General features: G+C 72.1%; 60 protein-coding genes and 1 pseudogene (1 of these 61 cut by a window edge). 34 read left to right on the forward strand and 27 right to left on the reverse strand.

Translation table 11 applies throughout. The features are described from left to right. Positions 1–24 precede the first annotated feature (24 nt). Positions 25–615, forward strand: coding sequence for an FABP family protein (locus ACFYPM_RS06755; RefSeq protein ID WP_387191981.1), 591 nt, complete (start codon positions 25–27; stop codon positions 613–615). Here the strand turns inward: ACFYPM_RS06755 and ACFYPM_RS06760 are convergent, their stop codons facing one another. Continuing rightward, on the reverse strand, positions 616–1,494 hold the full coding sequence (locus ACFYPM_RS06760; RefSeq protein ID WP_387191983.1) for an aminotransferase class IV: 879 nt from the start codon (positions 1,492–1,494) through the stop codon (positions 616–618). 69 nt (positions 1,495–1,563) lie between these two features. Here ACFYPM_RS06760 and ACFYPM_RS06765 point away from each other — a divergent pair, with 69 nt between their 5' ends. The 4 genes from ACFYPM_RS06765 (at position 1,564) to ACFYPM_RS06780 (ending at position 5,006) form a co-directional block, all read left to right on the forward strand. Beyond that, positions 1,564–1,992 (forward strand): Fur family transcriptional regulator, encoded by a 429-nt coding sequence (locus ACFYPM_RS06765; RefSeq protein ID WP_357253782.1) that lies wholly within the window; start codon positions 1,564–1,566, stop codon positions 1,990–1,992. Continuing rightward, positions 1,989–3,101 carry a YgfZ/GcvT domain-containing protein gene (locus ACFYPM_RS06770; RefSeq protein ID WP_387191986.1) on the forward strand — a complete coding sequence of 371 codons (1,113 nt, stop codon included), beginning with the start codon at positions 1,989–1,991 and terminating at the stop codon, positions 3,099–3,101. The genes ACFYPM_RS06765 and ACFYPM_RS06770 overlap by 4 nt, the downstream gene beginning before the upstream one ends. A gap of 23 nt (positions 3,102–3,124) precedes the next feature. Next, positions 3,125–3,952: a 3-keto-5-aminohexanoate cleavage protein gene (locus ACFYPM_RS06775; protein ID WP_387191988.1), complete on the forward strand. Its 828-nt coding sequence runs from the start codon at positions 3,125–3,127 to the stop codon at positions 3,950–3,952. A 94-nt stretch (positions 3,953–4,046) separates the two neighbouring features. Beyond that, positions 4,047–5,006, forward strand: coding sequence for an asparaginase (locus tag ACFYPM_RS06780; protein WP_387191990.1), 960 nt, complete (start codon positions 4,047–4,049; stop codon positions 5,004–5,006). A 37-nt stretch (positions 5,007–5,043) separates the two neighbouring features. Here the strand turns inward: ACFYPM_RS06780 and ACFYPM_RS06785 are convergent, their stop codons facing one another. Further along, on the reverse strand, positions 5,044–5,841 hold the full coding sequence (locus ACFYPM_RS06785) for an alpha/beta fold hydrolase (RefSeq protein ID WP_387191992.1): 798 nt from the start codon (positions 5,839–5,841) through the stop codon (positions 5,044–5,046). Between the two features lie 112 nt (positions 5,842–5,953). Between ACFYPM_RS06785 and ACFYPM_RS06790 the strand changes: the two genes are divergently transcribed. The 6 genes from ACFYPM_RS06790 to ACFYPM_RS06815 all read left to right on the forward strand — a co-directional run bounded on the left by ACFYPM_RS06790 (position 5,954) and on the right by ACFYPM_RS06815 (position 10,310). Further along, positions 5,954–6,565, forward strand: coding sequence for a helix-turn-helix domain-containing protein (locus ACFYPM_RS06790; protein WP_387191994.1), 612 nt, complete (start codon positions 5,954–5,956; stop codon positions 6,563–6,565). Next, entirely contained in the window at positions 6,562–7,272 is a 711-nt protein-coding gene (locus tag ACFYPM_RS06795; protein WP_387191996.1) for a hypothetical protein, read from the forward strand. Before ACFYPM_RS06790 ends, ACFYPM_RS06795 begins: the two co-directional genes overlap by 4 nt. Before the next feature lie 71 nt (positions 7,273–7,343). Then, positions 7,344–7,658 (forward strand): DUF2516 family protein, encoded by a 315-nt coding sequence (locus tag ACFYPM_RS06800; protein WP_088950380.1) that lies wholly within the window; start codon positions 7,344–7,346, stop codon positions 7,656–7,658. Continuing rightward, positions 7,655–8,542: an alpha/beta fold hydrolase gene (locus tag ACFYPM_RS06805; protein WP_387191998.1), complete on the forward strand. Its 888-nt coding sequence runs from the start codon at positions 7,655–7,657 to the stop codon at positions 8,540–8,542. Before ACFYPM_RS06800 ends, ACFYPM_RS06805 begins: the two co-directional genes overlap by 4 nt. An 11-nt stretch (positions 8,543–8,553) precedes the next feature. Beyond that, a complete protein-coding gene (locus tag ACFYPM_RS06810) occupies positions 8,554–9,291 on the forward strand; it encodes an alanyl-tRNA editing protein (protein WP_238644360.1) in 738 nt (245 codons plus the stop codon). Positions 9,292–9,395: 104 nt separating this feature from the next. Further along, on the forward strand, positions 9,396–10,310 hold the full coding sequence (locus ACFYPM_RS06815) for an SDR family oxidoreductase (RefSeq protein WP_387192000.1): 915 nt from the start codon (positions 9,396–9,398) through the stop codon (positions 10,308–10,310). Here ACFYPM_RS06815 and ACFYPM_RS06820 read toward each other — a convergent pair. Genes ACFYPM_RS06820 through ACFYPM_RS06840 form a run of 5 tightly spaced genes read right to left on the reverse strand, consistent with a single transcriptional unit; the run spans position 10,301 to position 14,867 of the window. Further along, on the reverse strand, positions 10,301–11,269 hold the full coding sequence (locus tag ACFYPM_RS06820; protein ID WP_387192002.1) for a helix-turn-helix transcriptional regulator: 969 nt from the start codon (positions 11,267–11,269) through the stop codon (positions 10,301–10,303). The genes ACFYPM_RS06815 and ACFYPM_RS06820 overlap by 10 nt on opposite strands. 23 nt (positions 11,270–11,292) lie before the next feature. Further along, positions 11,293–11,934, reverse strand: a complete 642-nt coding sequence (locus tag ACFYPM_RS06825; RefSeq protein WP_387192004.1) for a response regulator — start codon at positions 11,932–11,934, stop codon at positions 11,293–11,295. Beyond that, complete coding sequence (locus ACFYPM_RS06830) at positions 11,931–13,199, reverse strand: sensor histidine kinase (RefSeq protein WP_387192006.1); 1,269 nt, start codon at positions 13,197–13,199, stop codon at positions 11,931–11,933. Before ACFYPM_RS06830 ends, ACFYPM_RS06825 begins: the two co-directional genes overlap by 4 nt. A gap of 11 nt (positions 13,200–13,210) precedes the next feature. Then, positions 13,211–13,945, reverse strand: coding sequence for an ABC transporter permease (locus tag ACFYPM_RS06835; RefSeq protein ID WP_387192008.1), 735 nt, complete (start codon positions 13,943–13,945; stop codon positions 13,211–13,213). 13 nt (positions 13,946–13,958) lie between these two features. Then, positions 13,959–14,867 (reverse strand): ABC transporter ATP-binding protein, encoded by a 909-nt coding sequence (locus ACFYPM_RS06840; protein WP_387192010.1) that lies wholly within the window; start codon positions 14,865–14,867, stop codon positions 13,959–13,961. Between the two features lie 197 nt (positions 14,868–15,064). On the opposite strand from ACFYPM_RS06840, the gene ACFYPM_RS06845 reads away from it, so the two are divergent. Together ACFYPM_RS06845 and ACFYPM_RS06850 are read left to right on the forward strand one after the other, a co-directional pair. Next, on the forward strand, positions 15,065–15,856 hold the full coding sequence (locus tag ACFYPM_RS06845) for an EI24 domain-containing protein (protein ID WP_387192012.1): 792 nt from the start codon (positions 15,065–15,067) through the stop codon (positions 15,854–15,856). A gap of 1 nt (position 15,857) precedes the next feature. Continuing rightward, entirely contained in the window at positions 15,858–16,373 is a 516-nt protein-coding gene (locus ACFYPM_RS06850; RefSeq protein ID WP_387192014.1) for an O-acetyl-ADP-ribose deacetylase, read from the forward strand. Positions 16,374–16,491: 118 nt separating this feature from the next. Here ACFYPM_RS06850 and ACFYPM_RS06855 read toward each other — a convergent pair whose 3' ends face one another. The 4 genes from ACFYPM_RS06855 to ACFYPM_RS06870 form a co-directional block, all read right to left on the reverse strand. Beyond that, a complete protein-coding gene (locus ACFYPM_RS06855) occupies positions 16,492–17,388 on the reverse strand; it encodes a GNAT family N-acetyltransferase (RefSeq protein ID WP_387192016.1) in 897 nt (298 codons plus the stop codon). Between the two features lies 1 nt (position 17,389). Beyond that, positions 17,390–17,803 (reverse strand): RidA family protein, encoded by a 414-nt coding sequence (locus ACFYPM_RS06860; RefSeq protein ID WP_387192018.1) that lies wholly within the window; start codon positions 17,801–17,803, stop codon positions 17,390–17,392. A 64-nt stretch (positions 17,804–17,867) separates the two neighbouring features. Continuing rightward, on the reverse strand, positions 17,868–18,875 hold the full coding sequence (locus ACFYPM_RS06865; RefSeq protein ID WP_357370458.1) for a LacI family DNA-binding transcriptional regulator: 1,008 nt from the start codon (positions 18,873–18,875) through the stop codon (positions 17,868–17,870). Between the two features lie 199 nt (positions 18,876–19,074). Beyond that, the gene (locus tag ACFYPM_RS06870; protein WP_387192020.1) at positions 19,075–19,833 is read right to left on the reverse strand and encodes a maleylpyruvate isomerase family mycothiol-dependent enzyme; all 759 of its coding nucleotides are present in this window, start codon (positions 19,831–19,833) and stop codon (positions 19,075–19,077) included. Between the two features lie 69 nt (positions 19,834–19,902). Here ACFYPM_RS06870 and ACFYPM_RS06875 point away from each other — a divergent pair, with 69 nt between their 5' ends. Then, positions 19,903–20,985 carry a UDP-N-acetylmuramate dehydrogenase gene (locus ACFYPM_RS06875; RefSeq protein ID WP_387192022.1) on the forward strand — a complete coding sequence of 361 codons (1,083 nt, stop codon included), beginning with the start codon at positions 19,903–19,905 and terminating at the stop codon, positions 20,983–20,985. Positions 20,986–21,166: 181 nt separating this feature from the next. On the opposite strand, the gene ACFYPM_RS06880 is transcribed toward ACFYPM_RS06875, so the two are convergent. Together ACFYPM_RS06880 and ACFYPM_RS06885 are read right to left on the reverse strand one after the other, a co-directional pair. Next, positions 21,167–21,967 carry a class I SAM-dependent methyltransferase gene (locus tag ACFYPM_RS06880; protein ID WP_387192024.1) on the reverse strand — a complete coding sequence of 267 codons (801 nt, stop codon included), beginning with the start codon at positions 21,965–21,967 and terminating at the stop codon, positions 21,167–21,169. A gap of 61 nt (positions 21,968–22,028) precedes the next feature. Beyond that, positions 22,029–22,790, reverse strand: a complete 762-nt coding sequence (locus ACFYPM_RS06885; RefSeq protein ID WP_387192026.1) for an SDR family oxidoreductase — start codon at positions 22,788–22,790, stop codon at positions 22,029–22,031. A 205-nt stretch (positions 22,791–22,995) separates the two neighbouring features. Between ACFYPM_RS06885 and mshA the strand changes: the two genes are divergently transcribed. Both mshA and ACFYPM_RS06895 read left to right on the forward strand, forming a co-directional pair. Then, positions 22,996–24,360 carry a D-inositol-3-phosphate glycosyltransferase gene (gene mshA / locus ACFYPM_RS06890; RefSeq protein ID WP_387192028.1) on the forward strand — a complete coding sequence of 455 codons (1,365 nt, stop codon included), beginning with the start codon at positions 22,996–22,998 and terminating at the stop codon, positions 24,358–24,360. A gap of 57 nt (positions 24,361–24,417) precedes the next feature. Continuing rightward, the gene (locus ACFYPM_RS06895) at positions 24,418–24,933 is read left to right on the forward strand and encodes a YbjN domain-containing protein (protein WP_387192030.1); all 516 of its coding nucleotides are present in this window, start codon (positions 24,418–24,420) and stop codon (positions 24,931–24,933) included. Positions 24,934–25,310: 377 nt separating this feature from the next. Here ACFYPM_RS06895 and ACFYPM_RS06900 read toward each other — a convergent pair whose 3' ends face one another. Then, positions 25,311–26,255 (reverse strand): hypothetical protein, encoded by a 945-nt coding sequence (locus ACFYPM_RS06900; RefSeq protein ID WP_387193457.1) that lies wholly within the window; start codon positions 26,253–26,255, stop codon positions 25,311–25,313. On the opposite strand from ACFYPM_RS06900, the pseudogene ACFYPM_RS06905 reads away from it, so the two are divergent. Next, positions 26,155–26,523, forward strand: a pseudogene (locus ACFYPM_RS06905) (hypothetical protein); the annotation flags it as partial. The gene ACFYPM_RS06900 and the pseudogene ACFYPM_RS06905 sit on opposite strands and share 101 nt — an antisense overlap. A gap of 373 nt (positions 26,524–26,896) precedes the next feature. Here ACFYPM_RS06905 and ACFYPM_RS06910 read toward each other — a convergent pair. Next, the gene (locus ACFYPM_RS06910) at positions 26,897–28,171 is read right to left on the reverse strand and encodes an MFS transporter (protein ID WP_387192032.1); all 1,275 of its coding nucleotides are present in this window, start codon (positions 28,169–28,171) and stop codon (positions 26,897–26,899) included. Between the two features lie 74 nt (positions 28,172–28,245). Then, complete coding sequence (locus ACFYPM_RS06915; RefSeq protein WP_387192034.1) at positions 28,246–29,529, reverse strand: MDR family MFS transporter; 1,284 nt, start codon at positions 29,527–29,529, stop codon at positions 28,246–28,248. 152 nt (positions 29,530–29,681) lie between these two features. Here ACFYPM_RS06915 and ACFYPM_RS06920 point away from each other — a divergent pair, with 152 nt between their 5' ends. Continuing rightward, positions 29,682–30,449, forward strand: a complete 768-nt coding sequence (locus tag ACFYPM_RS06920; protein ID WP_387192036.1) for a phosphoglyceromutase — start codon at positions 29,682–29,684, stop codon at positions 30,447–30,449. A 49-nt stretch (positions 30,450–30,498) separates the two neighbouring features. Here ACFYPM_RS06920 and phoU read toward each other — a convergent pair whose 3' ends face one another. Beyond that, positions 30,499–31,152 carry a phosphate signaling complex protein PhoU gene (gene phoU, locus ACFYPM_RS06925; protein ID WP_357253836.1) on the reverse strand — a complete coding sequence of 218 codons (654 nt, stop codon included), beginning with the start codon at positions 31,150–31,152 and terminating at the stop codon, positions 30,499–30,501. Between the two features lie 204 nt (positions 31,153–31,356). Between phoU and ACFYPM_RS06930 the strand changes: the two genes are divergently transcribed. After that, entirely contained in the window at positions 31,357–32,640 is a 1,284-nt protein-coding gene (locus ACFYPM_RS06930; RefSeq protein ID WP_387192038.1) for a sensor histidine kinase, read from the forward strand. Positions 32,641–32,662: 22 nt separating this feature from the next. Then, positions 32,663–33,346: a response regulator gene (locus tag ACFYPM_RS06935; protein ID WP_387192039.1), complete on the forward strand. Its 684-nt coding sequence runs from the start codon at positions 32,663–32,665 to the stop codon at positions 33,344–33,346. A 61-nt stretch (positions 33,347–33,407) separates the two neighbouring features. On the opposite strand, the gene ACFYPM_RS06940 is transcribed toward ACFYPM_RS06935, so the two are convergent. Next, the gene (locus ACFYPM_RS06940) at positions 33,408–34,061 is read right to left on the reverse strand and encodes an NADPH-dependent F420 reductase (RefSeq protein ID WP_387192041.1); all 654 of its coding nucleotides are present in this window, start codon (positions 34,059–34,061) and stop codon (positions 33,408–33,410) included. A gap of 213 nt (positions 34,062–34,274) precedes the next feature. Between ACFYPM_RS06940 and ACFYPM_RS06945 the strand changes: the two genes are divergently transcribed. Then, entirely contained in the window at positions 34,275–34,853 is a 579-nt protein-coding gene (locus ACFYPM_RS06945; RefSeq protein WP_387192043.1) for a TetR/AcrR family transcriptional regulator, read from the forward strand. A gap of 21 nt (positions 34,854–34,874) precedes the next feature. Here the strand turns inward: ACFYPM_RS06945 and ACFYPM_RS06950 are convergent, their stop codons facing one another. After that, complete coding sequence (locus ACFYPM_RS06950) at positions 34,875–35,672, reverse strand: hypothetical protein (RefSeq protein WP_387193370.1); 798 nt, start codon at positions 35,670–35,672, stop codon at positions 34,875–34,877. 80 nt (positions 35,673–35,752) lie between these two features. Here ACFYPM_RS06950 and ACFYPM_RS06955 point away from each other — a divergent pair, with 80 nt between their 5' ends. Continuing rightward, entirely contained in the window at positions 35,753–36,697 is a 945-nt protein-coding gene (locus ACFYPM_RS06955) for a Ppx/GppA phosphatase family protein (protein WP_387192045.1), read from the forward strand. A 75-nt stretch (positions 36,698–36,772) separates the two neighbouring features. Further along, a complete protein-coding gene (locus ACFYPM_RS06960; RefSeq protein ID WP_387192047.1) occupies positions 36,773–37,579 on the forward strand; it encodes a sugar phosphate isomerase/epimerase family protein in 807 nt (268 codons plus the stop codon). A gap of 28 nt (positions 37,580–37,607) precedes the next feature. On the opposite strand, the gene ACFYPM_RS06965 is transcribed toward ACFYPM_RS06960, so the two are convergent. Genes ACFYPM_RS06965 through ACFYPM_RS06975 form a run of 3 tightly spaced genes read right to left on the reverse strand, consistent with a single transcriptional unit; the run spans position 37,608 to position 39,655 of the window. Further along, complete coding sequence (locus ACFYPM_RS06965) at positions 37,608–38,195, reverse strand: CGNR zinc finger domain-containing protein (RefSeq protein WP_387192049.1); 588 nt, start codon at positions 38,193–38,195, stop codon at positions 37,608–37,610. A 19-nt stretch (positions 38,196–38,214) separates the two neighbouring features. After that, a complete protein-coding gene (locus ACFYPM_RS06970) occupies positions 38,215–39,381 on the reverse strand; it encodes a glutathionylspermidine synthase family protein (RefSeq protein ID WP_387192051.1) in 1,167 nt (388 codons plus the stop codon). Between the two features lies 1 nt (position 39,382). Beyond that, positions 39,383–39,655 (reverse strand): hypothetical protein, encoded by a 273-nt coding sequence (locus ACFYPM_RS06975; protein ID WP_357253853.1) that lies wholly within the window; start codon positions 39,653–39,655, stop codon positions 39,383–39,385. 107 nt (positions 39,656–39,762) lie between these two features. Between ACFYPM_RS06975 and ACFYPM_RS06980 the strand changes: the two genes are divergently transcribed. From ACFYPM_RS06980 to ACFYPM_RS07020, 9 genes are all read left to right on the forward strand, one after another. Next, positions 39,763–40,683 (forward strand): proline dehydrogenase family protein, encoded by a 921-nt coding sequence (locus tag ACFYPM_RS06980; protein WP_387192053.1) that lies wholly within the window; start codon positions 39,763–39,765, stop codon positions 40,681–40,683. Between the two features lie 82 nt (positions 40,684–40,765). Continuing rightward, positions 40,766–42,055, forward strand: coding sequence for a hypothetical protein (locus ACFYPM_RS06985; RefSeq protein ID WP_387192055.1), 1,290 nt, complete (start codon positions 40,766–40,768; stop codon positions 42,053–42,055). A gap of 42 nt (positions 42,056–42,097) precedes the next feature. After that, on the forward strand, positions 42,098–43,489 hold the full coding sequence (locus tag ACFYPM_RS06990) for an efflux RND transporter periplasmic adaptor subunit (protein ID WP_387192057.1): 1,392 nt from the start codon (positions 42,098–42,100) through the stop codon (positions 43,487–43,489). After that, positions 43,486–44,382 carry an ABC transporter ATP-binding protein gene (locus ACFYPM_RS06995; RefSeq protein ID WP_387192059.1) on the forward strand — a complete coding sequence of 299 codons (897 nt, stop codon included), beginning with the start codon at positions 43,486–43,488 and terminating at the stop codon, positions 44,380–44,382. The genes ACFYPM_RS06990 and ACFYPM_RS06995 overlap by 4 nt, the downstream gene beginning before the upstream one ends. After that, the gene (locus ACFYPM_RS07000; RefSeq protein WP_387192061.1) at positions 44,379–45,563 is read left to right on the forward strand and encodes an ABC transporter permease; all 1,185 of its coding nucleotides are present in this window, start codon (positions 44,379–44,381) and stop codon (positions 45,561–45,563) included. The genes ACFYPM_RS06995 and ACFYPM_RS07000 overlap by 4 nt, the downstream gene beginning before the upstream one ends. A gap of 213 nt (positions 45,564–45,776) precedes the next feature. Continuing rightward, positions 45,777–45,986 (forward strand): helix-turn-helix domain-containing protein, encoded by a 210-nt coding sequence (locus ACFYPM_RS07005; protein WP_110563213.1) that lies wholly within the window; start codon positions 45,777–45,779, stop codon positions 45,984–45,986. Between the two features lie 214 nt (positions 45,987–46,200). Further along, positions 46,201–46,302, forward strand: a complete 102-nt coding sequence (locus ACFYPM_RS07010) for a 30S ribosomal protein bS22 (RefSeq protein WP_007465623.1) — start codon at positions 46,201–46,203, stop codon at positions 46,300–46,302. A 122-nt stretch (positions 46,303–46,424) separates the two neighbouring features. Beyond that, positions 46,425–47,501 (forward strand): NAD-dependent epimerase/dehydratase family protein, encoded by a 1,077-nt coding sequence (locus ACFYPM_RS07015; RefSeq protein WP_387192064.1) that lies wholly within the window; start codon positions 46,425–46,427, stop codon positions 47,499–47,501. 114 nt (positions 47,502–47,615) lie between these two features. Next, a complete protein-coding gene (locus ACFYPM_RS07020; RefSeq protein ID WP_387192066.1) occupies positions 47,616–48,695 on the forward strand; it encodes a lysophospholipid acyltransferase family protein in 1,080 nt (359 codons plus the stop codon). Between the two features lie 18 nt (positions 48,696–48,713). Here the strand turns inward: ACFYPM_RS07020 and ACFYPM_RS07025 are convergent, their stop codons facing one another. The 3 genes from ACFYPM_RS07025 to ACFYPM_RS07035 all read right to left on the reverse strand — a co-directional run bounded on the left by ACFYPM_RS07025 (position 48,714) and on the right by ACFYPM_RS07035 (position 51,840). Next, the gene (locus ACFYPM_RS07025; RefSeq protein ID WP_387193373.1) at positions 48,714–49,631 is read right to left on the reverse strand and encodes an HAD family hydrolase; all 918 of its coding nucleotides are present in this window, start codon (positions 49,629–49,631) and stop codon (positions 48,714–48,716) included. 85 nt (positions 49,632–49,716) lie between these two features. After that, positions 49,717–50,604, reverse strand: coding sequence for a DUF5667 domain-containing protein (locus ACFYPM_RS07030; protein WP_387192068.1), 888 nt, complete (start codon positions 50,602–50,604; stop codon positions 49,717–49,719). A gap of 279 nt (positions 50,605–50,883) precedes the next feature. Beyond that, positions 50,884–51,840, reverse strand: coding sequence for an ECF subfamily RNA polymerase sigma factor, BldN family (locus ACFYPM_RS07035; protein WP_387192070.1), 957 nt, complete (start codon positions 51,838–51,840; stop codon positions 50,884–50,886). A gap of 734 nt (positions 51,841–52,574) precedes the next feature. Here ACFYPM_RS07035 and ACFYPM_RS07040 point away from each other — a divergent pair. Then, positions 52,575–52,829, forward strand: coding sequence for a glutaredoxin family protein (locus ACFYPM_RS07040; RefSeq protein ID WP_357253871.1), 255 nt, complete (start codon positions 52,575–52,577; stop codon positions 52,827–52,829). 20 nt (positions 52,830–52,849) lie between these two features. Next, positions 52,850–53,512, forward strand: coding sequence for an HAD family hydrolase (locus ACFYPM_RS07045; protein ID WP_387192072.1), 663 nt, complete (start codon positions 52,850–52,852; stop codon positions 53,510–53,512). Here the strand turns inward: ACFYPM_RS07045 and ACFYPM_RS07050 are convergent. Beyond that, positions 53,493–54,146, reverse strand: coding sequence for a response regulator transcription factor (locus ACFYPM_RS07050; RefSeq protein ID WP_357370405.1), 654 nt, complete (start codon positions 54,144–54,146; stop codon positions 53,493–53,495). The genes ACFYPM_RS07045 and ACFYPM_RS07050 overlap by 20 nt on opposite strands. Positions 54,147–54,317: 171 nt before the next feature. Then, a protein-coding gene (locus ACFYPM_RS07055) for a sensor histidine kinase (protein ID WP_387192074.1) crosses the window boundary here: on the reverse strand, positions 54,318–54,937 show its final stretch. 685 nt of this gene lie beyond the right edge of the window; 620 of the gene's 1,305 nt are visible here — the last part of the coding sequence; its start codon lies off the right edge, out of view — the gene reads right to left on this strand; the stop codon is at positions 54,318–54,320.

The following is a 54,937-nucleotide window of genomic DNA, read 5'->3' on the forward strand; positions in this document are numbered from 1 at the left end:
GCAGTCGCGAACGAAGGTGGCACTGTGAGCGACGAGAACCCGCTGCAGCCGCCGTGGCTGAACGCGCCGCCGGTCGAGGAGTACCCCTTCGAGGAGAGTCACGACCTGCGGGTCGGGCCGAAGCTGCACCCGGCGTTGGATGGCCTGCTGCCCTACATCGGCCTCTGGCGCGGCCGGGGCAAGGGTGGTTTCCCCACCATCGAGGATTTCGACTACGCGCAGGAGATCCGGATCAGCCACGACGGCCGGCCGTTCCTGCACTACGAGTCCCGTGCCTGGATCCTGGACGAGCAGAGCAAGCCGGTCCGTCCGGCCGGCCGTGAGGTTGGCTGGTGGCGGCCGGTGCTGGTGGACGGTCGGGCGACCGACGAGCTGGAGGCGCTGCTGACCACCCCGACGGGGATCATGGAGCTGCACCTGGGCAAGCGCACCGGCACCCAGGTGGAGTTCGCCACCGACGCGGTGATCCGGACTCCGACCGCCAAGGAGGTCACCGGCGGGCACCGACTCTTCGGCATCGTCGAGGGCGCGTTGCTCTACGCCCAGGAGTTGGCCGCCGTGGGGCACGGGCTCAGCCCGCACCTCTCCGCCCGGCTCGTCCGAGTCGGTGGCTGACTAGCCGGGAAAACCCAGCAGAGCCTGTAGGGCGGGGGTGCGCGGGCAGCGGACCCGACGCACCCCGTCCAGCGTGTGGACCTCGACGGCCCCGCGTACCGACGAGGTGAACCACACGCCGTCCGCCGCGTGCAGTTCGGCGGGGGTGACCATCCGCTCGGCGGCGCGCAGGCCCACCTCGGCGGCGTGGGCGAGCAGCCAGGCCACGGTCGTGCCGGCGAGGATGCCGGTGGTGGCGGCCGGCACCGTGCGGAGCGTGTCGTCGGTGAGCCACACCACATTCGCGGTGGGACCCTCCAAGGCGTACCCGTCGGAGGAGATCCAGAGCGCGTCGTCCACGCCGGTCCGGCGGGCCCAGCGGCGGGCGGCGCTGCTGAGCGCGTACGACGTCGATTTGATCCCGGCGGGCAGCCAGCTCAGTGCGCTGCGGGCGTCGGCGGGCATCCCCAGCGGCAGGGTGGCCACGCTGATTCCGGTCCGCCGGGCGGCCCGGGAGGCCGCCGGTACGGGCGCCAGTGTGGCGTACACCGTGGGCGGGCCGCCGGTCTCGGGGCCTCGGGTGCAGACCAACCGCAGTGCCCCCTCCACAGCCGCTGGCCAGCCCGCACACACCTCGTCGAGCAGGTCGATCAGCGCTGCGGTGGGCGGCACGGCCAGTTCGACGGCGGCGGCCCCGGCGACCAGCCGGGCGAGGTGTTCGTCGCGCAGCCACGGCCGGCCCTGACGCAGGTGCATGGTCTCGAAGAGGCCGTCGCCGTGCAGTACGCCGAGGTCGTCACCGCGGAGCATCGGGTCACCGGTCGGCACCGGGCCGCGCCCGAGGACGACGGTCCGCGCGGTCGGATCGGCCCAGATCTCTCCGGCGGGGGACATCACCATGACCATCGAGCGTAGCGGCGGTCGATCGCGGTGCCCGGACCGGCACGGTGGCCGAACTATGATCGGACGGTGTCCGAATCCTCCCTCGCGGAAATGCTGCGAGCCCGTGGGCTGCGTCTGACGCCCCAGCGGCAGCTCGTCCTCCAGGCGGTGCTCGATCTGGGGCACGCCAGCCCGGAGCAGGTGCACACCGCCGTCCGGGAGGTCGCCGCCGGCGTCAACATCACCACCATCTATCGCACGCTTGAGCTGCTGGAACGGCTCGGCCTGGTCACCCACACGCACCTGTCGCACGGCTCGCCGACCTATCACGCCGCCGGTGAGCACCAACACGTCCACCTGGTCTGCCGGGAGTGCGGGGCGATCGACGAGATCGATCCGGGGCTGCTCCGGCCGCTCGCCGACGAGTTGGCCGCGCAGCGGGGGTTCCGGGTGGATATCGGGCACGTGTCACTCTTCGGCGTCTGCGTACGCTGCGAGAACGGGGACAACAAATGATCGACATCGCGGGTGCGGTGGCCGTCGAGAGCATCGACGAGGCGAGCCGCGACCAGCCGGATCCGGCGCACGTCGCGGCCGGGGTGCGGGGAGTGGCCGCGCACTACGGGGACCCGCTGCGCGAGCAGCGCACCCTCGACACCGAGGTCGGCCTGGTCGACCGGTCGCACCGGGGGGTCGTCGCGGTGCCCGGGGAGGAGCGCGCCGGCTGGTTGCACACGATCACCTCGCAGCACCTGACGACGCTTGCCGCCGGTGAGGGCACCGAGCTGCTGGTGCTCTCCCCGCACGGCCACGTGGAGCAGCACGCACTTGTCGCGGAGGACGGCGAGACCGCCTGGCTGGACACCGAGCCGGGTGCGACCGAGGGCCTCCTGACCTACCTGGAGAAGATGCGGTTCTTCAGCCGGGTCGACCCGCGCGACGCGACCGCCGAACGGGCGTTGCTGTCGCTGGTCGGGCCGGCGGCGACCGAGGCGCTGGCCACACTCGGCGTGACCGGGCTGGCCGCACCGGACCTGGTCGCGGTGCCGGGTCCGAAGTTCGCCGCCGGCGCCGTGCCACCGCGGGCGAGCATCCGGTACGACGTCAAACCGCTGCCGATCGGCGGCTGGGCGCGGCGCGGCCTGCTCGGGGTGGACCTGCTGGTGCCCCGCTCGGCGATGGACCAGGTGGTGGCGGAACTGCGCGGCGCCGGCGTGCCGGTCGCGGGGCTGTGGGCGTACGAGGCGATCCGGGTGGCCGCCCGGCAGCCCCGGGTCGGAGTGGACACCGACCACCGGACCATTCCGGCGGAGGTGGATCTGATCGGCCCGGCGGTGCATCTCGACAAGGGTTGTTACCGGGGGCAGGAGACGGTGGCCCGGGTGCACAACATGGGCCGACCGCCGCGTCGACTCGTCCTGCTGCACCTGGACGGGGTGACCACCGACCAGCCGCCGGCGGCCGGTACGCCGGTGACCCTCGACGGCCGGGCGGTCGGCTTCGTCGGCAGTGCCGTGCTGCACCACGAGCTGGGGCAGGTCGCCCTCGCGGTGCTGAAGCGGAACGTCCCGGACGACGCCGCGCTGCGGATCGGGGAGACGGCGGCGGCGATCGACCCGTCCTGAGCGGGGCGTCTAGGATCGCCGGCATGACGACAGGGACGTTGATCACGGTGGCCCCGACCGGCGCGGAGTCGGCCAAGGCGGAGGTGCCGGCGCTGCCGGTAACCCTCGACGAGCTGCTGCTCACCGCCAAGGAGTGCGAGGCGCTCGGCGCGGCCGTGATCCACGTCCACATTCGCGACGACGAGGCCCGGCCGACCCTCGACCCGGTGCGGCTGGCCGACACGGTGGCGGCGCTGCGGGACAGCACCGACCTGATCGTGCAGCTCTCCTCGGGCGGCGCGGTGACCGACCCGGAGGCGGCCCGGCTCGCCGTGCTCGACGCCCGGCCGGACATGGCCTCCTGCACCATGGGCACTGTCAACTTCGGCGACGACGTCTTCCTCAACCGCTGGGAGTTCATCGTCGACCTGCACACGCGGATGCAGGAGCGCGGGATCGTGCCGGAGTACGAGATCTTCGACCTGGGCCACCTGTCCGCGCTGCAGCGACTGCTCGGCAAGTACGGGCTGCCGGCCGGCGGGCACGTGCACGTCGACTTCGTGATGGGCGTGCCGGGCGGCATGCCGGGCACCACCGAGACCCTTGTCGCGGCCCACCGGATGCTGCGCGACCTGCCTGAGGGCACCACCTTCTCGGCCACCGGCGTCGGCCGCAGCACCCTCGGAGTGCTGTTGGCCGCACTGTCGACGGGCGGGCACCTGCGGGTCGGCATGGAAGACACCGTGACGTACGCGAAGGGGCGTCCGGTGGAGTCCAACATGCAACTGGTCGCCCGCGCGGTGGGTTTCGCCCAGCTCGCCCAGCGCCCGCCGCTGACCACCACCGAGGCCCGCGAGCTGCTCGGGCTGTAAGGCCGGGTCTGTCCCGCGCTCCTGTCACCCGGGTGGAGGACCACCTGGTCACCCCGCCGACGGGCACCCCGGGACCGTCGGTACCGTCCAGCGCGTGACGAAGACGTACGAGGGCGGCGCGCCGCTCGCCGAGGTGGTCCGGTCCGGGTTCGTGGAGGGTGCGCACCGCGGCTCGGTGGTGGTGCTGGACCGCACCGGGGCGCCGGTGGCCGCCGCCGGGGACGTGACGTCGCCGATCTTCCCCCGCTCGGCCAGCAAACCGATGCAGGCGATCGGGATGCTTCGCGCCGGCCTGTCGTTGACCGACCCGGCCGACCTGGCCCTGGTGTCGGCGAGCCACGCGGGTGAGGACTTCCACCTGGCCCGGGTCGGTGCGCTGCTGGAGCGCGCCGGGCTGGACGCGGAAGCGTTGCACTGCCCACCCGACCTGCCGGCGGGCGCGGCGGCCCGGGAGGCCGTGCTGCGCGCCGGTGGCGGACCCACCCGGGTGCAGATGAACTGCTCCGGCAAGCACAGCGGGATGCTGCTGACCTGCGAGGCCGCCGGGTGGCCGCGGGATGGCTACTGGCGGCCGGAGCACCCGTTGCAGCAGCGGCTGCGGGCGGCCATCGAGGAGTTCACCGGGGAACAGACGGCGGCGGTGGGCGTGGACGGCTGCGGCGCCCCGGTGCTCGCCGTCTCGCTGACCGGCCTTGCCGGGGCGTTCCTCCGGCTGGTCGACGCCGAGCCCGGCTCGGTGCCCCGCGCCGTGGCCGACGCCATGCGCGCGTACCCGGAGATCGTCGGTGGCACCCAGGCCGACGACACCCGGCTCATGCGTGGGGTCCCGGGCCTGCTGGCCAAGATTGGTGCCGAGGGTGTGATCGCGGTGGCCCTGCCGGGCGTCGGCGCCGTCGCACTGAAGATCGACGACGGCGCCGACCGGGCCCGGATGCCGGTGCTGGTCTCCGCGCTGCGCCGGCTGGGCGTGGACGCCCCGGTGCTGACCGAGTACGCCCAGGTGCCGCTCTTCGGCGGCGGCGTTCCAGTCGGCGCGGTCCGCCCGCTCTGGTAACGCCACCGGTCGGGTGGCTCGCCGCGTGTCCTGCTAGCTACCTCAGGAAGTCGAGCAGGGCGGCGTTGACCGGCTCCGGACGCTCCAGCGGAAGCAGGTGCCCGGCGTCCGGCACGTCGGGCAGTCGTACCGCGCCGGGGACCTCGGCGGCGATCCGGTCGGCGAGTCGACTGATGTCCGGCACGTCCGCGGCGCCGGCGGTGACCAGGACGGGGATCTTCAGCTCGCCGAGGCGACCGATCGCCGGTGGCGTCAGCTCGCCCACCTCGACCGCGCCGAGCGCCAGCTCGGCGGCGAGGGCGCGCTGGTCCATCTCCTGCGCGAACGCGAGCAGTTCCGGGTCGACGTCCTCCGGCTGGCGGGCCGGGCCGACCACCCAGAACCGCACCTCGCCGGCCGCCCCGGCGACGAAGTCGTCCGGGTCCACCTCTCCGACCAGGCTGTCCCAGAGGTCGTTCGCCTCCTCGGACCACTCGTTGCCGGAGACCGCGGTGTCGAACAGCGCGAGCGCGCTCACCCGGTCGGGGTGGGCCAGCGCGGTGTCGATGGCGACCGACCCGCCGAAGGAGCAGCCGACCAGGGCGGCCCGGGGCAGGTCGAGCGCGTCCAGCAGCCCGGCCACGTCGTCGTGGTGCGTGAACGGGGTGGGGGGCAACTCCGAGTCTCCGTAGCCGCGCAGGTCCGGAACGATCACCCGGTGCCGAGTGGCGAGCGCGGGCACCTGCCCCCGCCACATCCGCCGGTCGGCGATGCCGGCGTGCAGCAGCACGACCGGCGAACCGGTGCCGGCCTCGTCGTACGCGATGCTTGCTCCGTTGACTGTGATCGTGTGCACGCTCGGACCGTACGGATCGGCGTAGCGGCGCGCAAACAGGACGCTGAGACCTTGCTAACTACGGCTAGCATTTTGCTTGCAAGAGCTAGCGCGATTGGTTAGCGTCGCTGGCATGGCCACACCCAAGGACCTTCCCGACGTCGGCGGGTTCATCCGTGATTTGCGGCGCAACGCCAAGATCTCGCTGCGACAGCTCGCCGAGCAGGCGGGGGTCAGCAACCCGTACCTGAGCCAGATCGAGCGCGGGCTGCGCAAGCCGAGCGCCGAGGTGCTTCAGCAGCTGGCGAGCGCGCTGCGGGTCTCCACCCCCGCGATGTACCTGCGCGCCGGGCTGCTCGACGACAAGGAGGGCCACGGTGTGCTGGCCGCCATCGCCGTGGACGCCGACCTGACGATGGCCCAGAAGCAGTCGCTCAGCCAGATCTACGAGACGTTCCGCCGGGAGAACACCCGGCTGGCCGAGGCTGCGGGCACCGGAGCGACCGGAGCGACCGGAGCGACCACCCCGACCGACGTCGCCGACCAGCCCGCCGACGTGGCAAACCTGGCCGCCACCGGCCCCACCACCGCAGGCGGCACCCCGACCGAGGCCGTGCTCGAGTCGGTCGCCGTCACCGAGGCGGGCACCGCACCCGCCCCGGGCAGCACCAGCACCCCCGAGAAGAAGGCCGCCGGTCCGGCGGCCCGCGAGGCCGCCCCGGTGGCCGAAGAGGAGACCTCATGAGCGAGCCGAAGACCAACCGCATCCCCGCCCCGATCTACGCCGCCGCTGGCGCCGGTGAGTTGGCCATCGAGCAGCTGCGCAAGCTGCCGGCCGTGGTGGGCGTCCTCGGCACCCGGGTCGTCGCCGACCTGGGCGGCCGGGCCGTGCTGACCGGCTTCGAGTTGCGGCAGAAGGCCACCGAGACGCTGCGTACCGCCAACGAGACCGCCGGGACGCTGCGCGACCTGGACCTGGCCAAGCTCCGCGAGTCGGCCGAGTTGGCCAAACTGCGCGAGGCCGCCGACCTCGACAAGCTGCGGGCTGCCGCGACCCGCAACGCCATCATGGTCTTCGCGGGCGCGCAGGCCGCCCAGGAGCGGGCCTACGCGGCGTACGGCGCGCTTGTCGCCCGCGGCGAGCGGGTGGTCGGCGCCGGCGTGCTGGAGGCCGCCGAGACGGTCAACGCCGACATCGAGGCGACCGAGACAGTGACGCCCGTCACCGCCACCCCGGCCGCCCCGGTCGCGACCCCGGCCGACGTGCCGACCCCCGCCGACGTGCCGACCCCCGCCGACGTGCCGACCCCGGCCGACGTGGCCGAGATCGTCGAGGCCAAGCCGGCCGCCGCCAAGAAGGCCGCCCGTGCGCCGAAGGCCGCCAAGCCGGCCGCGACCCCGTCGGCGAAGCTTCCCGGGGCCACCAAGCGGACCCGCCCGGCGGCCGAGTAGTTCGTCAGGTCGACGACCCCGGCGGCGTCCTTGTCGGACGTAGCCGGGGTCCTCGACATAAGCTTGCCGACATGGCCAACGCCGCGCCGATCTTCGCGTTCGAAGTCCGCTACGTGATCGAGCTGATCCTGCTCGTCTTCGCGCTGATCGTTCAGGGCGTCGCTCTGGTGCACGCGATCACCCAGCGCTCCGACGCCTTCCCCGCCATTGGCACCCTCCCGAAGGGCGGCTGGATCGCCATCCTCGCCGTCTGCCTCGTGCTGACCCTGCTGGGCTTCGGCCCGATCAGCCTCTTCGGTCTGATCGGGATCGCCGCCGGCCTGATCTATCTCCTCGACGTTCGGGTCGGTCTGCGCGACCTGAGCGACGGCAAAGGGTTCTGGTGAGAGGTTTTCGCTGGCCACCCCCACCGGACAGTGGACCCCGCACCTGGGGTCCCGGCCCGGGTGGGCCGCGTACCGGCCGACCGGCGCTGCCGGAGCCGGAGACCGACCTGGTCGCCACCCCGCACGGCGTACGCCTGGAACGCCTGGTCACCGGCACCGGTGATCCGGTGACCGTGTTCGCACACGGGCTGGGCAACGGCATCGCCACCACCCGCCCGTTCGGCAGTGGCGTGACCGGCCGCAAGGTGTTCTTCCAGTTCCGCGGGCACGGCCGTTCCGACGCCCCGGACGGGTCGTGGGACTACCTGGACCTGGCCCGGGATCTGCGCGCGATCGCGGACCTCGGCGGGGCCAGCCGGGCGTTCGGGGCGAGCCTCGGTGCTGGTGCCCTCTGCCGGCTGCTCGCGGAGAGCCCGGAGCGTTTCGAGAAGCTGGTCTTCTTTCTGCCGGCGGTGCTCGACGAGCCGCGCGGGCCGGTCGCCCAAGAACGGATCACGGATCTGCTGGCGGCGGTGCAGAGCGGGGAGGCCTCGGCGGTCGCCGACGTCGTCGCGCTGGAGCTGCCCGCGGCGGTGCGCAACACCCCGGCCGGCTGGGCGTACCTGCGGCAGCGGCTCGACCAGCTGCTGCGCGACGGTCTGGCCGAGGGCCTGGCCACGCTTGCGGAGCAGACGTCGCTGCGCCAGATCGGCGACCTGGCGGCGGTCACCGCGCCGGCGCTTGTCATCGGCTGCGCGGGCGACGACCTGCATCCGGTCGAGGTCGCCGAACGGCTCGCCACGGCGCTGCCCCAGGCCACCCTGCACGTGTACGACAGGCCCGGCGTCCTCTGGACGGAACGCGCCGACCTGCGGGACCGCATCGCCGGCTTCCTGAACGAGTAACCTGCCCTGTCATGGGCGTCACACAACATGGCCGCACGCACCGGCTCGACCTCGCCGACCCGACCCTGCGCGAGTGGACGTGCACGGTCCTGCACGCCGACGCCGAGCAGGGCATCGTGCTGGACCGCTCCGCGTTCTACCCGGGCGGCGGCGGCCAACCGCCGGACCACGGAGTGCTGCTGTGGCAGGGCGTGCAGACCCGGATCGTCGGCACCCGCAAGGGCGACGACCCGTACCTGATCCCCGCCGAGGGTGACCCGCTGCCTCCGGTCGGCACCGAGGTCGTCGGCGCGCTGGAGGACGAGCGCCGCACCCGGCTGATGCGTACCCACTCGGGCCTGCACGTGCTCTGCGGTGTGGTGTTCCGCGACTTCGGCGCGCTGGTGACCGGCAACTCCATGGAGCCGGGTGAGGCCCGGATGGACTTCAACCTCCCCGAGGTGCCACCGGACTTCAAGAGCCGGATCGAGGAGCTGGTCAACGCCGAGGTGGCCGCCGACCGCTCGGTCGCCACCCGGGTGCTGCCGCGCACCGAGGCGCTGGCCCTGCCGGACATCATCCGTACCCAGTCCAACCTCATTCCGCCGGATGAGCAGGAGGTCCGGATCGTCGACATCGTCGGGTTGGACGTGCAGGCCGACGGCGGCACCCACGTCGCGTCCACCGCGCAGATCGGCAAGGTGCAGGTCGTGAAGGTGGAGAGCAAGGGCCGGGCCAACCGCCGGGTCCGCGTCCGGCTGGTGGACTGAGACGGCTCGGGCTGGACCGGTCGCGAAAGGTCTCCGCGCAGTTCGCCGGAGCGGTCCGGGAATTCGGACGCCCGTTGTCAGGTATCGCTGACAACCTCGCAGGTATGACACAACCGCTCGCAGGAAAGATCGCGCTCGTCGCCGGTGCCACCCGCGGCGCAGGTCGGCAGATCGCCGTCCAGCTCGGCGCCGCTGGCGCGACCGTGTACGCCACCGGTCGCAGCAGCCGCACCGGTCGCTCGGAGATGGACCGGCCGGAGACCATCGAGGAGTCCGCCGAGCTGGTCACCGAGGCCGGAGGCACGGGCATCGCCGTCCAGGTCGACCACCTGGTGCCCGAGCAGGTCCGCGACCTCGTCGCACAGATCGACGCCGAGCAGGGCCAACTCGACGTGCTGGTCAACGACATCTGGGGCGGCGACCCGTTGGTCACCTGGGACAAGCCGGTCTGGGAGCAGCCCCTGGACGCTGGCTTCCGGACCCTGCGGCTGGCCATCGACACGCACATCATCACCAGCCACTTCGCCCTGCCGCTGCTGATCCGCAAGCCCGGCGGTCTGGTGGTGGAGATGGGGGACGGCACCAAGGCGTACAACGACGAGAACTACCGGCTGTCGGTCTTCTACGACCTGGCCAAGGTGTCGGTCAACCGGCTCGCCTTCAGTCAGGCGCACGAGCTGAAGCCGCACGGCTGCACGGCGGTGGCGCTCACCCCCGGCTGGATCCGCTCCGAGGCGATGCTTGAGCACTTCGGCGTGACCGAGGAGAACTGGCGTGACGGCGCCGCCACCGACCCGAACTTCCTCATCTCGGAGACCCCGGCCTTCGTCGGCCGGGCGGTGGCCGCGCTCGCCGCCGACGAGGACAAGGCCCGCTGGAACGGCGAGTCCGTCGACGCCGGCGCGCTGTCCAAGGTGTACGGCTTCACCGACCTCGACGGCAGCCAACCGGAGGGCTTCCGGTACATCACCGAGGTGGTCGACGCGGGCAAGCCGGCGGATGTCACCGGCTACCGGTAGAGCGCGCCGAGGCGGTCGGCCGCGTCGGCCAACAACTGCCGCAACTCGGGTGGATCGAGCACCTCGACCTCGGGGCCGAGCCCCAGCAGTTGGCGGTACGCCACCGGGACCGACTCGACCGGCAGCCGGGCCACCACCCAGCCCTGTCCGTCGGGCGCACTGGCGGCGGCGAGCACCTCGTCGTACACGTTGGGGGCATCGACCAGGTGCCGGAGCTGGCGCTGGCCGGCGGGGCTCAGCCGGACGGCGACCTCGGCCCGCAGCATGGTCCGCAGGAACGACCCGGCCTGCTCGCGCCAGTGCCCGGCCAGGTCGAAGCCCTCGTCCCGCTCGAAGCTTTCCTCGCCCACCTCGACCCCGGTGACCCGGTCCACCCGATAGGTGCGCGTGTCGTCGTCGACCCGGCCGACCAGATACCAGACCCCACTCTTGAGGACCAGCCCGTACGGCTGGACCCGCCGGGTCACCTCCCGGTCGCCGCGCCGGTAGCGCAACTCCACCACCCGGTCGCGCCAGACCGCCCGGGCCAGTTCGGCCAGCCGCGGCGGCGGTGGGGTCTCCCGGAACCAGCCCGGCACGTCCAGGTGGAACCGCTGCCCGGCGCGGGCCGGGGCGTCGCGCAGGGCGGGCGGCAGGGCGGCGAGCACCTTCAGTTCGGCGGACGCGACCGCGTCGGCGAGCCCCATGTCCCCGGCCGGGCCGGGCAGCCCGGAGAGGAAGAGCGCCTCCGCCTCGTCCCGGGTCAGCCCGGTCAGTCGGGTGCGGTAGCCGCCGAGCAGCCGGTAACCGCCGGCCCGACCCCGGTCGGCGTAGACCGGCACCCCGGCGGCGGAGAGCGCCAGCACGTCCCGGTAGACGGTCCGCTCGGAGACCTCCAACTCCCGCGCCAGCTCGCTCGCGGTCATCGACCCGCGCGCCTGCAACAACAACAGCAACGAGATCAGCCGGGACGCGCGCACCCGCCCATCCTGCCCGGTGCCGCTCACCGCCCGCCGGGCGTCAGCAACCCCCGGTCGTACGCGGTGGCCACCGCGGCAGCGCGGTCGTTGACCCCGAGCTTGGCGTACACGTGCAGCAGGTGGGTCTTGACGGTGGCCTCGCTGATGAACAGGCGGGTCGCCGCCTCCCGGTTGGAGGCACCCCGGGCGACCAGGGTGAGCACCTCCAACTCCCGTTGACTGAGCGGCTCCTCGGCGGGAGCGCGCAGCCGACCCATCAGCCGGCCGGCGACGCTCGGCGCGAGCACCGACTCACCACGGGCCGCCGCCCGGACCGCGCGCACCAGGTCGTCCCGAGGGGTGTCCTTGAGCAGGTAACCGGTCGCACCGGCCTCGATCGCCGGCAGCACGTCCGCGTCCGTGTCGTAGGTGGTGAGCACCAGCACCCGGGCGGTGCTCCCGGCACGAGCCAGCCGGCCGATAGCGGTCACCCCGTCCATCCCGGGCATCCGTAGGTCCATCAGCACCACGTCCGGCCGCAGCGTCCCGATCAGGGCCAACGCCTGCGAGCCGTCCGCGGCCTCGCCCACCACCTCGAAATCGGGGTCGCCGGTGAACATCCCCCGCAGGCCGTCCCGCACGACCGGGTGGTCGTCGACGATCAGCAGTCGTACCGGGGCGGTCAACCGACACCTCCGGGCAGCGCGGGGACGGAGGCCGAGATCGCGGTGCCGCTGCCCGGCTCGGATTCGACAGCCAACTCGCCGCCGACCCGGGTCACCCGCTGCCGCATGGCGGTCAGCCCGTACCCGCCGCCCGGCTCGCGGGGCGCAGGCCGGTCGGTGATGTCGAAGCCGGCCCCGTCGTCACGGACATCGAGCGTGACCACGTCCGCCATGTACGACAGGGTCAGCCCGACCCGCGACGCGGCGGCGTGCCGAGCGACGTTTGACAGCGCCTCCTGGGCGGCCCGCAGCAGGGTCACCTCGACCTCCGGGTGCAGTGGACGGGGCGTGCCGGTGGTGGCCACGTCGGCCCGTACCCCGTTGAGGGCCGACCAGCGGCCGCCCAGCTCGACCAGGGCGTCCGGCAGCCGGGCCGTCTCCAACGGTTCCGGGCGCACCGCCTGCACCGAGCGGCGGGCCTCGGTGAGGCTCTCCCGGGCCAGGGCGAGCGCGTTGTCGACGTGCCGGCGCCAGTCGGCGGACCGGTCGCGGCCCTGCTCGGCCGCCTCCAGCTGGGTGATGATGCCGGTCAACCCCTGCGCCAGGGTGTCGTGGATCTCCCGGGCCATCCGTTGCCGCTCGTCCAGCACGCCGGCCTCCCGGGCCTGGGTGAGCAGTTGGGCGTGCAGCCCGGCGTTCTCCCGGGCCGTCTCGGTGAGTTGGTGGTTGGCCTCGCCGAGTTCCGCCACCAACCGCTTGCGTTTGGCGTCCTCCTGCTCGGCGACCATCGCGAACCAGCTCACCGAGCCGGCCACCACCAGGTTGAAGAGCACCAGCACCAGCCAGAGCGGCAGGTGCGACACCACCACCGACAGGCCCCCACCCTGAGACGTGGCGACCAGGGAGGCAGTGGTGACCACACCCGCGACCCGCCAGCGCCCGGGCAGCACCGGAAAGGCGTGGATGTAGCCGATCCAGGCGAAGAAGCCGTACCACGGGCTGGCTGCCACCAGCGCGGCGGCGAACGTGAGCAGCCCGGCGTAGTAGACCGCCATCAGCCTGCGCCGGTCCTGCCAGCCGGGATGCAGGGTGACGAACCAGGCGACCCAGCAGCCGGCAGCCACGGCGACGGCGAGGGTGGGCAGCGCCCCGACATGATGAGGTGCCGGTGCGACGAGGGCCAGCAGGGTGCCCAGGGCCAGCCCGCCGAAGGGGAACACCCGATAGAGGCTCGCCTCGCGCTCTCGCCAACTGGTCAGACGGTCGTGCCCATCGTTGCAGGTCATCACAACACCGCTCACTCCCAGCGGAACAGTTTCGCCGCACCGGCCCCGGCCGCCACGGCGATCACCGCCATTATCCCCAGGTGCAGCGGCTGCGGCGGCGTGCCGGTCCAGGCGTCGAGGAGCGCCTGCACACCGGGCGGCGTGTAGTCGCCGATCCGCGCCACGACGTCCGGGAGCAGGAAGCGGGGGAGATAGACGCCGCCGAAGAACATGGTGACCAGGAACAGCGGCACGGCCAGGGCCTGGGCCGCCTTCGTCGTCCGGGCCACGGCGGCGACCAGCAGGCCGAGAGCCAGCAGCGCCGCCGCACCGAGCACGAACGCCAGCGCGAAGCCGAGCGGGTGCCGGGGCAGCGGCACCCCGAAGGCCAACCGGGCGACGACGATGAGAAGCAGCGCGCTGGCCAGGATCCCGGCGAGGGCCAGCACCAGTTGGGCGGCGAGCAGAGCCGCCGGGTGCGCCGGAGTGGTCGCCAGCCGGCGCAGCACCCCGCGTTCCCGATAGGTGGCCAACACGGCGGGCAGGGTGTTCACCCCCACCATGGCGAGGGTGACCACCAGCAGCGATGGCGCGAAGTAGCTGACGAAGGTCTGCCCGTCGAAGTTCGGATCCGGCTCGCGGAGCGCCGGGATCAGCCCCAACACCGTCAGGATCAGGGTGGGCAGCCCGACGGTGGTGAGCAGCGTCGGCAGATCCCGTAGGTAGAGCCGCGCCTCGATCCTCAGGATCTGGCGAAAGGCGTGCATGGTGGCTCCCTTCTCAGTTGGTGGACCGGTGCCCGGTCAGCTCCACGAAGGCGTCGTCCAGGGTGGACCGCTCCAACCGCAGGTCCGCGGCGGCGATCTGGTGACGGGCGAGCACCGAGGTGACCGCGTGCAGCAACTCCCCGGTGCCGGTCACCACCACCTGGCTGCCGGTGCGCTGCACGGCGGAGACCTCGGGCAGGTCGGTGAGGAGCCGGTCGTCGACCGGGACCGACGGCCGGAACCGGATCCGCTGCTCCGGCGCCACCGTCGACACCAGGCCCGCCGGGCTGTCCAGCGCGACGACCCGGCCCCGGTCGATCACCGCGACCCGGTCGCAGAGCCGCTCGGCCTCCTCCATGAAGTGGGTGACCAGCACGATCGTCACCCCACTGTCGCGGACCTGTTCGATGAGGCCCCAGGTGTCCCGGCGGGCCTGCGGGTCCAGCCCGGTGGTCAGCTCGTCGAGGATGGCGATCTCCGGATTGCCCACCAGGGCCAGCGCGATGGAGAGGCGCTGCTTCTGACCACCGGAGAGCTTCTTGTACGCGGTGTCCCGCTTCTCGCCGAGACCCAGCTTGTCGATCAGAACGGAAGGGTCGGCCGGGTTGCGATAGAACGACGCGTACAACTCCAGTGCCTCCGCCACCCGCAGCCGGTCCGGCAGCTGACTCTCCTGGAGTTGCACCCCGACCCGCTGGCGTAGCTGGGCCGCGTCCCGGCGAGGGTCGAGCCCGAGGACCGACACCTCGCCCCCGTCCGGGACACGCAGCCCGGCGACACATTCCACGGTGGTGGTCTTGCCGGCGCCGTTCGGGCCGAGCACGCCGAAGATCTCCCCGGGCTCCACCGCGAACGACACGTCCTCCACGGCCACCAGATCGCCGTACCGCTTCCTCAGGTGGGTCACCTCGATGACCGACATCGTGCCGCCTCCCGCCGCTGGCCTCGTACCCCTCAAGGGTCGTCGGGGTGACCCGGCGGCGAATCGACCGGTCGGCGATGATCGCCGGTGGCCCCGGTTGATCGCTGCCGTCCGTCAACCGGTTGATGCCTGCGGTGCGGGTCGCTGCTAGCGCGCTGCCCGGCGGATTCGATCACCGCTCGCTAGGCTGCTCGATCGTGGATGTCAGCAGAGTCGCCAGCCCGGTCACCGGGGTCGTCGGACGCTTCCTCGCCGGAGCGGGGCTGCTGCTGCGCGGGCTCGGCCTCTACGTGCGCAGCCCGGGGCTGATGCTGCTCGGCGTCGTGCCGGCGTTGATCTCCGGCGCGCTGTTCCTGGCCGCGCTCGGCACCCTGGTGTACTTCGTGGACGACCTCGCCGCGCTTGTCACCCCGTTCGCCGACGACTGGTCGACCACGTCCCGCAGCCTGGTCCGGGTGATCGCCGGGCTGGCCTTCCTGGGCGTCGGCGGCCTGCTCGGAGTGCTCACCTTCACCGCGGTGACCCTGGTCATCGGCGACCCCTTCTACGAGAAGATCTCCGAGCGGGTCGAGCAGCGGTACGGCGGCACGCCCGGCGCGGTGGAGGTGCCGTTCTGGTCGTCGCTGCGCCGCAGCCTCGCCGACTCGGTACGGCTGGTGGCGCTCACGGTGCTGGTGGGAATTCCGCTGTTCCTCGCCGGCTTCATTCCGGTGATCGGTCAGACTGTCGTCCCGGTCGTCGGGGCGGCGGTGGGCGGGTGGTTCCTCGCCGTGGAGCTGGTGGGTGCGCCGTTCTACCGACGCGGGATGCGGCTGCCGCAACGCCGGACGATCCTGAAGGCCGACCGGGCCACCTCGCTCGGCTTCGGGGTGGCGGTCTTCCTCTGCTTCCTCATCCCACTCGGCGCGGTGCTGGTCATGCCGGCGGCGGTGGCCGGTGCCACCCTACTGGCCCGCCGCTCGATGGGCCAGTCGATCGAGAAGGACTGACATGGAGATCGCCCTGGTCGAGGGGGACATCACCACCCAGCGGGTGGACGGCATCGTGAACGCCGCCAACTCGTCGCTGCTCGGGGGCGGAGGAGTCGACGGTGCGATCCACCGGCGCGGTGGACCGGCCATCCTGGCCGAGTGCCGGGCGCTGCGGGCGTCCCACTACGGCAGGGGCCTGCGCACCGGTCAGGCGGTGGCGACGACCGCCGGAGAGCTACCGGCTCGCTGGGTGATCCACACCGTCGGCCCGGTCTGGTCGGCGAGCGAGGATCGGTCGGCGTTGCTGCGCGACTGTTACGCCAACAGCCTGCGGGTGGCCGACGAGTTGGCCGCGTCGACGGTGGCGTTCCCGCTGATTTCCGCCGGCAGCTACGGCTGGCCGATCGACGACGCGGTCCGGCAGGCGCTGTCGGTACTGCGCTCGGCCACGCCGGTCGCCGTCACCGAGGCACGCCTGGTGCTCTTCGGCGCCGACACCCACGCTGTCGCCCGCCAGGTCTTCGACACCGCCTGACGTCGGTCCCAGCCACCGCTCCCGCCTCGATCAAGGGATGGGAAGAAGGTCTCCGAGGCGGTTCTGACCTACTTTTCATCACCTGATCACCTTGCCCCGATGAGGTCGGCCCGATTGGTCAGGTCAGGTTGGCCAGGCAGGACCACTGGGATGCCACCGGCCGGTAGCCGAGCCGGGCGTTGATCGCCAACATCGGCGCGTTGGCCTCGTCGTTCGAGGTGTACGCGACGCGTACGCCGTTGGCGGCGGCTCGGTGCAGCGCCGCCGTCTTGGTCAGCCGGGCCAGCCCACGCCCCCGGTACGCGGGGACGGAGCCCGTGTAGTCCGACCACATCCGGTCCCCGTCCCGCTTCACGAGGCTGAAGGCGACCACTTCACCGGCTACCTCGGCGGCGGTGCTGGCCGTCTTGTCCAGCCCGAGGTTGTCCCACACGTCGTACTGCCAACTCTCGTAGCTCTTCGCGTCGACCGGCACGTCGCTCGGTTCGTCGACGGCCGAGGCCACATCCGCCACGTACAGCAGGTGCGGGTCCACCTCGGCGATCGGGCGCAGCCGTACGCCCGGGGGCGGCTCGGGCAGCGCCGGCGCCGGATTCAGGTCGAGCGCCGAGTAGCGCACCTCACGGCTGGGCTCGTAGCCGTGTCGACTGGCGAACGGCAGCGCGTCCGGCAGTGCCATGGCACGTACCCGGCGGACTCCCAACGGGCGGAGGTAATCGCTCGCGGCGGTCAGCAACGCCGTCCCGATGCCCCGCCGCCGGTGCTCCGGGTGCACGTGCAGCAGGTTGATGCCACCCACGTTCGCCGTCGAGGTCGTCCCGATGCGTTCGGCGGACACCCAACCGACCACCCGCGCGTCGACCTCGGCCACGAAGGCGGTCCAGTCCTCCTCGGGCGGCGGCTCGGCGATCATCTTCCGGGTCGACTCGACTCCGCGCACCAGGTACGGGAAGACCGTCGCCCGCAGGGCCACCACGGCCGGGGCGTCGTCCGGCGTTGCCACCCGGATCCGCATGTCAGGCCCCTGTCCGTACGGCGGCGACAGCCTCGACCTCGACGAGCTGGTCGGGATAGCCGAGCACCGTGACACCGAGCAGGGTGCTGGGTGGGTCATGGTCGCCGAAGAAGTCCCGCACCACCTCCCAGGCGCTCACCAGGTCGGCCTGCCGGGAGGACGCCACGTACACCGTGGTCTTGACGACGTCGGTGGGGGTGGCACCGGCCGCCGCGAGGGCGGTTTCCAGGTTCGCCATCACCTGCCGGGCCTGCGCGGCGTGATCGCCCGGCGCGACGGTACGTCCCTCGGCGTCGAGCGGGCAGGCGCCGGCGGTGAAGACCAGTCGCGCGGTTGGTTCGACGGTGGCCGCGTAGGCGTATTCGGCAACGTCGGAGAGTGCGGGGACGTGCAGCAGCGCGACATGATCCGGCATGGCGGCGAGACTAACCATGATCGCCCGCCGCAGCGAGGTATTAACTGGCAGCGGGTGCGACTGGTCAGGCGGAGGCGCGGCGGATCAGTTCGGTGGGGAGCATGACCGACTGTTCGATCGTTTCGCCGGCAGCGAGGCGGAGTAGTTGCTGGGTCATCCGCCGGCCGAGTTCCACGATCGGCTGCCGGACGGTGGTCAGCGGTGGCTCGGTGTAGGCGGCGGTTTCGATGTCGTCGAAGCCGATGACCGCGACGTCCTCCGGCACGCGCCGGCCGGCTTCGCGCAGCGTCCGCAGGGCGGCGTGCGCCATCAGGTCGGAGGCGGCGAAGACACCGTCCAGGTCGGGGTGCTCGGTGAGCAGCCGGTGCATCGCCGCCGACCCGGACTCCCTGGTGAAGTCGCCGACGGCGACCAACTCGGGCAGCCCCGCGTCGTGGACCGCGCTGCGGTAACCGGTGAGTCGTTCGATTCCGGCGATCATGTCCTGCGGGCCGGCGATGGTGGCGATCCGCCGCCGACCGCTGGCGACAAGGTGTCGGACGGCTGCGGTCACCCCGCCCACGTGGTCGACGTCGACGTACGGCACGGGCCCGTCGCCGAGCGGCCGGCCGCTGACCACGACCGGGATGCCGAGCCGGGCAAGTGTGCCGGGCAGCGGGTCGGCACCGTGCAGCGAGGCGAAGAGCACCCCGTCGACGTGCCGGCCGGTGGTGTACCGCTCGACCCGGTGGTGTCCGGCCGGCGAGCCGGCGAGCATCAGCACCAGTTGCTTGTCGGCGGCCTCCAACTCCTGGCTGACGCCACGGATGATGCCGGGGAAGACCTGGTCGTCGGAGAAGACCCGGGTGGCCGCCTCCGGCATGACCAGGGCGATCGAGTCGGTGCGTTGGGTGACCAGGCTGCGGGCGGCGAGGTTCGGCACGTAGCCCAGCTCGGCGACCGCCCGGGTGACCGCCTCCCGGATCGGCTCGGCGACGGTGGTGGAGCCGTTGACCACACGGGACACGGTGGCCCGGGACACCCCGGCCCGCGCCGCCACCGCTTCGAGCGTCGGCCGTTGCACCGTCGTCATCGCGCCTTCCTCACGCTCGTCACCGCCCGTGCCGGGTGCTCAACGCCGGCACGTGACCTTCAGTGTGCGCCGCTGGGTCACGACAGCGTGACCGGCGCTTCCCACCCTGTCAAGAGAGCGCTCTCTCGCCTTCCTGGGGTTGGCCCCGGAACAGGCGAGGGCGCCACCCGTCGGGGTGACGCCCTCGTCGATCCAAAAATCACTTGGCCCGCAGGCCGTCCAGCAGGGCGCGGTCGCCAGCCACGTCAAGCGTCTCGAAGCTCACCCGACCCCAGAGCGCCAGCAGCAGGTCGCTCGCCGTGCCGCTGACCTGCGCCCGCGCGTGATGATCGTCGTGGTCGAGAATGGTCGCCGTGTCGAGCAACGCCACCCCCTCGCCGCGCAGCCGCAAATACCACTCCTGAGCCGCGTCGGTCGCGGTGAGCTGCACCACCCCGCGCCAGTCGCCCGGCGTCCGCCGCCGACCCGCCGGCAGCCAGGTGTCCAGCACCTCACTCACCCCGTCGGCCGCGAGCTTCGCCTCCACCGGCTCGCCGGCCGCGATGGCGAGCTGGGCGTCCCAACGGTGCACAGCCGTCTCGTGCGCCATCCGGCGCGGCCAGAAGCCGGCCTTCTTCGGCTGCGGAGCCCAGTTCCACGCCGGCGCCTCCGGGTCGAGCCCGTCGAAGACCGTCATCAGCCGGTCGTACCCCTGCTGCCACAGCTGCAGTGGGAGCACCCCCGGGGCCGCCTCAAGCGGTTCCCGACGGGCCGGCTGAGTGGTCTGGCCGGCGCCGGCGAACGACGAAACCCACTGGTAGATGCCCGCGAGGTGCAGTGTGAGGTCGCCGACCGTCCAGCCCGGACAGGACAGGACCGGTGTCTCCGGCGGCGCCTCGGCCACCGCCGCCGCGAACGCGGGACCCTCCGTTCGGAGCGCCCCGACCCAGAAATCCTTGCTGCCCTGCAGTCTGCTCATCGCCATCCTCCCGGGGGTGCCGGACGACCAGTGGGTGCCACGGCTATCGGTCAGCCTAAGGTGAAGGGCGTGCCAGACGCCTCCGCCCAGCCGACAACCGAAGCTGATCGTGCCATCCCTGGTCCACTGGCCAGCTACACCACTCTACGAATGGGTGGGGCGGCCCAGCGGATCGTGGTCGCCGACAGTGCCGACGAGATCATTCGCGCCGTCCGCGCCGCGGACGAGCCGGTCTTGGTCCTGGCCGGTGGCAGCAACGTGGTGATCGGCGACTCCGGCTTCCCCGGCACCGTCGTGCTGGTGCGCTCCCGTGGGCTGCGCGTCATCGGCGAGGACGCCGGATCGGTCACCGTACGGGTCGACGCCGGCGAGCCGTGGGACGACCTGGTCGCCGCCACGGTGGCCAACGGCTGGGCCGGGTTGGAGTGCCTCTCCGGCATCCCCGGCTCGACCGGCGCCACCCCGATCCAGAACGTCGGCGCGTACGGCCAGGAGGTCGCCGAGACGATCAGCGGCGTCGAGGTGTACGACCGGGCCGAGGGCACCCGCCACAGCATCCCCGCCGCCGACTGCGGGTTCGCCTACCGGGGCAGCATCTTCAAGTACCGGGACCGGTGGGTGGTTCTCTCCGTCGACTTCCGGCTCACCCGGTCCCCACTCTCCGGCCCGGTGCGCTACGCCGAGCTGGCTCGTGCGCTCGGTGTCGAGGTGGGTGACCAGGTGCCGTTGGCCGACGCCCGCGCGGCGGTGCTCCGGTTGCGCGCGGGCAAGGGCATGGTGCTCGACGCCACCGACCCGGACACTCGCTCGGTCGGCTCCTTCTTCACCAACCCGGTGCTGGACCAGGCGACGTACGAGCTGCTCCTGGAGCGCGCCGCCGAGCTGGGCGACCCGCCGGCCTGGCCGGGAGCCGACGGCCTGGTCAAGGTGAGCGCGGCCTGGCTGATCGACAAGGCCGGCTTCACCAGGGGCCACCCCGGCGAGGGCGGAGTGTCGATCTCCAGCAAGCACACGCTGGCCCTGACCAACCACAGCGGCGCAGCCAGCACCGGTGACCTGCTCGCCCTGGCCCGCGACATCCGTGACACGGTGCACGACCGCTTCGGCGTGACCCTCCACCCCGAACCGGTCCTCATCAACTGCGCCCTCTAACCCCCACCCCCACCCAACCCAACCCCACCCCACCCCCACCCCCACCCCACCCCACCCCACCCCACCCCACCCCCACGCGATCTTGCAGTTTCTGTCGGGGCATAAGGGGCTCAAAAGGGCAATTCGGCGACAGAAAGTGCAAGATCGATGAGGGCGGGCGGGGGGACGGGCGGGGCACGGCTTAGGGGAGGGGCCAGGGGAGGGGCCAGGGGAGGGTTACCTCGCCCTGCCGCCAGCGGGTGGGGCCGCCCAGGACGGGCCAGCCGGTCTCGCGGAGACGGGTCACCGCTCTCCGCCAGCGTTGGCGGGGGCCGAAGGTGGCGTACGGGGCGGCGGCCTGCCAGGCGTCGTCCAGGGCGCGGATCAGATCGTGCACCGGCTCCCCGGGAACGTTGCGGTGGATCAGCGCCTTCGGCAGCCGCTCGGCCAACTCGGCGGGGCTGCCCAGCGTGGTGAGCTTCGCGGCCAGGGTCAGCGTCCGAGGGCCGTCGGCGTCGACCAGCAGCCAACTGGCGAGCCGACCCAACTCGTCGCAGGTGCCCTCGACAAGCACCCCACCCGGGGCGAGCGCGGCGGTCATCGTCCGCCAGGCGTCCGGGACCTCGCTCTCGTCGTACTGTCGCAGCACGTTGAACGCGCGGACCAGCACCGGCCGGAGCCCGGCCAACTCGAACCCACCCCGAGCGAACGTCAGCCCGGGTGGGTCGGCGGCCGGGGCCGCGGCCGCCACCCGGGCCGCGTCAATCTCCAACCCGACCAGCCGTACGTCCGGACGGACCCCGGCCGCCAGTCGAGCGCGCAACTCCACCGCGGTCACCGGGGTGGCGCCGTAGCCGAGGTCGACCACCAGGGGGTCCTCCGCCGCCAGGAGCCGGTCGGCGCAGGTGGCGACGATCCAGTTGTCCACCCGACGGAGTCGGTTCGGGTTCGTCGTCCCGCGGGTGACCACGCCGAGCGGCCGGCGCCGCGCCACAGGGCTCATGTCAACCTCAAGGCCAGTCTCCGTTCGCGACCGCGGGGCTCAAGAGCCGGCTCACCACTCGTTAGACCCGGTGCACCTTGTGCTGGGCCGCCTGTGCCCGGGGCCGGACCACCAGCCGGTCGATGTTGACGTGCTCGGGGCGGGTGGCGCACCAGGCGATGCAGTCGGCGACGTCCTCGGCGACGAGCGGCCCCGGCACCCCGGCGTAGACGGCGGCCGCCCGTTCCGCGTCGCCCTCGAAGCGGACCAGCCCGAACTCGTCGGTCTTCACCATGCCCGGGTCGATCTCGATCACCCTCAGCGGTCGGCCGCACAGCTCCAGGCGGAGCGTGCCGGCGATCGCGGTCTGCGCGTGCTTCGCGGCGGTGTAGCCGCCCCCGCCCTCGTAGACGGTCAGGCCGGCGGTGGAGGAGACCACCACGATGGTGCCGGAGCCGGACGCCTCCAGGGCCGGCAGCAGCGCCTGGGTGACCCGCAGGGTGCCGAGCACGTTGACGTCGTACATCCACTGCCAGTCGGCGACCGAGCCGGACTCCACCGGGTCCAGCCCGCGCGCTCCGCCGGCGTTGTTCACGAGCAGGGTGATTGGCCCGGGTGCCTGGGCGGCGGCCTCGGCCAGCCCGGCCACCGACTCGTCCGAGGTGATGTCGCAGGTCACTGCGGTGGCCTGCCCACCAGCGGCGGTGATCTCGGCGACCAGCTCGGCGAGCCGCTCGGCGCGGCGGGCGGCGGCGAGTACGTGGAAGCCTTCGGCGGCGAGCCGGCGGGCGGTGGCCGCACCGATCCCGCTGGACGCTCCGGTGACGATGGCGACTGAGGTCATCCCGACATTGTCACCCCGGGCGTACGACCCGCCCCGACCGGGCGTACGGCGGGCGCGGGTGGGCGTCGGGTGATGAGGTCCGTCACGCCGAGGGGCCGCGCCGGGGAATTTCCGAAGCCCGATGGGGAAGATGACATCCGGCGTACAGGTTGACCGAGAAGCGCCGGTCGTGCGAGACGGCATCAACCGTGACAAAGGAGCGGATGTGGCGGAAATGCACACCGGTGTCGGGCGTCAGCGAGGTGCCCAACCGTGGCCCCGGCCTCGCCGCATCGCCACCCTGTCGGTCCACACCTCCCCCCTGCACCAGCCCGGCACGGGTGACGCCGGCGGAATGAACGTCTACATCCTCGAAGTCGCCCGGCGTCTCGCCGAGGCCAACGTGGAGGTGGAGATCTTCACCCGGGCCACCTCCGGCGACCTCCCCCCGGTGGTCGAGATGGCGCCCGGCGTGCAGGTCCGGCACATCACCTCCGGCCCCCTGGAGGGCCTCACCAAGGAAGAGCTGCCCGGCCAGCTCTGCGCGTTCACCGCCGGGGTGCTGCGCGCCGAGGCGTCCCGCCCACCCGGGCACTACGACCTGATCCACTCCCACTACTGGCTCTCCGGCCAGGTGGGCTGGCTGGCCAAGGAACGCTGGGGCGTGCCGCTGGTGCACACCGCGCACACCCTCGCGAAGGTCAAGAACGCCCAGCTCGCAGCCGGTGACCGGCCCGAGCCCAAGGCCCGGGTGATCGGCGAGGAGCAGGTCGTCGCCGAGGCGGACCGGCTGGTCGCCAACACCAGGGTCGAGGCCAGCGACCTCCTCACCCGCTACGACGCCGACCCGGACCGGGTCACCGTGGTGCAGCCGGGTGTCGACCTGGGTCGGTTCCGGCCCGCGCCGGGCAACCGGCCCGTGGCCACCCGCGAGGCTCGCCGCCGGCTGGGGCTGCCGTCCGACGGGTACGTCGTCGCCTTCGTCGGTCGGATCCAGCCGCTCAAAGCCCCCGACGTGCTGATCCGCGTGATCGCCGCGCTGCGCGAACGCGACCCGGCGCTGGCCGACCAGGTGACAGTGGTGATCTGCGGCGGACCCAGCGGCAGCGGGCTGGATCGGCCTACCGCGCTCATCGAACTGGCCAGCACCCTCGGTGTCACCGACGGGGTGCGGTTCCTGCCGCCGCTCACCGGAGACGACCTCCCGGCCCTGTACCGGGCGGCGGATCTGGTCGCGGTGCCATCCCACAACGAATCGTTCGGGCTGGTCGCCCTGGAGGCACAGGCCTGCGGTACGCCGGTGCTGGCCGCCGCCGTCGGAGGACTGGTCACCGCCGTGCGGGATCAGGTCAGCGGCGTACTGATCGACGGCCACGACCCGGTCGACTGGGCCAGGGCGCTGGGCCGCCTACTGCCGGACCGAGCCCTCCGGGCGGCCCTCGGCCGAGGAGCCGAGCAGCACGCCCGGCACTTCTCCTGGGACCGTACGGTCGCCGGTCTGCTCGGCGTCTACGGCGAGGCCATCGCCGCGCACCGCGCCCGGCTCGCGGCCGACCTGGCGGCCGACCCGGCGCTCTCCTGCTCCTGGTGACCGAGGGGCGAAGCCGTCAACGGGTGCGCCGGGCGGGTCGGTCGTAGAGTGGGTCCGGTGAGCCCGAAGAGCGATCTTGCGACCCTGATCGAGTCGGTCTGCGCCGAGCGGGAGCTGGCCTGGGAGTCGACCGGCCCCGACTCGTACGCGGTGACCCTGCCGGGCACGCACAAACTCAAGACGGTCTGCAACCTGATCATCGGGGAGCACGCACTGCGGGTCGAGGCGTTCGTGATGCGCCAACCGGACGAGCGCCGCGAGGAGCTGTGGGCCTGGCTGTTGCAGCGCAACGCCCGGATGTACGGCGTCTCCTTCTCCACCGATGCCGTCGGCGACGTGTACCTGACCGGGCGGGTCAACCCGGCCGGCGTGGACGCCGACGAGTTGGACCGGCTGCTCGGCTCCGTGCTCACGTACGCCGACGAGTCGTTCGACACGATGTTGGAGATCGGCTTCGGCAGTTCGATCCGCCGCGAGTACGAGTGGCGGGTCAAGCGCGGCGAGTCGACCGCCAATCTGGCCGCTTTCGCCCACCTCTTCGAGCCCTCCGGCTCCGGCCCCGACGCAGCCTGACCACCCCGCGCCCCGCGCTCCGCGCCCCGCACCCCGCGCCCCGCGCCCCGCGCCCCGCGCCCCGCGCCCCGCGCCCCGCGCTCCGCGCTCCGCGCCCCGCGCCCGCGCCCAGCGCCCCGCGCCCGCGCCCAGCGCCCCGCGCCCGCGCCCCGCGCCCCGCGCCCCGCACCCCGCACCCCGCGCTCCCCAAGATCGCACTCGAACCAGGAAGTAGTGGCCTCACCTCGCCCCGATGCCACCCGATCCTGGATCGAGCACGATCATGGCGAGTCGTCGGTGGTTCGGACTGCTCCTGACGGGTATGCCGCTCCGCGCGGTGCGGCGAGGGACCCCCGCGCGCCGAGGACGGAGTGTCAAGGAGCGGAGCGTCCCATGGCTCAGCGGAACAGCTCAGGTCGCGGCGCGACTGCGACCAGGACGAAGCGACAGGCCGGCAACCAGACGCCGGGTACCCCGGGAGTCTCCGAGTCGGAGATCTCCCGGATGCGGGTGGACGACATCCGGGGGCAACTGCGCAAACGCGGGGTCTCCGGGATCTCCGCGCTGCGTAAGCCCGACCTGGTGAAACAGTTGGTGCGCTCGATGCGGGCCGGCGCAGGTCGGAGCAGCACCGGCCCGACGGGCCGGGCCACCGGCACCCGGGCGTCGGCGGGTCGTGCCGCCGCTACGAAGAAGTCGGCGGCCAGACCGGCATCGAGCCGCGGGAAGGCCGCACCGGCGAACAAGAGCGCTCCCGCGAAGCGGGCCGCCGCAACGAAGGCGACCGTCACGCGGAAGTCGACGGCGGCGGCGAAGAGGGCGCCGGCGAAGACGTCCGCCGCCGCAACGAAGGCCACCGCCGCGAAGCGGACCACAGCGGCCTCGTCGACGGCCGCCCGCAAGACCACGGCGGCCCGCAAGACCACGGCGGCCCGCAAGACCACGGCGGCCCGCAAGACCACGGCGGCCCGCAAGACCACGGCGGCCCGTAAGACCACGGCCGCCCGCAAGACAGCGACGGCGCGTACGGCACCCGCGCGGAAGGCGCCGGCGAAGAAGGCACCGGCCCGTCCGGCGGCGAAGCGCACGGCACCGGCCAACAGCGCGGCGGCCAAGCGCACGACAGCGAAGCGCACGGCACCGGCCAACAGCACGACAGCGAAGCGCACGGCACCGGCCAAGAGCACGTCGGCGAAGCGCACGCTGACGCCGTCGACCGGTGGCGGGACGACGGCCGGTGGGATCCGGACCGGACGGGGCACCGGGCGCTCGGTCAGCAGCTCCCAGGTGATCTCGTCGGTGATGGACCGGCCGGAGCGGCCGGGGCGCAGTTTGATCACCACGAATCACGAGGTGATCCAGCGGTGGGCCCGGGAGCGTGGGGCCAAGCCGGCAACCATCGCGGGCACCGAGCGCGACGGTCGGGCGGGCGTGCTGACCTTCAACATCCCCGGTTACCGGGAAAGTAGCCGAATTCGCGAGATCACCTGGGATGAGTGGTTCCATACCTTTGATCTGCGCCGACTGAACCTTATCTATCAGGAACAGTTGCGCAGCGGTCGGCAGAGCAGCTTCTTCCGGACCGAGTCACCCGATCGGGAGGACGGTTGAGGCGTTTGCGGGAATGGCTGACGGGTATGCGGCTGTTGCCAGAGATCGAGGCCCGAGCAGCGGATACTCGTCAGTTGTGACCGGCGAGACAGGCGTTCTGGGTTGAATCCAGAATCCGGGCGAACTAACTTTATTGCACCGCGCCACGCTTGGAAACGTTCGGGGGAGCGGCGGATCGATCAGATCCGCGCACCAGGCGAGGCGCGAGGGGACGGGTGGATTTACCGTTGGGGGACGGTGGTCCACCTGTTTGGACCGGCGGCCGAGCGGGCGATGCTTACGGGGGTGAGTGTTTGCCCGCCGCCGCCGGCCCCACCGGCGGGCGCCCATCACGACCTCAGGGTCGAGGTGGGCGCTTTGCCGTGTTGAGGGCTCATGCGGTGGGCACCCGGTCGGCGGACGATGTCTGCTCCCGCCGTAGCGCGGCGACGTGCCGTTCCCGGGATGGTCCGGCGACCAGGTGCCCGACCGCCGCTGCCATGCCCAGCCCACCCACGAGCAGCCAGTGCCGGTCGCCGAGGTGTTGCAGGCTCACCCCGCCGAGGGTGGGAGCGACGAACGCCGCCGCCGGGAACGTCAGGTAGAACACTGCCTGATATCGGGCACGGAGCTGCGGCGGTGCCAGGTCGGCATTGATCTGCGCGTTGGGCGGGGCGGCGAGCATCGAACCGATCGTCCAGACCGCCGCGGCACCCAGGTAGACGGCCAGTTCGTCGGCGACGACGAGCGCCCCGAAGCCGAGCGCGAGCAGCGCGGTGGACGCGGCCAGTACGACGTCCTTCCGGTGTCGGTCGATCAGCCGTGGCACGAACAGTTGCCCGATCACGATCAGCGCGCCGCCGAGCGCCACCACCAGCCCGTACGCCGAGGGACCCAGACCGTCCGCGCGCATGGCCAGCGGCATGATCGTGGACGTCTGCATGGTGAGGACGGCCAGCACGAAGGTGAGCCCGACGAAGATCAGGAAGGTGCGGTCGGTGAGCGCGGTGTGCAGCCCCTGCCGACGGGGCCGGACCGACGCGCGGGTGGCCGGCGCAGGGTCGGCAGGCGGGGCGGCCAGTCGCAGGGTCTCCGGCACCTTCCAGGCGATCACGGCGGCCGCCGTCAGGGTGGCACCGGCGTCGACGAGGAACAGCGCCGTGAAGCTCGCCTCGGCCAGCACCCCGGCGAGCAGCGAGGCGACCGCCATGCCCAGGTTGAACGCCCAGAACTGGAGGTTGAACGCGCGGGAGCGGCGCGCGGCGGGCACCACGTCGACGATGGCCGCGACGAACGCCGGACTGGGCATCGAGTGGACCACGCCGACGAGCGCGGAGAGCACCGCGATCAGCAGCAGGTGCTGGCTGAAGGCGAGCGCCACCATCAGGGCGGCCGTGCTCAGGTGCGCGGCGAGCAGGGTCGCCCGGCGGCCCCAGCGATCGGCGAGGACGCCACCGAGCAGCACGCCGGCCGCACCACCGGCCCCGTACGCGCCGACCACGGTGCCGGCCAGCCCGATGCTCGCTCCGCGTACGTCGGTGAGGTAGAGCGAGAGGAACAGCATGGCGAATGCGCCGGCCCGGTTGATCAGCAGTCCGGCCCAGAGGTACCAGAAGGTGGCGGGAAGCCCGCCCGCGGTGTCGTGCCACCAGCGCCGCAGGGCGTGCACCCGACCTCCATACAGTTCGCTTTCTTAACTGTCCGAGTGCAGGGTAGGAAATCGGGCCGTCCCGGCGCCAATCGTCAGGCGGCTGCCTCGGCGGGTTGCGGCGTCCGGCTGGTGTCGACAGGTGCCAGTGCCTCGCCGGATCGGCGCAGTGCGGCGGCGCGCCGCTCCCGTGCCGGTCCCGACACCAGGTGGGCCACGGCGGTCAGGACGCCGAGCGCGGCGCAGCCGTACCAGAGCGCGTCGTTGCCGACGTGCTCGCGCACCAGGCCGCCGAGGATCGGCGCGCTGGCCCCGGCGATCTGCCAGGACAGGGAGAAGACGCCCTGGTAGCGGCCGCGTAGCTCGGCCGGGGAGAGTTCGGCGATGAGCGTGGAGTTGGACGGTGAGTTGAGCATCTCGCCGACCGTCCAGATCAGCACGGTCAGCCCGTAGAACCAGGGGGTGCCGGCGAACGCGGTCAGCCCGAAACCGACGCCCATCACCACGGACGCCAGCGCGAGCACGTGGGAGCGGCTCCGACCCCGGATCAACCGGGGCACGAAGAGTTGGCCGACCACGATGAGGACCCCGTTGAGCGCGATCACCGAGCCGTAGGTGGCCGGGCTCAGGCCGTCGTCGCCCATGGCGATCGGCAGCATCGAGATGTGCTGGAGGAAGACCAGCGCGGCGAACAGGTTGAGAGCCACGAAGCCGAGGTAGACGCGGTCGGTGAGGATCGTGCGCAGGGCGCCGCGCGGGGCGCTCGCCGCGGCGGTGGCGGCGATACCGGACCGCCGGGTCTCCGGCACCCGGGTAAAGATGATCAGCGCGGTGATCAGCATGGTGCCGGCGTCGACCACGAAGAGCAGCAGGTAGTCGGCCTGCGCGGCGAGGCCGGCGAGGACGGCGGCGCAGGCGAAGCCCAGGTTGATCGCCCAGTAGTTGAGCGAGAAGGCGCGCAGCCGGTCCTTCGCCGGCACCACGTCGATCATCATGGCCCCGAACGCGGGCCGGGCCGCCTCGGCGAACATGCCGAGCAGCAGGGCGCCCAGCGCCACCGCCCAGAGGTCCCGGGCCAGGCCGAGGCCGAGCATCATCACGGCCGCGCCCACGTGGGCGGTGAGCAGTGTCGGCCGGCGACCCCACCGGTCCGCGAGGGTGCCGCCGGCGGTGGTGCCGAACGCGCCGCCGACGCCCCACAGGCCGATCACCAGGCCGGCCTGAGAGGCCGAGAAGCCGCGTTCCTGGGTGAGGTAGATGGCGAGGAAGACGAGGACGAACGAGCCGAGCCGGTTGATCAGGGTGCCCGACCACAGGTACCAGAAGGTGGTGGGCAGGCCTCCGGTGGTGTCCCGGAACCAGCTCCGCATCGTCCGCATATGGCGCCCCGCTTGCAAGTAATGACCGATGTGACTGTCGCGCCTTACAACCCTAGCGGCGGGCGCAGTCGCTGGTCATCCGCATATTCACGTGGTGGTCGTCACGACGGCTGCCCGCGTGTCCCCTCGGCGGTTGAGGCAGGATGATCCGCATGACTGCGAGCGAAGGGCCCACCGTCGGGACGCTGGTCCTGCTGCGACACGGTGAGAGCGACTGGAATGCCAAGAACCTCTTCACCGGCTGGGTGGACGTCGACCTGACCGAGAAGGGCGAGCGCGAGGCGAGGCGCGGCGGCGAGCTGATGCGCGAGCACAGCCTGCTGCCGGACGTCGTGCACACCAGCGTGATGCGCCGTGCGATCCGCACCGCCGAGCTGGCGCTCAACGCCGCCGACCGGCACTGGATCGCGGTGCGCCGGTCGTGGCGGCTCAACGAGCGCCACTACGGCGCACTGCAGGGCAAGGACAAGAAGCAGACCCTCGACGAGTACGGCGAGGAGCAGTTCATGCTCTGGCGCCGGTCGTACGACACGCCGCCGCCGCCGATCGACGACAACGACGAGTGGTCGCAGGTGGGTGACCCCCGCTACGCGCTGCTGCCGACCGAGCTGATGCCGCGTACCGAGTGCCTCAAGGACGTCGTCGAGCGGATGCTGCCCTACTGGTACGACTCGATCGTGCCGGACATCCTGGCCGGCCGGACGGTGCTGGTGGCCGCGCACGGCAACTCGCTGCGCGCCCTGGTCAAGCACCTCGACCAGATCTCCGACGAGGCGATCGCCAAGCTGAACATCCCGACCGGCATCCCGCTGCGCTACGACCTCGACCCGCAGTTGCGCCCACTCACCCTGGGCGGCACCTACCTCGACCCGACGGCAGCGAAGGAAGCCGCCGCCGCGGTCGCGAACCAGGGCCGCTGAGCCGACGACGAAGGTCCCCGGGACTCCGGGGACCTTCGTCGCGCCTGGTTCAGCTCGCGGAGGGCCCGCTCTGCCCGGTGATCAGGTAGATCACGTGCTCGCCGGCGTTGACCGCGTGGTCGGCGAAGCGCTCGTAGAAGCGGCCCAGCAGGGTGGCGTCGATCGCGGTCTCCACCCCGTACGGCCAGTCGTCGCCGAGCAGCACCGCGAACAGGTTCTTGTGCAGCTCGTCCATGGCGTCGTCGTCGCGGTCCAGTTCGCCGGCCAGGTCGGCGTCGGGCTTCGCCAGCACCGAGCCGATCTTCACAGCCATCCGGTCGGCAATCTCGGACATCTCGGTGAAAACCGTCCGCAGCTCAGCCGGGACTGCGGGGGAGGGGTGCCGGCGCAGCGCGGTCTTGGCCACGTGCTCGGCGAGGTCGCCCATCCGCTCCAGATCAGCGGCCACGTGCAGCGCGGTGATCATCGCCCGGAGGTCGGAGGCGACCGGTGCCTGTCGGGCCAGCAGGTCACAGACCCGCTCCTCGACGTGTCGGTAGAGGTCGTCGATCTCGCCGTCCCGCTCGATGACCGTCTCGGCGGCCTGCCGGTCGGCGGTGAGCAGGGCCCGGGTGGCCTGGCGCATGGCGGCGCGGACGCCCTCCGCCATGTCCACCAGCAGTTGGCTGACGATCTGGAGGTCGGCCCGGAACTCGTCGCGCATCATCACGTCCTGTGGTCGGTCGCCGCCGGCGGGTGCCGGCGCAGGGGGTTGAGCAGGTGCGACGCCAACGGTATGGGGCGCGGGCGGACCTCGGATGAATCACGGTGAACGACGCCGGACGCGGAAGTGAACACTTCTGAAAGTGAGGGTGGTTCGTCCCGTTCTGTGTGGTAGCCAGGTTAACAATGACCCTACGATCGCCGGGTGGAGTGGACGGTGGCGGTCGTGGTGGCCGTGGCACTGGTGGCCGGACTGGTCGCCGGTCTCCTGCTGCCCCGGTTCCTGCCCTCGCGGGACGGTCGCTCCACGTCGACGGGGAGTGCCAACTCCCGCTCAAGCAGGGGGAGGCCCGCGATAGCCGACGAGCAGCAGGCCGGGCTCGGCCGCCGGACGATCGACTCACTCCGGGCCGGTGTCGTGGTACTGGACAACGACGACGTCCCTGTGTTGATCAACCCGGCCGCCCGCGCGATGGGGCTCCTGCGTACCGGCAGCACCCCCGGCTCGATCGCCGCGCACCCGCTGATCCGTACTCTTGCCGGCCAGGTGCGACGCACCGGGGTGCGACGCGAGATCGAACTCGACCTGCCCCGGGGTCGCGACAGCGCGGGGGAGAACCCGCTCGGCGTGCACCTGCGGGCGATGGGTCTCGGCAACGGCTTCATCGCGGTGGAAGCGGTCGACGTGACCGAGTCGCACCGGCTGACCCGCGTACGGCGCGACTTCGTGGCCAATGTGAGTCACGAGTTGAAGACTCCGATCGGGGCGCTCCAACTGCTCGCCGAAGCGTTGCTCGATGCCACCGAGCCGGCCGACGCGGCGGCGCCCGATCTCTCCGAGGACCTGGTGGCCGCGCGCCGGTTCGCCGAGCGGATCCAGCACGAGTCGACCCGGCTGGGTCGGCTGGTGCAGGAGTTGCTGGAGTTGACCCGGTTGCAGGGCGCCGAACCGCAACCGCCACCCGAGCCGGTCGCGCTGGACTGGGTGATCGCCGAGGTGGTCGACCGGACCCGCACCACGGCTTCCGCCCGGGGTGTCGAGGTGACAGTCGACGGTCAGCGGGGCCTCACCGTGTACGGCAGCGACTCCCAACTCGCCACGGCGGTGGCGAATCTGGTGGAGAACGCCATCAACTACTCGGGTGAGGACACAGTGGTGCGGGTCACCCTCCGCGGCGACGACGAGCACGTCGAGATCGCCGTCGCCGACCAGGGCATCGGGATAGCCCCCACCGACGTGGACCGGATCTTCGAGCGGTTCTACCGGGCCGACCAGGCCCGTTCGCGGGCCACCGGCGGCACCGGACTCGGCCTGGCAATCGTGAAACACATCGCGAGCAACCATGGCGGACGGGTCGAGGTGTCGAGCACTCTTGGTGGTGGATCGACGTTCACCCTCCGGCTGCCCGCCAGCCCACCGGACGACCTGCTGGCGACACTGCCGCCGGTTGGGATCGAGTCCGGTCCGGCTGGGCTACGGCAGGTCTGACAGCAATGAAAGGAAATCCCCGTTGAGCCGCGTTCTGGTGGTCGAGGACGAGGAGTCGTTCTCCGACGCCTTGTCGTACATGCTCCGTAAGGAGGGCTTCGAGGTTTCGGTCGCTGCGACCGGCACCGACGCCCTCACCGAGTTCGACCGGACCGGCGCCGACATCGTGCTGCTCGACCTGATGTTGCCCGAGATGTCGGGGACCGAGGTCTGCCGGCAACTGCGGCAGCGGTCCGCCGTGCCGATCATCATGGTCACCGCTCGGGACAGCGAGATCGACAAGGTGGTCGGGCTGGAGATCGGCGCCGACGACTACGTCACCAAGCCGTACTCGCCGCGGGAACTGGTTGCCCGGATCCGGGCGGTCCTGCGCCGGCAGAGCCCGGAGGTGGCCGAGGTGGGGGCGCCGACGCTGGCCGCCGGCCCGGTGCGCATGGACATCGAACGGCATGTGGTGACCGTCGAGGGCGGGACTGTGCAGCTGCCGCTGAAGGAATTCGAGCTGCTGGAACTGCTGCTGCGTAACGCGGGCCGGGTGCTCACCCGCGGCCAGCTCATCGACCGGGTCTGGGGCGCCGACTACGTCGGTGACACCAAGACGTTGGACGTGCACGTCAAGCGGTTGCGTTCCAAGATCGAGCCGGAGCCGTCCGCGCCGCGTTTCATCGTCACCGTCCGGGGCCTGGGCTACAAGTTCGAGCCGTGATCGGCGTACCCGAAGGGGGTCTGCGTTCGACGCAGGCCCCCTTCGGGCTGTTCGCGCTTGGTCAGCGGACGACCTTGAGGTTGAAGATCGCGGTGTCGAGCCGGCCGTAGAGCCGCAACCAGAGTGGCAGCAGCATCTCGGTGCCCCGCGCGGTGGAGAGGTCGCCGAGGTCGATCACGTCGGTGTGCCCGAAGCTGACGAGCAGCCCGGTGACGATCCGCTTGGCCTCGGCGTCGTCACCGGAGACGAAGACGCTGTGCTCGCCGCCGGCTAACTGACGCGGATGCACCATCAGCTCGGCGGTCAGCGTGTTGAGCGACTTGACTACCAAGGCCTGTGGAAACTCGCGCTGAATGCGTTCGGCGAGGGAGTCGGTGTTGTGCACCGACAGGGTGGGCGGGAAGCCCGCACCGAAGTCGAGCGGGTTGGCGATGTCGAGCAGGATCTTGCCGGCCAGGTTCGATGCGCCGGCCGCGGTCAGGGCGGGAAGCGAGCCGTTGCCGTTCGTGGCGTTCACCACCAGCTCGGCGGCGCTGGCGGCTTCGGCCAGGGTGGCCAGGCCGACCTCGGGGTGCTGCGCCACCCAGGCGGCCTGCGCGCCGGCCCGCAGGGCCGCGACGTCGCGGGTGCCGATGGTCACCTGGTGGCCCAGCTCCGCCGTGCGAGCGGCGATCGCCTGCCCGACCGAGCCGGTTCCGAGAACTGCGATACGCATGTCGATCGATCCTCCGTCGGTATGCCGAGTGAACTCCTGCCGAGTGCCAGCAGGCTAACAGACAGGTCTGTCTACTGCTGCCCCCTTGAGCAGCGTGGTGCGCATCACGGCCACGTGCCGGGGCGGGGGCGAGGCGGGGGATGACGCGGTGGGATGTGCAGACGGAACTGTCGGTAGGATCTGTGCCGCCACCAGCAGATCGAGGGAGTGTCGATGCCCGCGCCCCGCACCCCGGCCGGCACGGCCCGGGACCGGATCCTGGACACCGCGTTCCGGCTGTTCTATGCGCACGGGCCGCGCGGCGTCGGCGTGGACACGGTGATCGCCGAGTCCGGCGTGGCGAAAGCGACGCTCTACAAGCACTTCCCGCGCAAGGACGATCTCGTGCTGGCGTACCTCGATCGGGTTGACCAGGCGTGGTTCGGCGCGCTGCGGGCGGCGGCCCGGGACGCCGGCGACGCGCCGCGCGACCAGTTGGTCGGGATGTTCGACGCGCTGGTCGGCGCCTGTCGCCGGGATGGTTACCACGGCTGCGCGTTCATCAACACCGCCGCCGAGTCACCTGCCGGCGGGCCGGTGCATGCCCGGACGGTCGAGCACAAGACGGTGGTCCGTGCCTGGGTGACCGAGCTGGCCCGGCAGTCCGGCGCCGCCGAACCGGAACTGCTCGCCCGGCAGCTCACCCTGTTGCTCGACGGCGGGCTCGCGAGCGGTGTGCTGGACGGCGACCCGGCGATCGCCGAGGCGGCTCGGCGCAGCGCCCGCACCCTGGTCGACGACGCCCTACGCTGACCGGATTGCTACCAGGATCCGCTAGAGCTGGTCGGCGGGGTGCGGGGCGACCATGCCCTGCTTCGTCCGGGCCGCGCACAGCTCGGCCAGCCGCTCGTACGCCGCAGCGCCGATCAGTGCGGCCAACTCCGGGGCGTACGACAGGTACATCGGCTCGGTGCCGACGTGCGCGTCCGTCGAGGAGGTGCACCACCAGTCCAGGTCGTGCCCACCGGCGCCCCAACCGCGCCGGTCGAACTCGGACAGGGTGGAGACCAGCACCTTGGAGTTGTCCGGCCGCTTGACCCAGTCCTGATCGCGGCGGATCGGTAGCTGCCAGCAGACGTCCGGCTTGTATTCCAACGGGTGCACCCCGTCGCGCAACGCCTGGCCGTGCAGGGCGCAGCCCCCACCGCCGACGAAGTCGGCGTCGTTGAGGAACACGCAGGGGCCGTCGGCGCCCTGGGTGGCGGTGCGGCGGGCCGGGTTCTTGCCGTCGATGGTGTCCTCGTCGGTCCAGTTCTTGAAACCGCGCCGGAAGTGCTGCCAGGTCGCCGGGGTGAGCCGCTTGACGGCGTTGCGAACCCGCTTCTCGTCGTCCGAGTCGGTGAAGAACGCCCCGTGCGAGCAGCAGCCGTCGGCGGCCCGCCCGGCGATGATGCCGTGGCAGCCCTTGCCGAAGATGCAGGTCCAGCGGGAGAGCAGCCAGGTCAGGTCGGCGCGGATCAGGTGCGTCTCGTCAGCCGGATCGGTGAACTCGATCCACTCCCGCGGGAAGTCCAGTGCCACCTCGCGGCTGCGCGGGTCGCCTGGGTCGTCCACCAGCACACGGAGCTCCATCGTCACCCGGCCCAGCGTACGCGCGGTGTGCGGCGCGGGCCGGCGAGCCGCGCAAACGTGTTGCACCTAGGGTCTTCACCATGCGACTGGGTGTTCTCGACGTTGGATCCAACACGGTGCACCTCTTGGTGGTGGACGCGCACCACGGCGCGCACCCGTGGCCGGCGCACTCCGAGAAGGTGGTGCTCCGGCTGGCCGAGCAGATCGGCCCCGACGGCGCGCTGACCGAGGCGGGTGCCGATGGCCTGGTCAAGGCCGTGGGCATGGCCAAGGCGGCGGCCACCGGCCTGGCGGCCGACGACCTGATCGCCTTCGCCACGTCCGCGGTGCGCGACGCCACCAACGCGGCCGAGGTGCTGACCCGGGTCCGGGACCAGACCGGCGTACGCCTGGCGGTGCTCTCCGGGGCGGACGAGGCGCGGTCGACGTTCCTGGCCGTACGGCGGTGGTTCGGCTGGTCGGCGGGCCGGCTGCTGGTGCTCGACATCGGCGGCGGCTCGCTGGAGATCGCCGCCGGCATCGACGAGGAACCGGACGTCGCGGTCTCGCTGCCGCTCGGGGCCGGGCGGCTGACCCGCGAGCGGCTGCGGGTCGATCCGGCCAGTGCGGCCCCGCCGTCGGCGGAGGCCGTCGAGAAGCTCCGGGAGTACGTGGACGGCCGGCTGGACAAGGTCGTCGACCAGATCAGCCAGGTGGGCTGGGACCGGACGGTAGCCACCTCGAAGACGTTCCGCACCCTGGCCCGACTCGCCGGGGCCGCGCCCTCCGGTGCCGGCCTCTGGGCGCGACGCAGCCTGACCCGGGCGGGCCTGCGGCAGGTCATCGGCTTCATCCGGCACATCCCACCGGCGCAGTTGATGGAGCTGGAGGGGGTCAGCTCGGGTCGGGCCCACCAGTTGCTGGCCGGTGCCGTGGTCGCCGAGGCGGTGATGCGCCGCCTGGATCTGGACTCGCTCGACATCTGCCCGTGGGCGTTGCGCGAGGGCGTCATCCTCCGTCGACTCGATCAACTCGAACCGATCTGACCCGGCGGCCGGTTTCGGCCGATTTGCCGGCGCTCGTCGCAATGACGACAGCGCCGCCCGGCTACGCTGGCTGATGTGACTTCCCGCGTTCCCGTGCTCCTGTCCAGCTCCTCGGTCTTCCCCGAACCGACCGCCGCGGCGTTTCAACTGGCCGCGGCCCTCGGCTACGACGGGGTGGAGGTGATGGTCTGGACCGACGTGGTCAGCCAGGACACGGGCGCGCTGCGCGGCCTCTCCACGCACTACGGGATGCCGGTGCTCTCGGTGCACGCGCCCTGCCTGCTGGTCACCCAGCGGGTGTGGAGCCCGGACCCGTGGGAGCGGCTGCGCAGGGCCGCCGAGCTGGCCGAGACGCTGGGGGCGCCGACGGTGGTGGTGCACCCACCGTTCACCTGGCAGCGTGACTACGCGCGCAACTTCACCGAAGGGCTGGCAGGCGTCGCGGACCGGTTCAACGGGCTGCGGTTCGCGGTGGAGAACATGTACCCGGTACGGATGGCGGGTCGGCAGTTCGTCCCGTACGTGCCGGGGTGGGATCCCACCGACACCGGTTACCCGTCGTACACCCTTGACCTGTCGCACTGCGCGGCGTCGCACAGCGACCCCCTGGAGATGGCCGACCGGATGGGCGCCGGGCTGGCACACGTGCACCTGGGTGACGGCACCGGCGAGGGCCGCGACGAGCACCTGGTGCCGGGGCGCGGCACCCAGCCCTGCGGTGAGCTGCTCTCCTCGCTGGCCGGTCGGGGTTTCACCGGGGCGGTGGCGGTGGAGGTCGCCACCCGGGGCGCGAAGAGCCGCGCGGTACGCGAGGCGGACCTGCGCGCCGCGTTGGAGTTCGCCCGTCAGCACCTGACCGCGTCGTCCCCGGTCGACGCCTGATGACGTCCGCCCACGACGGGCGGCGGAGTCAGCTGACCGCTGAGAGCGAGTCCGCGGCGCTCGTCGGCTGCGGGGCGACAGTCATCTGCTCACCGACCGCCGCCCGCTTGCGGGCCCGGTGCGCCGCCACGTGCGAACGGGTGGCGCAGCGCTCCGAGCAGAACCGCCGGCAGCAGTTGGACGACGTGTCCAGGTAGACGTTGCCGCACCGCTCGTCGGCGCAGACCCCGAACCGGGCACTGCCGTACTCGCAGAGCCAGACCGACAGCCCCCAGACCGCGCCGGCCAGGTATTCGGCACTGACCGAGGCGCCCCGGCTGGTCACGTGCACGTGCCAGTCGCTGGAGTCGTGCCCGGAGATGCGCGGCTGCACCGGGAACGCCTCGAGCAGCGCGTTCAGCTCGGTGACCGCCTGGCCGTCCCGCCCCGAGGTGCCGTACTCGAAGACGTCGCGCAACCGTTTCTGTGCCCGCCGGAAGATCGCGACGTCCCGGTCCGCGACCTCGTCGCGCATCCAGGCGTTGTCGTCGGGGAAGAGGGCCCGCAGGTCGTCGAGGTCGTCCAGGCGGGCGTTGACCAGGTCAACGCCGGTCCGGGCGTACGCGTCGAAGTTCACGCCCCCAACGGTAGACGACTCATGCGGTACGCGGCGCGTCGATGTAGTGCGGCAGGAACCGCGCGTAGCCGTCGGTGATCAGACTGGCGCTCTCCCGCACTCCCACGCCGGCCGACTCACCGTCGACGATCCAGCTGCCCAGCACCATCCGGTTGCCGTCGAACTGCGGCAACGCCCGGAACTCCTGGTAGCACCAGCCCTCGTCGCCGTAGATCCCCGGATTGGTGATCTCCTCGTCGGCGGTGACGATGCGGACCGAGCCGCCCTCCCGACCGAGCAGCGGCTTGGCGACGTACTCCGTCATGCCGCGCGGCGAGTCGAGATACGCCGGGAGCAGGTAGTCGTGGTCGGGGTACAGCTCCCACAGGACGGCGAGCAGCGCCTTGTTCGACAGCAGCAGCTTCCACGCCGGCTCGATCCAGGTGGTCGGGGTGCCCGGGGCCAGCGCCGCCGGCCCGTACGGCTCGGCCAGCATCCACTCCCACGGGTAGAGCTTGAAGCAGGTGGTCACCGGGCGGTCGTCGGCGTCGACGAAACGCCGGCCGTCCCAGCCGATCTTCTGGATGGGCTGTAACTCGACGTCCAGGCCGGCCTGACGGGCGGTCTCGGCGAGGTAGCCGGCGGTCATGTGGTCCTCGCCGGACTCCTCCTCGTTCGACCACAGCACGTGGACCCGGCGCTCGTGCAGCCCGGCCCCGATCTTGGCCCAGGCGCCGACCAGCCGCTCGTGCAGGCTGTTCCACTGGTCCAGCTCCGGTCGGGTCTGCTCCAGCCAGTACCACTGGATGATGCTGGCCTCGACGAGCGCGGTGGGGGTGTCCGCGTTGTACTCCAGCATCTTCGGCGGCCAGGTGCCGTCGTACGCCAGGTCGAAGCGCCCGTAGAGGGTGGGTGGGGCCTCCCGCAGTGACCGGGCCACGGCTTCGGCCGCCCACTCCGGGATGCCGAACTCGGCGTACCGGCGGGTGGCCACCACGTGCTCGGCAGCGGCCACCGACATCCGGTGCAGCTCCTCGGTGGCCTCCTCCAGCCGCAGCACCTCGTCGAGGTCGAAGGCGTACGCGCCGGTTTCGTCCCAGTACGACATCATGTCGCCATCGGGCAGCTCGGTGTCGACGTAGACCAGTCCCTGCGCCCGGATCGTGGTGTCCCAGTCGGGGCGGGGCGTGACCCTCTCGCGGCGCACCTCAGCCGCCGCAGGAGGCGAGGTGGGTGCCGAACCCGCCTCGGTCGGGCACGGCGGCTGTGGTCGGCTCCGGGGCGGCGCGGCCGGTGGCCGGGTCGGGGACCCGCATCGCCAACGCGACAGTGTCGCCGCCGCCGACCGGCCCGAGGGCGCAGTCGTCGTCATCGTCGTCGTCAGAGGTCATGTTGCAGCCGGAGAGGGCGAGCGCGAGAGCGGTGAGCGCGCCGAGCTGCACGGAGGCCGACCGTAGCCGGCGGCGGGGGCGTTGGTCCACGGCATCGTTGTAGCCGATCGACGCCACCGCCGCCGCCCCGCCCCCCGCGCGAGGCGGCTCTCCCCGCCCCCCGGCGGGGCTCCTGGCAGGGGCGATACGCTCGGTTCATGCTCCGTTCCGTCATCCTCGCCGCCTCCCGGTCAACCCAGGTCGAGCGGCTCGTCGCGACCGCCCCGTACACCCGGGACGTCGTTCGCCGGTTCGTCGCCGGCGCCACCACCGACGACGCGTTGCGCGCGACCCGCGGGCTCGTCGACGACGGTCTCGCGGTCACCCTCGACCACCTCGGTGAGGACACCGTCACCCCCGAGCAGGCCATCGCCACCCGCGACGAATACCTGAAGTTGCTCAAGATGCTCGGTGGCGCCGGGCTCACCCCACCCGCCGAGGTGAGCGTGAAGCTCTCCGCTCTCGGCCAGATGTTCGACGAGCAGTTGGCGTACGACAACGCGCGGGCGATCTGCGCGGCGGCGGACGCGGCGGGCACCACCGTCACCCTGGACATGGAGGACCACACCACCACCGACTCGACGTTGGAGGTGCTGAGCCGGCTGCGCAAGGACTTCCCGTCGACGGGTGCCGTGCTCCAGGCCTACCTGCGCCGGACCGAGTCGGACTGCCGGGAGCTGTCCTCGGCCGGTTCGCGGGTGCGGTTGTGCAAGGGCGCGTACAAGGAGCCGGAGTCGGTGGCGTACCAGTCGGCCCGTGAGGTGGACAAGTCGTACGTGCGCTGCATGAACATCCTGATGTCCGGTGACGGGTACCCGATGCTGGCCACCCACGACCCGCGGATGATCGCCATCGGCGAGGACCGGGCCCGGTGGTTCGACCGGGGACCGGAGCGCTTCGAGTTCCAGATGCTCTACGGCATCCGCCCCGAGGAGCAGGCCCGGCTGGCCGGTGAGGGCTACACCGTGCGCACCTACGTCCCGTACGGCGACGAGTGGTACGGCTACCTGATGCGCCGGCTCGCCGAGCGCCCGGCCAACCTGGTCTTCTTCGGCCGCGCCCTGATCTCCAAGAAGTAGTTCCTCCGCCCCGGCCGACGGGCCGGACCGATCGGCCGGGGCGGCTTCGCCCCGGCCGGCGAATGGTCGTACCCTTCGGCGGGTGACTGACGGGGTGCAGCAGCCAGCACCACGGCGGCTCTGGCCGCTGTGGACGGTGCTCGTGGTGGTCGTCCTGCTGCTGGGCTGCGGCCTGCCGGCCCTGCTCGTCGCGGGCGTGATCCGGGAGAGTGGCGCCCGGTCCACGATCAGCCGGGCTGGTGCGTCGACGGCCGACGACCCCGCCACCGCGGCGGCCCGGGAGTTGACCGACCGGATCACCGCCCAGCTCGACCGGCAGTCCACGGCGCTGCTCGGCGGCGACCGCGCCGGGTTCCTCGCGATCGCCGAACCCGCCGCGCACACCGACCTGCGCCGACGCTTCGCGGCACTACGCGAGCTGAAGGTGACCGTCTGGCGGGCCGAACCGAGCGGCCTGCCCGCGCCGATCGTCGGCAAGCCGGGGGAGTGGCGGCTCCTCGTACGTTTCCAGTACTGCTTCGTCGCCCCGAACTGCCGGCCCAGCCCGGTGCTGATCGGCACCCGTTGGCGGGAGTCCGGCGACCAGCCCCGGTTGGTCACCATGGAGGAATCCAAGTCGGTGGAGACCGGCACCCGACCGTGGGAGATCAGCGACCTGGCCGTGGCGATCGGCGCGCGGACCATCGTCGCCACCACCCCGGCGCTGCGCGGCAGGTTGCCCGGCCTGCTCGCCCAGGCCGAGGCGGCCGCCAAGGTCGCCGACGGGTACGCGGTCGCCGGCTCGCCGCCGGACCGCTACCGGATCTTCTACGCCGGCCGCGCCGAGTGGAAGCGCTGGTACGGCGGCGACCGACCAGGGTGGACCGGCGGTTACGCGGTCACCGTGGGCGGCGGCCACCACGAGGTGGTGCTCAACGCCGACGGGCTCTCCAGCAGCGGCACCGACGACCTGCTCCGGCACGAGTTGACCCACGCGGCCTCGCTTCCGGAACGCGGCTACCCGGGCAAGACCACCTGGTGGCTGGTGGAGGGGCTGGCCGAGTTCGCGGGCGCCGGAGGGCAGGCGGTCGACAGGTACGAAGGGCTCGCCGAGGTGCGCAAACTGGTCCGGGCCGGCTGGGACGGCAAGTTGGCGGGCGTCAACCCGGCCGACGACGCCTCCGCCGAGCAGGTCGCCGGCAGCTACGGCGTCGGCTACCTGGCCGTCCGGCACCTCGTCGACAGGTACGGGCCGCAGCGGTTGCTCACCTTCTTCAAGGCGGTGGTGCACGAGCGCGAGACCCTCGAGGTGGCTGCCGAGGAGGCGTTCGGCGAGCAGTGGTCGACGCTGCACGACGAGTGCGTCGCGTACATCCGCGCCGCCACCGCCTGACGTGCTCGCGGGTGGCGGGACGGCGCGCCGTACCATCGATGCGTGCGCCGCCCTCAGTCAGTTCGGCCGGGCAGCACCGTCCGGCCCCGCCTGCTCGTCGCCCTGACCGCCGCCGTCGTCCTCACCGCCACCACCGCCGCCTCGTGCGGCGATGACGGCCCCGACCTCGCGCTGGCGTCGGCGGCCCGCAACCCGGTCAGCGAGCTGATCGACGCCCCGGCGACCGTCACCGCCCGCGCCGCCGCGACCCTCACCGCCCCCGCCGACGGCTCTCTGGCAAGCCTGCGGGTCCAGCCCGGACAGCGGGTCAAGGCCGGCCAGGTCCTCGCCGTGGTCGACTCGCCCTCGTCCCGGCAGCGGCTGCACCAGGCGAAGGAGGCGTTGGACGCGGCCAAGCGCGCCGGTCGGGGTGTCTCCACGGGCAACCTGGCAAGCAGTCGACGTGGCACCGACAAGGCGGCCGACGAGGCTTTCGACGCCGCCCGCAAGGCCGCCGAGAAAATCGCCGACCCGCAGTTGCGGGACGCCCTGCTGACCCAGGTGACGTCCGCGCAGCGGCAGTACGCGGCCGCCGCGCGCAGCGCCGACCAGGCCGTCCGCGCGGTGCAGCGGGGGATCAACGGGCTGAGCTCGGCCGTCGGCGCGCTCTCCGCGGCCCAACGGCTCCAGGCCCAGCAGGCGTACGACCTGGCGAAGGCGACTGTCGACGCGCTGACCCTGCGCGCCCCGATCGCCGGCATCGTGCAGCCGGGCGGCACCCGGGCCGGCGGTGGCTCGACCGGTGGCCTCGCCGGGCTGTTGGAGCAGGCCGGTGGCGCCCGGGCCGCCGGTCTCGACCCGTCCGCGCTGACGTCCGGCCAGGGCGGGCCGCCTCCCGGGGTGGACGACGCGGTCGCGGTCGGCGGCCAGGTCACCGCCGGCACACCGGTGCTGACCGTGGTGGACACCGGGCAGTTGGGGTTGCTGGCCGAGGTGGACGAGACCGACGTGCTGCTGGTCAAGGCCGGGGTGACCGCCACCGTCGAGTTGGACGCCGTCAGCGGCGCCAGCTACGACGCGACGGTGCGCTCGGTGGACGTGCTGCCCACCAACTCCGCCCAGGGCGGGGTGACCTACCGGGTGCGCCTCGCGCTGGGTGCCGGAAAGCTGGCCGAGGACGTGCCGGCTCCGACGCCCCGCCCGGGCATGAACGCGATAGTCCACTTGCGCGTGCGTGAGGCCGCCGACGCGGTGACCGTGCCCGCTTCGGCGGTGTTCTCCGCCGACGGCCGGGACGCGGTCTGGGTGGTCCGCGACGGCAGGGCCGGGCGGGCGGCGGTCACCGTGGGCGTGCAGGGGTCGGATCTGGTGCAGATCCTCAACGGCGTGCAGCCCGGCGACCGGATCGTGGTGCGCGGCACCGATCAGGTGCGCGACGGCCAGGAGGTGCGGTGACCGACGCCCCGCCGGCGATCGAGGCGGTGGAGGTGTCCCGGACGTACCAACTGGAGGGTGTGTCCGTCGAGGCCCTGCGCGGGGTGTCGCTGGTCGTCGAGGCGGGGGACTACGTGGCCCTGGTCGGTCCGTCCGGCTCGGGTAAGTCCACCCTCATGCACCTCCTCGGAGGGTTGGACCGGCCGACCGGTGGCCGTCTGGTGATCGGTGGTCGGGACGTCAACGCGCTCACGCCGCCGGAGATGGCCGCCCTGCGCAACGAGACGATCGGCTTCGTCTTCCAGGCGTTCCACCTGTTGCCGCGTACCTCGGCGGTGGAGAACGTGGCCCTCCCGCTCGTCTACCGGGGCGTGCCGGCGCGGCAGCGTCGGGAGCGGGCGGCGGCGATGCTTGGCCGGGTTGGCCTCGGGCACCGCCTGGACCACCGGCCCAACCAGATGTCCGGTGGCGAGCAGCAACGGGTGGCGATCGCCCGCGCGCTTGTCACCGAGCCGACGGTGCTGCTGGCCGACGAACCGACAGGCAACCTGGACAGCGTCACCGGTGCGGCGGTGCTGGAGCTGTTGGAACAGTTGAACGTGGAGTCCGGGGTGGCGCTGGTGATGGTCACCCACGACCAGGAGGTGGCGGCCCGGGCCCAGCGGCGGATCACGATGCGCGACGGAGTGGTCGTGGCGGACACCGACCACCCTCATGATCGACCGCCGTCCGTCGATCCCGGTCGACCTGCGACACTGGTCTCCGCTCCCAGCGCGGAGCCCCGGTCCGCGTCCGGAAGCGGTCCGGGGCACCCGTCCGGTGGCTCCGGTGGCGCCGCCGGAGCCACCGGGCGCCTTCCGCAGGAGGTGGACCCGGGCCGGCCCGAGGTCGAGCGGCCGGGGGGCGCGCCGTGAGGGTCGCCGAGGCGTGGCGGGTGGCGCTGGACGCCCTGCGGGCCAACCGGCTGCGCAGCGCGCTGACCATGCTCGGGGTGATCATCGGAGTCGCCTCGGTGGTCCTGCTGGTGGCCATCGGCACCGGCACCAAACAGAAGGTCGAACAGCAGGTCGAGGGCCTCGGTTCCAACCTGCTGCTGGTCGTGCCCGGCCGGATCGAGGTGGGCAACGCGCCGGTGGTCTCGCCGCTGACCCTGAAGGACGTCGACGCCGTCACCCGGGTGGTCGGCGACCCCGATCGGGTGGCGGTCACCGTCGCCTCGGGGGCGACCGCGCGAGCCGGCGCCCGTTCCGACTTCACCACCGTGCAGGGGGTGCTGGAGACCACCCCGACGGTGTTCACGCGGTCGCTGGCCCGGGGTCGCTACCTCACCGGCACCGACGTGGACACCAGCCGCCGGGTGGCGGTGCTCGGCGACTCGGTGGCCCGCACGCTCTTCCCCGACCGGGACCCGCTCGGCCAGCAGGTGACGCTGGCCGGGGTGCGGTTCCGGGTGATCGGCGTCTTCGCGCCCCTCGGGCAGAGCCTCGGCGTCGACCGGGACGACGAGGTGCACGTGCCGGTGACCGCCGCGCAGCGGCTCTGGGGCACCCAGCGGGTGGACGGCATCGCCGTGAAGGCTCCGGACCGGGAACGGATCGACGAGCTGGGCGAACGGATCGTCGCGGAGCTGAACCGCCGGCACCCGGAGACCGAGTTCAGCGCGGTCACCCAGCAGCAGATCCTCGGTGTGCTCGGCGACATCCTCGGCGTTCTCACCGGCGTACTGGCGGCCATCGCCGGCATCTCCCTGCTCGTCGGCGGTGTCGGAGTCTCCAACATCATGCTGGTGAGTGTTCGGGAGCGGACCCGGGAGATCGGGCTGCGCAAGGCCGTCGGGGCCCGCCCCCGCGACATCGGGGTGCAGTTCCTGCTGGAGGCGGTGCTGCTCACCACGATCGGTGGGGTGACCGGAATGGCGTTGGGCGTGGGCACCGCCCTGCTGATCAACGGGCTGTCACCGATCCCGGCCGCTATCACCTGGTGGTCGTTGGCGCTCGCCTTCGGCGTGTCCGCGGTGGTGGGCATCGTCTTCGGGGTCGTCCCCGCGCAGCGCGCCGGCCGACTCGACCCGGTGGTCGCGCTACGCGCCGAGTGAAAAGCGTCGGAGCAAGCCGGGACACCGGGCGCGGGCGGGGAGATTCCGGGAGTGTGGATCGGGTGAACGGCGAGAAGAAACATGATCAGTTGTACGAAGGGATCGCGCCGGTCACAGCCGCCCCGCTACCGTACTGGTAACACGCGCGTCGCCGCCCGGCCCGGAGCATCCGTCGGGTTGGCACGCGCCGGGCATGGGATGGGTTGGTGAGCCATGGCCGGGTCACAGTCCGACGGGCGACTGTCGGAGGTCAGGTTCCTGACCGTCGCGGAGGTGGCGACGGTCATGCGGGTCTCGAAGATGACTGTCTATCGCCTGGTGCACAGCGGTGAGCTCACCGCCGTCCGGGTCGGCCGGTCGTTCCGGGTTCCCGAGCACGCGGTACACGAATATCTCCGGGGCGCTTTCCAAGAGACCGCCTGAGTCGTCGTTCGGCTTCCCGGGTGCCGTCCAACCGGCATCGACGGGGGCGCGTTGGTCCGGCCGAGGCCCTCCGGCTACCCTGGAGCCCGGCCGAGACCCCACCGGTGCGCCCCGCCGCCCAGACTGGTCCGGTCCGTTGTCCGCAAGCGGTCGCCGTCGCCACCTGCGTGGTGTCATCCGGTCCGCCCCGCACGTTGTATCGAAAGGCTGTCGTATGGGCTCGGTGGTCAAGAAGCGCCGTAAGCGCATGGCTAAGAAGAAGCACCGCAAGCTGCTGCGTAAGACCCGCGTCCAGCGTCGCCGTCTCGGCAAGTGATCGCCGCCGGGCGCTGAGCCCGGCATTCGGCGGCACTTGCCAAACTGTCGACCCCCGGAGGCTCAGGTGATCAGGCCGTGGTCGTCCCGGCTCGGTTCTTCCTGCCGGGGTAGGTGCGTCAGATGACCCTCGGTGGCACCCCAGGTGCCCCGGGGGTCGTCCTCGTCACCGGAGTTGGTCGCTACCTGGGTGCCCACGTGGCGGCCCGACTGGCCGCCGACCCGCGGATCGAGCGGGTCATCGGCGTCGACGCACCAGACTCCGGCACCGAGTTCACCGATCTGCTGGACCGGGTCGAACGGATCCGCGTCGACAACGATTCGCTCGGTGGCCTGCTCGCCGACCTGGACGTCGACGCCGTCGTGCACCTCGCCCTGGTCAGCTCCCCCGACAAGCAGCACGGTGGCCGGTCCGCGATGAAGGACCAGAACGTCATCGGCAGCATGCACCTGCTGGCCGCCTGCCAACGGGCCCCCCGGCTGCGCAAGCTCGTGGTCCGGTCGTCGACTGCCGCTTACGGAGTGTCGTTCCGGGATCCGGCGGTCTTCACCGAGGAGACCGAGCCCCGCGAGGTGCCGCGTGGCGGTTTCGGCCGCGACATTCTCGACCTTGAGGGGTACGTCCGGGGATTCCGGCGACGCCGGTCCGACGTCACCGCGACCGTGCTGCGCTTCGCCCCGTTCATCGGCTCGACCGCCGACACCACGTTGACCCGCTACTTCGCGCAGCCGTTCGTGCCCACCGTCTTCGGCCGGGACCCCCGTCTGCAGTTCCTGCACTTCGACGACGCGTTGGAGGTGCTTCACCTCTCGATCGTGGAGGACCATCCGGGCACCTACAACGTCGCCGGTCCGGGGGTGCTGTCGCTGTCGCAGGCGATCCGGCGGGCCGGTCGGGTCGCCGTACCGGTGCTGGAGCCGAGTCTCTCCGGTGCCGCCGCGCTGGCCCGCACCATGGGGTTCGGCCGCTACGGCCTGGACCAGGTCGACCTCTTCGTGCACGGCCGGGTGGTCGACACCAGCCAGCTTGAGCAGGAGTACGGCTTCACACCCCGATCGACCGCCGAGGCGTTCGACGACTTCATTCGCGCCCACCACGGTGGGGTGGTGGTCACCCGGGGGCAGTTGGCGGCCGCCGAGCAACTCGTCCTGGACGGCATCCGGCAGGTCCGCTCCGCAGTTCGGGACCGGTCGTCATGAGCGCGAGGAGTGAGCCGGTTTTGCGAGCCCCGCAGTCGCGAACCGAGGTGGTGTCGTGAGCGCGAGGAGTGAGCCGGTTTTGCGAGCCCCGCAGTCGCGAACCGAGGTGGCGTCATGACCGGGCCTGGGGAGGGGCGCGATCCTCGGGGGGTCGGGCGTTTCGACGTACCGCAGCCGTTGGCGGCGGACGTGGAGCCGGCGCGGCGGAACGGACATCGACCGGCCGCTCAGGCCGCGCCGAGCCCGACGCCGACCGACGAGATCGACACCGCGGCCACCGACGAGCCCGCCGGGGACCTGGTGGACGTTCCGACGTCAGGTGGCACCGAACCGGCGGTGCCGGACCGGCCGGGGGACCACTGGGACCGCAGGGTCGCGAACGGCCTGGCCTTCCTGCGCCGGCGTCTCTCCGGCGACTACGAGGTCGACGAGTTCGGTTTCGACGCGGAGTTGACCGACGCGGTCTTCCACCCCCTGCTGCGGCTGCTCTATCGGGACTGGTTCCGCACCGAGGTCAGCGGCGTCGAGCACGTGCCCGTCGACGGACCAGCCCTGGTGGTCGGCAACCACTCGGGGACGGTGGCGCTGGACGCGTTGATCCTCTCGGCGGCGCTGCACGACAAGCATCCCGCCCACCGCTACCTTCGGCTGCTCGGCGCCGATCTGGTCTTCCGGATGCCGGTGGTCTCCGAGTTGGCCCGCAAGACCGGTGGCACGGTGGCCTGCAACCCGGACGCCGAGCGGCTGCTCAGCGGCGGCGACCTGGTCGGGGTGTTCCCCGAGGGCTTCAAGGGCATCGGCAAGCTGTACGCCGACCGGTACAAGCTGCAACGGTTCGGGCGGGGCGGTTTCGTCTCGGCGGCGCTGCGCACCGGCACCCCGATCGTGCCGGTCGCCATCGTCGGCGGCGAGGAGATCTACCCGATGCTCGCCGACATCAAGCCCCTGGCGCGGCTGCTCAAGCTGCCCTACTTCCCGGTCACGCCGACCTTCCCGTGGCTCGGGCCGCTGGGCATGGTGCCGCTGCCCAGCAAGTGGCTCATCGAGTTCTGTCCGCCGATCCCCACCGCGCACCTGACCGACTCGGCGGACGACCCGCTGGTGGTCTTCAACCTCGCCGACCAGGTGCGGGAGACCATTCAGCAGACCCTGCACACACTGCTGGAGCGTCGACCCGACCCGTTCGGTCCCTGACGCGTCCTAGCTTGATCTTTAAGCTGTGCGGCGGCGGCGCTGCAACGCCAGCCCGGCGGTGACCGCGCCGACGACCAGCCCGGCGGCCGCGGTGGACGGTACGGCGATCTTGACCGCTCGCCGACCGGTGCGGAAGTCCCGTACCTCCCAGCCGTGCTGGCGGGCCTGCCGCAGCAGGGCGCCGTCCGGGTTGACCGCCACCGCCCGGCCCACGGCGGAGAGCAGCGGCAGGTCGTTTGCCGAGTCGCTGTACGCCGCGCAGCGGGCCAGATCCAGCCCTTCCACCGCGGCGAGCAGGGTGACCGCCTCGGCCTTCGCCGGCCCGTGCATCAGGTCACCCACCAACCGCCCGGTGTACGCCCCGTCCACCACCTCGGCGACCGTGCCGATGGCGCCGGTCAGGCCGAGTCGGGCGGCGATCACGCGGCCGATCTCCACCGGGGCGGCGCTGACCAGCCAGACCCGTTGGCCGGCCGCCAGGTGCCGCTGTGCGAGTTGGTGGGTGCCGGCCCAGATCCGGGGCGCCATCATCTCGTCGAAGATCTCCTCCGCGAGGTGCTCCACGTCGTCGACGCGCCAGCCCTCGACGAAGGCCAGCGCGGCCTCCTTGGCCAGCGACATGTCACCGGCGTGCTCCCGGGCCAACAACCGGAAGCGGAGTTGCTGCCAGGCGAAGCGGGCCAGGTCGGCGGAGGTGAAGTAGTTGCGGGAGGCGAGTCCACGGGCGAACCAGTAGATCGACGCGCCCTGCATCATCGTGTTGTCCACGTCGAAGAAGGCCGCAGCGCTCGGGTCCGGTGCGGAGGCGACGACCGGGGTCAGGTCGGTCTCGGCCCAGCCCGCGGTGTGCCCCTCGGCGTCGGTACCGACCGTCACCTTACGGCTGCGCGCCACGCGACTCCCTTCCTCACCGATACGACGAATACCCCCAGCCAGGGTAGCCGCCGTGCGCGGTCGACCGGCCGGGCACAGAACGAACTGTGGCGCGGCCGGTCGGACGTGCGGTATAGGGGGTGGAAGGTCAGCGAGCCCCGGGGCAGGTGCTCGGGTCGGGGCCGAGGGTGTCGCTGGCGGTCGGGGCCGGCAGGCCGCAGGCGATCGCCGCGCGCAGCGTGTCCGAGCGCTCCCGGATGCTGTCCAGTAGGCGCAGGGACCGCTGGGTCCGTTCCCGGTCGACGCGGGTGCTCCCGTCGAGCAGACCGCTCACCGCCCGGCGTTGCCCGGTGACGAACGTGTTGAGCGTGTCCAGGCTGGCCGGCTCCGCCCGCTGTGCCGCGGCGGTGGTCAGCAGGCGAACACCCTGCCGGGTGTCGGCGTCCATGTCGTCGAGGACGGCGCTGTAGCCGATCCGGTCGCCGCGCAACTCGGCGGCCTCGCCGAGTCTGGTCCGGGCGAAGTCCAGGAAGAGTTGACCGCGGCTGATGTCGGAGCTGGCCAGGGCGAGCTGAGCCCGTTCGGTCGAGCGCTTCATGCCGTACAGCGCGTCACCGGGCACGGCGTTCTCGCTGGCGGCGGAGATGCCGGAGACGGCGATGGCGCCGGCGGCGACGCCGACCAGGATCGCGCCTCGGGCTCGGGCCCGCCGGGCGGTGACCGCCGGCAGTAGCCGCCCGCGGGTGGTCGTGGCCGGACGTGCGGCGGCCGGTTCGCTGGCCGCCGGTGTGGTGCCCAGCCCTTCCCGTTCGGCGGTGGCGAGCAGCATCGCCCGCAGGCCGGTCCGGAAGTCCTGGTCCACCTCGACAGTCGGGGGGTCGGTGCTGATCCGTTGGCCCACCGCGACGAGGGGCGCGAGTTGACCGTCCACCCGGGCTCGTACGTGGTGTCGCCGAGCGCCGTTGGCCTCGTCGAGAAGCTGCGCGAAGCGCTCGGCGCGCCGGCGGGAGATGAGGATGTCGTCCACCGCAGGCACCTCCTCTCGCTGGTCACGGCCGGTCGGCCGCCGTCCTTGCCGGAGACCGGGCGGCAGTGTGACACCACGGAGGTGAGGCGCCGCCGGCATGCCGGTCGCACCTCGGTGACCCGGCCTGCCGGGACAACCACCGGTCGCACCCGGAGAAACGCGGCGGACCGTTCACGGGTTACGGGCCGGGCGGGGCGGAAATTACAGAAAGTGATCGTCGTCACCGGGCGGGACCGACCCTGAGCTGCACGGACGTCGATCGACGCCCATCGGTCCCGCCACCACAAACTACGGCTGAAAGCCGTCCGGGAGCAGTCGGGCCAGGGCGCGTACGGCCCGGTACTGGAGGGCCTTGATGGCGCCCTCGTTCTTGCCCATCGCACGGGCCGTCTCGGCGACCGAGAAGCCCTGGAGGAAGCGGAGCACGATGCACTCCTGCTGCTCCGGGTTGAGCTGCTTCACGGCGGTGAGCAGCGCGACGTTCGTGATGTGCTCCACCACCGCCGCCTCCGGGCTGCCCTCCGGGCCCCGGTCCTCCCGGTCGGCGTCGAGCACGTCACCGGTGGTGACCTCCAGCCGGTACCGGCCCGACTTGAAGTGGTCCGCGACCAGGTTGCGGGCGATCGTCACCAGCCAGGCGCCGAGGTCGCGGCCCTGCCAGGTGAAGCTGCCGATCCGCTTGAGCGCACGCAGGAAGGTGTCCGAGGTGAGATCCTCGGCGAGTTGGCGGTTGCCGACCCGGAAGTAGATGAACCGGAAGACGGTGTCCACGTACCGGTCGTAGATCAGGCCGAACGCCTCGGACTCGCCGGCCTGGGCGCGCTCGATCAGCGTCCAGACCTCGGTGGCCGGGTCGGACGGGTCGGGGCGGCTCGGAAAGCCGGTCGGGGTCGTGGCGGTGACGGCCGGCACCGCCGGGATCACCGCCGTCTCGCCCGCCGCCGGATCGGTGGTCACGGTCGGTGTCTCGCTGACCCGTCGACCCTGCGCCGGCATCGTCGGTCGAGGCGGAACGGCGACCCGGCCGCCGGTCGGCCGCGCGTTCCCGCCGGGCACCACGGGCCGCGGCGGCGGCTCGTTGTGGTGTGGCCGGCTGCGGGTGCGGGGGGCTGTGCCGTCGCCGAGCACGGCGGCGCCGTGTGGTTCGTCGAGTGGGGCACGGGCCGTCGGTCTCTCGTTGACGTGCGAGCGTGCCGGCTGGCCGGTCAGGCCGACTGGACGTTCCGCGTAACCGAAGGTGGTCACCGGGTTACCCCCGTCCCGTCGGTCGCCGGATGGGCCGGTCTGTGCGTCGTCGGGGCGGACCGACCGGGGAGTCGGCCGGGCAGGACGGTCACGGGGGTTGCCGATGGGCGGCAAATCCCCTGGAGGTGCTGGTCCAATGCGCTAACAGGCACGGGGGCCTCCTCGGGCTGAGGGGTGTCGACTCACGGCAAATGGGGTGAGCCGACCCGAGTGATAATAGGGCCAACGTCACCCGCGCGTGGCAAGTCCGTTACACAAGGCGGAAGTATTTCCCGCTCCCTCGGCGCGGTGCCGGACCGGTTGTCCGTCGTGTGCGATTGACTTTCCTTCGACCCGGTGTTCCCCGGTGGATGCCCTGGTGGGGTGGGTCGCCCTTTCGGTTGGAGCGGTCGCTGCGGGTGGTGGCGCGGGCGTGGCCGAAACGGCTGCGGACGACGCCGACCATCCCATCGGCGGGACTTGATCGGATCACCGATGGCACACCTGACAGTCCCGTGTACGGGACGGTCGCCCCCGCGCCGCTCGGGCACCTGTTCGCACCGTCGGTCGTGGCCGGGTCGTCGGCCGCTGTGCCAAACTTGATCACCGCGCCGGTCGAGTCGGCGGTACCGGGTGTGCCGCACCCACGGACCAGCGAGACTGTGCGGGCGTACGTGGTGGCGGCGTCGGCGCGACCGGTGACGATGCCGACCGAACTGCCGGCGAGCGCCGAAAACCCCATACGGAGGTAACCGATGTCCAGTGACGCCCGGCTCGCCCTGATCACCCGACCCGGTTGTCATCTGTGCGACGACGCCAAGGCGGCACTCGACCGGGTGGTGGCGGTGACCGGCGACAAGTGGGTCGAGTGGGACGTCACCGACGACGAGGGGCTGGAGCGGGAGTACGGAGACCGACTGCCGGTGGTGCTGCTCGACGGCAAGGAGCACGGCTACTGGCGGGTCGAGGAGGACCGGCTGCTGCGGGACCTGACCACACCTCAGCTCTGAGCGGTATTTATGGTGCTCCGATGACCTCCGCACCCCCGCACCTTGTCTGGGACTGGAACGGCACCCTGCTCAACGACCTCAGCCTGGTGGTGTCCGCCACCAACGTCGTGTTCACGAGCCTTGGTGGGCCGACCGTCACCCTGGACGAGCACCGGGTGCGGTTCCGGCGGCCGATCGCCGAGTACTACGCCGAGGTGCTCGGGCAGGCCGTCGACGACGACGAGTTCGGCCGGCTGGACCGGATCTTCCACGAGGCGTACCGCACCGGCCTGACCACCTGTGAGCTGGCCGCCGACGCGCGCGACGCGATGGCCTCCTGGCCGGGCAGCCAGAGTCTGCTCTCCATGTGGTTCCACGAGGAGTTGGTGCCGACCGTGCACACGTACGGGTTGGCCGGCCACTTCACCCGGGTCGACGGGCTGCGGGCCACGGTCGGCGGCGGCCGTAAGGCCGAGTCGCTCCGGTCGCACCTGGCGGAGCTGGGCGTGGACGGCGCCTCGGTGGTGCTGATCGGGGACTCCATCGACGACGCGGACGCCGCCCTCGCGGTGGGCGGCCGAGCGGTGCTCTACACCGGCGGGTTCACCGACCCGGCCCGGCTGCGCGCCTCCGGTCACCCGGTGGCCGACACCCTCCTCGACGCGGTCAACCTGGCGCGGGAGGTCAGTTCCGCAGGTAGGTGAGGACGGCCAGCACCCGCCGATGCTGCTCGGTGTCCGGCGGAAGGGTGAGCTTGGTGAAGATGTTGCGCACGTGCTTCTCCACCGCGCCGTCGCTGACCACCAGGGCACGGGCGATGGCCGTGTTCGAACGTCCCTCGGCCATCAGGGCGAGCACCTCACGTTCGCGGGGGGTCAGCTCGCGCAGCGGGTCGTCGCGGCGGCGTCGGGCGAAGAGTTGGCCGACCACCTCCGGGTCGAGCACCGTGCCGCCGGCCGCCACCCGGCGCAGCGCGTCCAGGAACTCGTCGATCGCGGCGACGCGATCCTTGAGCAGGTAGCCGATGCCGCCGCCGGCACCGCCGGTGGTGGCCAGCAGATCATCGGCGTACGAGACCTCGACGTACTGGGAGAGCACCAGGATCGGGGTACGCGGCACCAGCCGGCGTGCCTCCACCGCGGCCCGGAGTCCCTCGTCGGTGTGCGACGGCGGCATCCGGACATCGACGATCGACACGTCCGGCTGGTGCTCCACCACCGCCTCGACGAGCGCGTCGCCGTCCCCGACGGCGGCCACCACCTGGTGGCCACTCTCGGTCAGCAGCCGGACCAGTCCCTCGCGGAGCAGGACGCCGTCGTCGGCGATCACGATGCGCATGGCTGTGTTGTCTACCACGTCCGGCCGGTCGTGCGGGGGCGGCGCGGGACTGCTCACAGCATCTCCGTCGTTCGCGACTGCGGGGCTCGCAAACCCGGCTCACTCCGCGCGCTCACAGCATCTCCGTCGTTCGCGACTGCGGGGCTCGCAAACCCGGCTCACTCCGCGCGCTCACAGCGGCAGTTCGGCGCGGATCTCGGTGGGGCCGCCGATCGGGCTCACCACCGCCAGTTCACCGCCGGCGGCCCGGACCCGGTCGGCGATGCCGGCCAGCCCGTGCCCCTTGGCCAGGTGGGCGCCGCCCTGACCGTCGTCGCCCACCCGCACCTGGAGGTGGGCGTCCTGCCGGGCGACGGCCACCACGGCCTCGGTGGCCCGCGCGTGCTTGGCGACGTTCGTCAAGGCTTCGGACACCACGAAGTAGGCGGTGTTCTCCACCGCCGGGTCGAGCCGCCCGCCGGGAGTGCCGAGTTGCGGATCCACCTGGAGCTCGATCGGGATCAGCCCGCGCCCGGCGATCGCGGCCAGGGCGCTGGGCAGGCCCCGGTCGACGAGGATCGGCGGGGCGATGCCCCGGGACAGTGCCCGCAGCTCGGCGAGCGTGTCCCGGGTCTGGGTGACCGCCTCGTCGATGGTCCGGCCGGCGGCCTCCGGGTCGGAGGCGAGCTGCATCCGGGCGCGGCTGAGGTCCATGGCCAATCGGACCAGGCGCTGCTGGGGGCCGTCGTGGATGTCGCGTTCCAGCCGGCGCAGCGCGGACGCCTCGGCGGACACGGCGGCCCGTTTCTGCT

The sequence above is a fragment of the Micromonospora sp. NPDC005203 genome, from assembly GCF_042872705.1.
Taxonomy (GTDB): Bacteria; Actinomycetota; Actinomycetes; order Mycobacteriales; family Micromonosporaceae; genus Micromonospora.

Coding starts and splice junctions, on each gene's coding strand:
- ACFYPM_RS06810 (WP_238644360.1), top strand. CDS start 8,554: ATGGGCGTCACACAACATGGCCGCACGCACCGGCTCGACCTCGCCGAC.
- phoU (WP_357253836.1), bottom strand. CDS start 31,152: ATGCGCGACGAGTTCCGGGCCGACCTCCAGATCGTCAGCCAACTGCTG.
- ACFYPM_RS06950 (WP_387193370.1), bottom strand. CDS start 35,672: ATGGAGCTCCGTGTGCTGGTGGACGACCCAGGCGACCCGCGCAGCCGC.
- ACFYPM_RS07010 (WP_007465623.1), top strand. CDS start 46,201: ATGGGCTCGGTGGTCAAGAAGCGCCGTAAGCGCATGGCTAAGAAGAAG.
- ACFYPM_RS07050 (WP_357370405.1), bottom strand. CDS start 54,146: ATGCGCATCGTGATCGCCGACGACGGCGTCCTGCTCCGCGAGGGACTG.
- ACFYPM_RS06940 (WP_387192041.1), bottom strand. CDS start 34,061: ATGCGTATCGCAGTTCTCGGAACCGGCTCGGTCGGGCAGGCGATCGCC.
- ACFYPM_RS06880 (WP_387192024.1), bottom strand. CDS start 21,967: ATGAGCCCTGTGGCGCGGCGCCGGCCGCTCGGCGTGGTCACCCGCGGG.
- ACFYPM_RS06790 (WP_387191994.1), top strand. CDS start 5,954: ATGGCCACACCCAAGGACCTTCCCGACGTCGGCGGGTTCATCCGTGAT.
- ACFYPM_RS06870 (WP_387192020.1), bottom strand. CDS start 19,833: ATGAGCAGACTGCAGGGCAGCAAGGATTTCTGGGTCGGGGCGCTCCGA.
- ACFYPM_RS06760 (WP_387191983.1), bottom strand. CDS start 1,494: ATGGTGATGTCCCCCGCCGGAGAGATCTGGGCCGATCCGACCGCGCGG.
- ACFYPM_RS06915 (WP_387192034.1), bottom strand. CDS start 29,529: ATGCGGACGATGCGGAGCTGGTTCCGGGACACCACCGGAGGCCTGCCC.
- ACFYPM_RS06955 (WP_387192045.1), top strand. CDS start 35,753: ATGCGACTGGGTGTTCTCGACGTTGGATCCAACACGGTGCACCTCTTG.
- ACFYPM_RS06815 (WP_387192000.1), top strand. CDS start 9,396: ATGACACAACCGCTCGCAGGAAAGATCGCGCTCGTCGCCGGTGCCACC.
- ACFYPM_RS07005 (WP_110563213.1), top strand. CDS start 45,777: ATGGCCGGGTCACAGTCCGACGGGCGACTGTCGGAGGTCAGGTTCCTG.
- ACFYPM_RS06840 (WP_387192010.1), bottom strand. CDS start 14,867: ATGTCGGTCATCGAGGTGACCCACCTGAGGAAGCGGTACGGCGATCTG.
- ACFYPM_RS07040 (WP_357253871.1), top strand. CDS start 52,575: ATGTCCAGTGACGCCCGGCTCGCCCTGATCACCCGACCCGGTTGTCAT.
- ACFYPM_RS06885 (WP_387192026.1), bottom strand. CDS start 22,790: ATGACCTCAGTCGCCATCGTCACCGGAGCGTCCAGCGGGATCGGTGCG.
- ACFYPM_RS06920 (WP_387192036.1), top strand. CDS start 29,682: ATGACTGCGAGCGAAGGGCCCACCGTCGGGACGCTGGTCCTGCTGCGA.
- ACFYPM_RS06800 (WP_088950380.1), top strand. CDS start 7,344: ATGGCCAACGCCGCGCCGATCTTCGCGTTCGAAGTCCGCTACGTGATC.
- ACFYPM_RS07045 (WP_387192072.1), top strand. CDS start 52,850: ATGACCTCCGCACCCCCGCACCTTGTCTGGGACTGGAACGGCACCCTG.
- ACFYPM_RS07020 (WP_387192066.1), top strand. CDS start 47,616: ATGACCGGGCCTGGGGAGGGGCGCGATCCTCGGGGGGTCGGGCGTTTC.
- ACFYPM_RS06775 (WP_387191988.1), top strand. CDS start 3,125: ATGACGACAGGGACGTTGATCACGGTGGCCCCGACCGGCGCGGAGTCG.
- ACFYPM_RS06835 (WP_387192008.1), bottom strand. CDS start 13,945: ATGCACGCCTTTCGCCAGATCCTGAGGATCGAGGCGCGGCTCTACCTA.
- ACFYPM_RS06855 (WP_387192016.1), bottom strand. CDS start 17,388: ATGCGGATCCGGGTGGCAACGCCGGACGACGCCCCGGCCGTGGTGGCC.
- ACFYPM_RS06830 (WP_387192006.1), bottom strand. CDS start 13,199: ATGACCTGCAACGATGGGCACGACCGTCTGACCAGTTGGCGAGAGCGC.
- ACFYPM_RS06980 (WP_387192053.1), top strand. CDS start 39,763: ATGCTCCGTTCCGTCATCCTCGCCGCCTCCCGGTCAACCCAGGTCGAG.
- ACFYPM_RS06795 (WP_387191996.1), top strand. CDS start 6,562: ATGAGCGAGCCGAAGACCAACCGCATCCCCGCCCCGATCTACGCCGCC.
- ACFYPM_RS06945 (WP_387192043.1), top strand. CDS start 34,275: ATGCCCGCGCCCCGCACCCCGGCCGGCACGGCCCGGGACCGGATCCTG.
- ACFYPM_RS06770 (WP_387191986.1), top strand. CDS start 1,989: ATGATCGACATCGCGGGTGCGGTGGCCGTCGAGAGCATCGACGAGGCG.
- ACFYPM_RS06850 (WP_387192014.1), top strand. CDS start 15,858: ATGGAGATCGCCCTGGTCGAGGGGGACATCACCACCCAGCGGGTGGAC.
- ACFYPM_RS06860 (WP_387192018.1), bottom strand. CDS start 17,803: ATGCCGGATCATGTCGCGCTGCTGCACGTCCCCGCACTCTCCGACGTT.
- ACFYPM_RS07015 (WP_387192064.1), top strand. CDS start 46,425: ATGACCCTCGGTGGCACCCCAGGTGCCCCGGGGGTCGTCCTCGTCACC.
- ACFYPM_RS06865 (WP_357370458.1), bottom strand. CDS start 18,875: ATGACGACGGTGCAACGGCCGACGCTCGAAGCGGTGGCGGCGCGGGCC.